The sequence below is a fragment of the Streptomyces sp. AHA2 genome (assembly GCF_036857595.1).
Lineage (GTDB): Bacteria > Actinomycetota > Actinomycetes > Streptomycetales > Streptomycetaceae > Streptomyces.
The window spans coordinates 1-56181 of record NZ_JAUQWJ010000018.1; the positions used below are offsets into that span (position 1 = coordinate 1).

Below are 56181 nucleotides of genomic sequence, written 5' to 3' on the forward strand. Positions count from 1 at the left end.
GCTAAGCCTTACAGCGCCGATGGTACTGCAGGGGGGACCCTGTGGGAGAGTAGGACGCCGCCGAACAATCATTGGGAGAACCCCCGCATCGAAAGATGCGGGGGTTTTCTGCGTTTAGGGTGTAGTGGTGCGCTATGACCTCGTGATCTTCGACAATGACGGTGTCCTCGTCGACAGTGAGCCGATTTCCAACCGGCACCTGGCCGCCTACCTCACCGAGCTGGGGCACCCGACGACCTACGAGGAGTCCCTGCGCGACTACATGGGGGCCGCGATGCACCGTGTCCACGACCTGGTGGGGGAGCGGACCGGGCGGCGGCTGCCCGAGGAGTTCGACGACGTCTTCCACGCTCGCGTCTTCGCGGCCTTCGAGCGGGACCTGAAGCCGGTCGAAGGTGTCGAGGAAGTACTGCAGAAGCTCACCGCGGACTCCGTGCCGTACTGCGTGGCGTCGTCCGGGAGCCACGAGCGGATCCGGGTGGGGCATCGGACGACCGGGCTGGACCGGTGGTTCGACGAAGGGCGGGTCTTCAGCTCGCAGGACGTGGGGCGGGGCAAGCCGGCTCCCGATCTCTTCCTGTACGCGGCGGAGCGGATGGGCGTGGCGCCGGAGCGGTGTGTCGTCGTCGAGGACAGTCCGCTGGGGGTGCAGGCCGCCGTCGCGGCAGGGATGGACGTGTACGGGTTCACCGCCATGACGCCGGCGGACAGATTGGCCGGCTGCCGTGGGCTGTTCTCGGACATGGGAGAGCTGATCGGTCTGCTGGGCTGAGGCCCGTCGCGGCGGGGAAGATGAGGCGAATTCATCTTTGGCCGGATCTACCCACGGGTAGGCCGGGGCCCTACGCTCGCCGCCATGACTGAAGTGCTGCGGCGCGGCCGGGCCTCGTTGGCGTTCGGCTTCTTCGTGCAGGGAGTCGCCTTCGCCCTGCTGGTGACGCGGATCCCCGCCATCCAGGACCGGTACGGGGTGTCCGACGCGCTGCTGCCCGCCTTCCTGGCGGCGGTCCCGATCCTGGCGGGGATCGGCAGTGTGACGACCGAGCGGCTGGTGAAGCGGTTGCCCCCCAGCCGGCTGCTGCGGTGGTCCCAGCCGGTGGTGCTGCTGGCGCTGCTCGGCGTGGGGGCCGGGCGGCGGATGGTCGAACTGGGCGTCTGCCTCGCCGCGTTCGGTCTCGCCGTCGGTGTGCTGGACGCGTCGATGAACATGCTCGGGGTGAGCCTGCAGCGGTCGTACGGGCGCAGCATCATGCTGAGTTTCCACGCGGCCTACAGTCTGGGCGGGATCGTCGGGGCCTCGCTGGCGTGGGCCGGGGCGCACCGGGAACTGGCGCTGTGGGTGTCGTACCTGCCGGTCGTGGTGGTGCTGCTGCCCGCCGTGCTGGTGGGGAGCCGGTGGTACGTCGACGATGACCGGGATGTGGTGGCCGGTGCGGCGGAGAAGGCCGGTGAGGGGCAGACGCCGGTCCTCAAGCTGCTGCTGCCGTTGTGCCTGGTGATGACGGTGGCCTACATCGGCGACTCGACCGTCTCCAACTGGAGTGCGAAGTACCTGCAGGACGTGCTCGGGAGTTCCGAGCAGATGGCGACCGTGCCGTACAACGTGTACATGGTCACCACGCTGCTGGGGCGGGCGATCGGGGACTTCGGGGTGCGGCGGCTCGGGGCCGTGGCGGTGGTGCGGGGCGGGGCACTGGTGGCGGCCGGCGGGTTCGCCGTGGTGGCGTCGGCGCCCGGGGCGTGGCTGGGGATGCTGGGGTTCACCCTGCTCGGGCTGGGTCTGTGCGTGCTGGTGCCGCAGACGTTCGCGGCGGCCGGGAGGCTGTTCCCGGGTGCCTCGGACGCGGCCGTGGCGCGGCTGAACGTCTTCAACTACGTGGGGTTCCTGATCGGTTCGCCGCTGGTGGGGGCGCTCGGGGAGGCGTGGAGCTACCGCGGGGCCATGCTGGTGCCGATGGTGTTGGTGCTGGTGACGCTGGTGTACGCCCGGTCGTTCGCGACTCAACCGGACCGATACGGTGGCGGGCATGAGCGGCCGCGCACAGCTGATGTGGGACGAGGCAGTAACGGGCTATGACTTCGGCTCGGGCCATCCGATGGACCCGGTCCGGCTGGCGCTGACCCGGAGGCTGGTCGGTGCCTTCGGGCTGGACCGGGAGGTGGACGTGGTCGCCGCGAAGGCGGCCGGGGAGTCGACACTGCGGCTCGTGCACCGGGAGGACTACATCGAGGCGGTGAAGGCGGCCTCGGCGGACCCGGGGGCCGCCGACCAGTCGTACGGGCTGGGGACCATGGACGATCCGGCGTTCGCCGGGATGCACGAGGTGTCGTCGCTGATCGCCGGGCAGTCGGTGGGGGCGGCGGAGGCCGTGTGGCGCGGGGAGGCGCTGCACGCGGTGAACTTCGCGGGCGGGCTGCACCACGCGATGCCGGGCGGCGCCTCCGGTTTCTGCATCTACAACGACGCCTCCCTCGCCATCGCCCGGCTGCTGGAGCTGGGCGCCGAGCGGGTCGCGTACGTCGACGTCGACGTGCACCACGGGGACGGGGTGCAGGCGGCGTTCTGGGAGGACCCCCGGGTGCTGACGATCTCCCTGCACGAGCATCCCCGGACGTTGTTCCCGCAGACCGGGTGGCCGGAGGAGACGGGGGCGGGCTCGGCGGAGGGCTGCGCGGTGAACGTGGCGCTGCCGGCCGGCACCGGGGACGCGGGCTGGCTGCGGGCGTTCCACGCGATCGTGCCGGAGCTGATCGCCGACTTCCGCCCGCAGGTGCTGGTGACGCAGCACGGGGCCGACACGCACTTCGAGGACCCGCTGGCGCACCTGGCGGTGTCCCTGGACGCGCAGCGGGCGGTGCAGGTGGCCTGTCACGACCTGGCGCACGAGCACGCCGACGGCCGGTGGGTGGCCCTGGGCGGGGGCGGTTACGCGGTGGTGGACGTCGTACCGCGGTCCTGGACGCACCTGGTCGCGATCGCCGCGGGCCGGGCCGTGGCGCCCGAGGCGATGATCCCCGAGGCGTGGCGGCAGGAAGTGTTCGCCAGAACACGGCAGTTGGCGCCCGCGCGCATGACGGACGGACGCTGGCCCGTCGGCTGGTCCGCCTGGGAGGAGGGCTACGACCCCGCCGACCGGCTCGACCAGGCGGTCCTGGCGGCTCGCCGGGCGGTGTTCCCGCTGCGGGGGCTGCTGGCCTGAGCGGCGAGGGGTGAGCCGGAGGGCGCCCCGGCACGGGGTGGGTGACGGGGCGCTGTGCCGACCGGCGTAGGCCGACCGTGCGGTGTTCGGGCGTTCCCGGGACAGGTGCGGGGGCCGTCGCGCACGATCTCCTCGTGCTGACCCCGCAAGCTCTTCGCGCGCACCTCGTGGGCGCGCGGCTGGCCGGCACCGTGGCGACCTCGCGGGAGGGTAGCCTGCGGCGCTACCGGCTCTTCGCGGCCCGGGATCCCCGCGTGCTGCTCGGCATCGACCCGGAAGGTGCCTGGCAGCAGCGGGAGTTGCTGGAGCTGATGGCGGACCGGTGCGGAGTTTCGGCCGATCACCGGTGTACTTCCGGCCAGGATGTGATCGACCCGGCCCGGACCGTGGCGGCCCTGGACGCCTTCGCGGACCGGCTCGGCGACGCCGTGCGGCGGGGTGCCGCCGTGCTGCTCGGCACGGGGCACCCGCACCGGCTCCTCGGTTTCTACGCCGCTCTCGCAGACGCCTTGTCGGCGGCGGGATGTGCCGTCCTCACACCGGCGCAGGGTCGCTGTGTCGACATAACGACCCGGTTCGGTCTACGTACGTTCGTCCTCGACTACGTACGGGGAGTGGCGCTCGTGCGGACCCCCGCCCCCGAACGCCCCGGTTGTGAGCCCGGCGCACATACGCACTCACCCCTCCCGGTACGCACCGCGCTCGCCGCCGCGGCGGAGGCCGGCGGGCCCCTTCCCGGGCTGGTGATCGGCGACCACGGCTGGGTCTGCGGGGCAGGTCAGCTGGGGTTCGAGGCCATCGGACCGGCCGACACGGACGACCCGGCGCTGTTCGTGGGGGAGGCCGAGGGGTCCGTGGCCGTCGCCGTTCCACTGGATGACGGCGTGCGGTCCGATTACTACCTGCCGCTGACCCGCTACGTACTCAATCGGGCGTGTCTGTCACAGTAGGCCGCCGATGGGTGCACCTCTTCCCCACTCGCATCACCCGCCCCTACATTGGGGAGTGAGCACGCAGCGACGAAGAGTCACCGGAAGGGGAAGCCGGTGGCCGTCGAGTGCGGAAGGTTCAGGTGTGTCATGGCTGCAGCTGGCGAGAGGCCTCTGAACGAGGTTCAGTTCCTTACCGTGGCGGAAGTCGCCTCGGTGATGCGAGTGTCGAAGATGACCGTGTACCGGCTGGTGCACAGCGGTCATCTGCCCGCGATCCGGGTGGGGCGGTCCTTCCGCGTCCCCGAGCAAGCGGTTCACGAGTACCTCCGCGAGAGTTACGTGGGGGTGGACACCGCCTGACGGCTGGGGCGGGGAGGCCCCGCAGGGCACTCGGGGATCTCCCCGGCCCCCTCGATTACGACCTCAGCGCTCGGGCGGGTAGGCTGACCCCTCGTAGGTCGTATGGGCCCATGGCGCCCAAACACCGAGTGATGAGAAGTGAGCGAGGGTAGTCGTGGGCTCTGTTATCAAGAAGCGGCGCAAGCGGATGGCGAAGAAGAAGCACCGCAAGCTGCTCAAGCGCACGCGCGTTCAGCGTCGCAACAAGAAGTAGGTTCGCGACGCGGACGACGCGAGAGCGTTGCTGTGGCCCCCCACCGTCGGTGGGGGGCCACACGCATGTCCGGCTCCTGCGTCCGGCTGGCATCTGTCACCCCGCGCATCCGGCGGTCGTCACAGTGCGACGCCGACCCGCTAAGTTGGCCCCACGGGGGAACGCGGCGGGACAGGGACGTTTCTGAAGGAAGGCGCTGATCTTGGGCAAGGTCGTGCTCGTCACCGGAGTGGCCCGCCAGCTGGGGGGCCGGTTCGTCCGGCGGATCCAGCGTGACCAGGACGTCGACCGGGTCGTCGCCGTGGACGCGGTGCCGCCCGAGCACCATCTGGGCGGCGCGGACTTCGTCCAGGCCGACATCCGCCAGCCCGGGATCGCGCGGGTGCTCGCCGAGACGGGCGCCGACACGGTCGTCCACCTCGACGTGACAGGCACACCGCTGGGCAGCGGCAACCGGGCCTCCCTGAAGGAGACCAACGTCATCGGCACCATGCAGCTGCTCGGTGCCTGCCAGAAGTCCCCGGCGGTGCAGCGGCTGGTCGTGAAGTCCAGCACCAACGTCTACGGCTCCGCGCCCCGCGACCCGGCCGTCTTCACCGAGACGACCCCGCCCAAGTCCCTGCCCAGCGGTGGCTTCGCCAAGGACACCTGCGAGGTCGAGGGCTACGTCCGGGGCTTCGCGCGCCGGCGGCCCGACGTGGCGGTGTGCGTGCTGCGGTTCGCCAACATCCTCGGCCCGACCGCGGACACCCCGCTCGCCTCCTACTTCGCCCTGCCCGTGCTGCCCACCGTGTTCGGCTACGACCCGCGGCTGCAGTTCGTGCACGAGGACGACGTGATCGAGGTGCTGCGCATCGCCTCCCACGAGCCGCGGCGCGGCACCCTCAACAGCGGCACCTTCAACATCGCCGGGGACGGCGTGCTGCTGCTCTCCCAGTGCTCCAGGCGCCTGGGCCGCCCCACCGTGCCCCTGCTGCTCCCCGCGGTCACCTGGGCCGGCTCGCTGGTGCGTACGCTGGGAATGTCGGACTTCTCGCCCGAGCAGATCCGGCTGCTGACCCACGGCAGGGTCGTGTCCACGGGCCAGATGCGCGAGACGCTGGGATTCCAGCCCAAGTACACGACCGCGGAGACGTTCGCGGACTTCGCCCGCAGCCAGAGTCCCGGACTCCTTCCGCCGGAGGCCCTCGCGGGGGCCGTCGACCGGATCGCCGCGCTGCCCCTCGCGGGCGGCGCCCACCTCCCGACGCAGAGCGCCAACTGAGGAGCGCAGCAACGATGGCGGACGCCAAGGTCATTCCGTTCGACGACGACCGGTCCCGGGGCGGTGCGGCGCAGCGCCCCCAGCGCCGCCGCAGCGCGGGCGCCCGCCGCCCGGGCGTGGATCCGGCACCGGTCCGTGAGGTGCAGCCCCTGCCCACCGGTGCCGCCGCGCAGGAGGACGTCCCCGTGACCGCCGGGGAACAGCCGCCGCGGGAGCCGGACGGCGGGAGCGCCCTGGAGCGGCGGATCGCCGGCGGCCTGGCGTTCCTGCGCCGCCGCCTCACCGGCGACTACGAGGTCGACGACTTCGGCTACGACGAGGAACTGACCGACCAGGTCCTGATGTCGATGCTGCGCCCGCTGTACGAGAAGTACTTCCGGGTCGAGGTGAAGGGCGTCGAGAACATCCCGTCCGAGGGCGGCGCCCTGATCGTCGCCAACCACTCCGGGACGCTGCCGATGGACGGCCTGATGATGCAGGTGGCCGTGCACGACAACCATCCGGCGGGCCGGCATCTGCGCCTCCTGGCCGCCGACCTGGTGTTCATGCTGCCGGTGGTCAACGAGCTGGCCCGCAAGCTGGGTCACACCCTGGCGTGCGCGGAGGACGCGGCCCGCCTGCTGGAGCAGGGCGAGCTGGTCGGGGTGATGCCGGAGGGCTTCAAAGGGCTCGGCAAGCCCTTCGCGGACCGCTACAAGCTGCAGCGCTTCGGCCGCGGCGGTTTCGTCTCCACGGCCCTGCGGGCGGGGACGCCGATCATCCCGTGCTCGATCGTCGGGGCGGAGGAGATCTACCCGATGATCGGCAATGCCAAGACCCTGGCCCGGCTGCTGGGCCTGCCGTACTTCCCGGTCACGCCCACGTTCCCCTGGCTCGGGCCGCTCGGGGCGGTTCCGCTGCCGACCAAGTGGACGATCCAGTTCGGCGAGCCGATCCCGACGGACGGTTACCCGCCCGAGGCGGCCGAGGACCCGATGCTGATGTTCAACCTGACCGACCAGGTCAGGGAACAGATTCAGCACACCCTGTACAAGCTGCTGGTGCAACGGCGGTCGGTGTTCTTCTGATCCGGCGGTCTCACGGGTACGACGATGGGGGCGCCCCTTGCCGAAGGGGCGCCCCCACTGTCGACCGCCGGCTAGTCGGCGTCCTCGCTGTCGATGTCCAGGCCGGGCAGCAGGCCCGGCAGGAGCGGCGGGAGCGTCACATCCGGCTCGGGGGCGGGAGTGACGTCGTCCGCGGACGGGGACGTGCTGGCCTCGCTGTCCTTCGGCGGATCGAGGAGGCCGCCGGTGTTGCCGCCGAGCAGGCCGTCGTCGTCCTTGCCGGTGCCGGCCGAGCGGCTGGGGCTGCCGCTGCCGGTGCTGCCCTTGTCGCTGTGCCGGCCGCCGCTGTCGCCGGGGCGCGTCGAGCGGTCGTCGGTGCCGGAGGGGCCCGCGGGCGCGGACTGCGAGGCTCCCTGCCGCTCGCTCGCTCCGCCGCCGCCCCTGGCCGGGGGCTCGGGGAGCAGGGAGCGCAGCGGGGCCACGTCCTCGTCTATGGCGTCGAACACCGACGACACCTGCTCGCTGACGTCCCCGAGCTGGACGGGGAGTCTCTCGCGCAGCTCGCCCCAGGCCTCGCGGTGGGAGCTGGAGAACGCGGACAGGGCCTGGATGGGACCGAGCGAGTCCGGGTCGCGCCGGAACGCCTCGCTCAGCAGCCGGTGGCCCTCGGACGCGTCGTGCCGCATGCCGGACAGGGCGCGGCGGATCTCGCCCAGGGACTCGTGGTCGAGGGGGCCGCTGCGGCCCCGCTCCATCAGGCGGCGGGCTTCGCTGAGGCGGGTGGAGGCGTGGTCGAGGTAGACCCGGCCGCGCTCGTGCGCCCCGTCGGCGAGGCCGAGCTTGACGTCCTCGATGCCGCGCTTGAGGCCGTAGAGCGAGTCGCCGGGCAGGGCGTCGGAGCTGGCGGCGGAGACCCCGCCGAGAGCGCTCGCGGCCACGCCGACGCTCAGTCCGCCGGCGGTGAGGCCCTTGGCGAGGCGGGAACGGGGCCGGAACTTCTTCAGCGAACTCGCGCGATGGGCGCCGCGGGCCCGGGTGGAGCGCTGCTCGGGGACCGCACGGTCCGTCGCCCCGCCTCCCGCGGTGCCCTCCTGGAGCATGGCCTCGAACGCGGCCACCAGCTGGGCCCGCTGAACGACCTTGACCTCCGGGTCGAGCTCCGGCTTGGGCAGTGCGCCGAGACCGGAGGCCAGCGCCAGCAGGCGTGACCCCTCGGCCGGTTCCCCGGCCGCCGGTGCCGGTGCCGGGCCTTCGGACTTCTCGGCCGCCGTGCCCGGCTCGGACTGCTCCTCCAGGGCCTGGGCGAAGGCGTTCGCCCGCCGGTGCGCCGATACGTTCGCGATCACTGGCGGCACCTCCTCTCGTCATGACGGTCGACTCCCCAGGGGGTCCTGAGGGTTGCACACCCCGGGCACGACCACACGAACGGGTGATCGGTGTCGGCCAGGGGGTGACCACAGGGAGCCTGCATCCCGCACAACGAGCGGCGCGGCACTTGGGTTACGGATCCCGGATGATCGGATGCCGAAGTCAACGTACGGTCACGAAAAGTGAGTTGAACGTCGCCGAGCGTACCGGGCCGTCAGCGGGCGTCTTCCGGGAGGAGCCGGGCGAGCGTACGCACGGCCCGGTACTGGAGGGTCTTGATCGCGCCCTCGTTCTTGCCCATGACACGGGCCGTCTCGGCGACGGACAGGCCCTGGAGGAAGCGGAGCGTGACGCACTCCTGCTGCTGCGGGTTGAGCCGCCGCACGGCGTCGAGCAGGGCGGCGTTGGACAGGGACTCCAGGACGGAGTCCTCCGGGGAGCGCTCGACCTCGTTGGCGTCGAGCATCTCGCCCGTGGTGACCTCGAGGCGGAAGCGGCTGGACTTGAAGTGGTCCGCGACCAGGTTGCGCGCGATCGTCACCAGCCAGGCCCCGAAGTCGCGGCCCTGCCAGGTGAAGGTGCCGATCCGGCGCAGGGCGCGCAGGAAGGTCTCGCTGGTCAGGTCCTCGGCGGTCGCCTTTCCGCCGACCCGGTAGTAGATGTACCGGTAGACGGTGTCGCTGTACTGGTCGTAGAGGCGGCCGAAGGCGTCGGCCTCGCCGGCCTGGGCGCGCTCCACGAGGTCCATCATCCGGGCGCTGTCGCTGTCCGCCGCCGGGCGGCGGGCGGTGGCCGCCCCGGACGGGCGGCCTCGTCTGCCGACCGCGGCGCTGCCCTCGGCCAGTGCGTAGCACGGGCCGAGGGGCGCGGCGGTGGCGAATGCGGGGACGGCGTACGCGGTGGGGACGAAGCCGCGCAACAGGTCGAGGACCGTTGCGCGCAGCGTAGCCAGGCCCGAGGCGTCAACCCCGACGTGTGGGTACACGGGACTCCCAGAGGCAGAGCTTCCATCACGTGCAGTGCGGGACCTTTCACCCGTCGTAGCGACGGAGGGGTACCGGTTTGCGTCTGAGGAGAATAACGCTTCGTGCAGGGCCTGCTACACCGAGTTGCTCAAATCATCGATTACGTCGCTTCCGTAACCGATTGACGCCGCATCAAGTGTCAGATCGTGAACGACTGTTGATCGTAAAGCTTCGGATCGGGGTTGCGTCCAGGGCGTGTTGTGGCCGTGTGCAGCCAAGAGGACTGGATACGAGGTTGTGGGGGTACGCCAGTTGGATTTACGCGGATTGTCACGCCGCAAACATCCGTGTCCCGGTTCGATCACGTGGGGTCAGCGGCGGCGGCGGTGCAAAGCGATCGCCGCGGCCGTGCCGCCCGCCACCGCGCCGACGCCCGCCGCGGCCGGGATGCCGACCTTGGCGGCCTTGCGGCCGGTGCGGTAGTCGCGCAGGCGCCAGTCCAGCTCGCGGGCGTGCTTGCGCAGCTTGGAGTCCGGGTTGATGGCGTAGGGGTGGCCGACCAGCGAGAGCATCGGGATGTCGTTGTGCGAGTCGCTGTAGGCGGCGCACCGGCCGAGGTCCAGGCCCTCCGCGGCGGCCAGGGCGCGGACCGCCTCGGCCTTGGCGGGCCCGTGCAGCGGCTCGCCGACGAGTTTGCCGGTGTAGACGCCGTCGACGGACTCCGCGACCGTGCCGAGGGCGCCGGTCAGCCCGAGCCGGCGGGCGATCACCTGGGCGATCTCGACGGGGGCGGCCGTCACCAGCCACACCCTCTGGCCCGCGTCGAGGTGGGCCTGGGCGAGGGCGCGGGTGCCGGGCCAGATGCGCTCGGCCATGTACTCGTCGTAGATCTCCTCGCCGATCGACTGGAGTTCGGCGACGCGGTGGCCCTTGACGATGGACAGCGCCGACTCGCGCGCCTGCTGCATGTGCTCGGGGTCCTCGACCCCGGCCAGCCGGAACCACGCCTGCTGCCAGGCGAAACGGGCGAGTTCGCGGGTCTCGAAGAACTTCCGCTTGTACAGGCCCCGCCCGAAGTGGAAGAGGGCGGCGCCCTGCATGACGGTGTTGTCCAGGTCGAAGAAGGCGGCGGCCCGGTCGTCGCCGTGCACGGGGAACTGCGGTTCCGCGATGGTGGCGGCGGCTTCCTGGGTGGACTTGCGCGCTGCCTCCGCCGAGGCCTCGCCTGCCAAAACGCTCCGCGCCGTGGCGGAGCGCCTACGGGGGGTGAGCCATCCGAGAGCGGCCATGGCGTGAGCATAGCCATTCCGTCCGCAGGTTCCGGAGTCGAGAGGTTGGGACCCTGTGAACTCTGGGCGAGCGCGGCGTTAATCGGCGCCGGACCTCCTCGGACCGTCCGGCGTGTCCCCTGGCGTTCCGGCCGGCTTCCCCTCCCGCCCGGGCGCGCGACAATGGCCGACATGAGCCCACTGTTGCGTCGCAAATCCCCCGGGGACCGGCTCGTCACGCTCATCCGCAAGCCCGGCTGTCATCTGTGCGATGACGCACAGGTCGTGGTGGAGAAGGTGTGCGGCGATCTGGGCGTCCCCTGGGAGCAGAAGGACATCACCGAGGACCGTGAACTGCACGACCGGTACTGGGAGCAGATCCCCGTGGTGCTGGTGGACGGCCGGCAGCACACGTTCTGGCGCGTGGACGAGGGTCGCCTGCGCAGGGCGCTGACCGGCTGAGGCCGCCGGGAAGACTGACTGATCAGTACAAAGAGGTCCCTGAGTCGCTTAGGATCGATGGCGGCTTGGTCTCGGGGGCGGGATTCACAGAGGAGAGTGTGCGGTTTTGCCCCCAGAAGCGAAGGAACGGTGGTGGCTGTGCGCTGGTTCCCCGGGCGTGCGCCGGGGGCGCGTGAGCCCGGTCACGTTGGGCGGGCAAATCGGACACCATCTTTGTGCACGCGTTCACAAAGACATAGCCTGCTTTCGACGGGGCGGTCATGTAGGGACGTATGACCGCCTACAGCCCCGCTCTACCCGCAGGAGCACCGTGGCAACTGGCCGAACTCACCGACCGGCGACCCGCAGCCGAGGGATTCCCGAGGCCACCGTCGCCCGGCTTCCGCTGTACCTCCGCGCCCTGACCGCGTTGTCGGAGCGCTCGGTGCCCACGGTCTCCTCCGAGGAGCTCGCGGCCGCTGCGGGGGTCAACTCCGCGAAGCTGCGCAAGGACTTCTCCTACCTCGGCTCCTACGGGACCCGGGGCGTCGGCTACGACGTCGAGTATCTCGTGTACCAGATCTCCCGCGAACTGGGGCTCACCCAGGACTGGCCGGTCGTGATCGTCGGTATCGGAAACCTCGGCGCCGCCCTGGCCAACTACGGCGGCTTCGCCTCCCGCGGGTTCCGCGTCGCCGCGCTGATCGACGCCGACCCGGCCATGGCGGGCAAGCCCGTCGCCGGCATGCCGGTGCAGCACTCCGACGACCTGGAGAAGATCATCCAGGACAACGGCGTGTCCATCGGCGTCATCGCCACCCCCGCCGGTGCCGCCCAGGCCGTCTGCGACCGGCTCGTGGCCGCCGGCGTCACCTCCATCCTGAACTTCGCGCCGACCGTGCTGTCGGTGCCCGAGGGCGTCGACGTGCGCAAGGTCGACCTCTCCATCGAGCTGCAGATCCTCGCCTTCCACGAGCAGCGCAAGGCCGGCGAGGAAGCCGCGAGCAACGACGGCGCCCTGCCGGCCGCCGCCGCCCGCAGCGACTCCGCCGACCAGGGACCCGACGGGGACATGCCCGCCGTGATGCCGGCATGAGCCTCCTCGTCGTCGGACTCAGCCACCGCAGCGCCCCGGTCAGCGTCCTGGAGCGGGCCTCGCTGCACGCGGACGCGCAGGTCAAGCTGTTGCAGGACACGGTCGCCGCCGAACCGGCCACCGAGGCCGCGGTGCTCGCCACCTGCAACCGCATCGAGCTCTACGCCGACGTGGACAAGTTCCACGCCGGTGTCGCCGAGCTGTCCACGCTGCTCGCCCAGCACAGCGGGGTCGGCCTGGAGGAGCTCACTCCTTATCTCTATGTGCACTACGAGGACCGGGCCGTCCACCACCTGTTCTCGGTGGCCTGCGGCCTGGACTCGATGGTCGTCGGCGAGGGGCAGATCCTCGGCCAGATCAAGGACTCCCTGGCCCGGGCGCAGGACGTCCACTCCGCCGGCCGTCTGCTGAACGACCTGTTCCAGCAGGCCCTGCGGGTCGGCAAGCGCGCCCACTCCGAGACCGGCATCGACCGCGCCGGCCAGTCCCTGGTCACCTTCGGCCTGGAGCAGCTGGCCGCCCGCGGCGACGTGCAGACCTGGGCCCGGGGCAAGAAGGCCCTGGTCATCGGCGCGGGGTCGATGTCGTCGCTCGCCGCGGCCACCCTCGCGCGAGCCGGGGTCGCCGAGATCGTGGTCGCCAACCGCACCCTCGACCGCGCCGAGCGCCTCGCGCAGATCCTGGGCGAGGGCGACGACACGGACGTGCTGGCCCGCGCGGTACCGATGGAGTCGGTGCCGGCCGAGCTGACACGTGCCGACGTCGCCGTCTCCTGCACCGGCGCGACGGGCCTGGTCCTGACCGCCGAGTCGATCGCCGCCGCGGTCGAGGGCCGTACGGGACGTCCGGCCGCCGAGATCGCGGACGCGACGCAGCCCCGGCAGACGCCCGCCGCCGTCCCGGCCGCCGGCAACGACGACAACTGCCCGCTCGACCTGGCCGCCGTGCAGCCCGGCTTCTCCGTCATGGGCGAGGCCGCGGTGGCCGGCATGGACGCCGCCACGCTGGAGCAGCACGCCGCCTGGGTCGCCGGCGGCACCGTCGACCGCCGGGACGCGGCCCGCCGCAGCCCGCAGGCCGACGCCGAGCTGATCGGCGCGCTCGCCGCGACCGCCGCCACCGCCGGCCGGATCCCCGAGCGGCGCCGGCCCGAGCCGGTCGAGCAGGTGCCGCGGCCCGAACCCGTGCTGTTCCTGCTGGACCTCGCCATGCCGCGCGACGTCGACCCGGCCGTGCACCGGCTGGCCGGGGTGCGCCTGGTGGACATCGAGTCGCTCGCGGAGGCCTCCGCGGACGCTCCGATGGCTGCCGATGTGGACCAGGTCAGGCGTATCGTCTCCGACGAGGTCGCGGCCTTCGGGGCGGCGCTGCGGGCCGCGCACATCACGCCGACCGTGGTCGCCCTGCGCACCATGGCCGCGGACGTCGTGGCCAGCGAGATCGCCCGGCTGGACGGGCGGCTGCCCGGCCTCGACGACAAGCACCGGGCGGAGATCACCCAGACCGTGCGGCGCGTGGTGGACAAGCTGCTGCACGCGCCGACCGTGCGGGTCAAGCAGCTCGCGGCCGAACCCGGCGGCGCCGGGTACGCGGACGCGCTGCGCACCCTGTTCGACCTCGACCCCGAGACGGTGGCCGCCGTCTCCCGGGCCGGGGAAAGCACCACCCAGGAAGACCGAGGCCCGGCATGAATGACAGGACGCTGAGGCTCGGTACTCGGCGGAGCAGGCTCGCCATGGCCCAGTCCGGGCAGGTGGCCGAGGCCGTGAGCCGGGTGACCGGGCGGCCCGTCGAGCTCGTCGAGATCACCACGTACGGCGACGTCTCCCGGGAGGCGCTGGCGCAGATCGGCGGTACCGGCGTGTTCGTCAACGCGCTGCGCGACGCGCTGCTCGCGGGCGAGGTCGACTTCGCGGTGCACTCGCTGAAGGACCTGCCCACCACGCAGCCCGACGACCTCGTCGTGGCCGCCGTGCCCGAGCGCGAGGACCCGAGGGACGTGATCGTCGCCCGGGACGCGCTGAAGCTCACCGACCTGCCCCCCGGGGCGCGCATCGGCACGGGTTCGCCGCGCCGCATGGCGCAGCTCAACGCGTACGCGCGCAGCCACGGGCTGGACATAGCGACGGTACCGATCCGCGGCAACGTCGACACCCGCATCGGGTACGTCCGCAGCGGAGAGCTGGACGCCGTCGTGCTGGCCGCCGCCGGGCTGAACCGGATCGGCCGCGGTGACGAGGTGACCGACTTCCTGTCGGTCGACACGGTTTTGCCCGCCCCCGGCCAGGGGGCCCTGGCGATCGAGTGTCCCGCGGCCGACGCGGACCTCGTCGCCGCGCTCGCCGAGCTCGACGACCCCTTCACCCGGGTCGCCGTGACGGCCGAGCGGTCACTGCTCGCCGCCCTGGAGGCCGGTTGCAGCGCCCCCGTGGGCGCGTTGGCCGACCTGCCCCCGCTCTCGGCTCCGCTGGAGCGCGGGGACTCCCAGGCCGACCGGCAGATTTTCAAGGAAATGCGCCTGCGTGGCGTCGTCGGCACCACCGACGGCTCGCGCATGGTGCAGTTGTCCACCACCGGTCCCGTGCCCGACACGCACGAGGGGGCCATGGCGCTCGGACGCGAACTGGCGTCCGAGATGCTCGCCCAGGGCGCGGCCGGTCTGATGGGGGAGCGAGCACATTGAGCCCCACCACCCTTTCCGCCGGTCCTGAACACGGGCACGTCACCTTCCTGGGTGCCGGACCCGGAGATCCGGGACTGCTGACTCTGCGCGCCGTGGAGGCGCTGGCGCACGCGGACGTCCTCGTCGCCGAGCACGAGGTGCTCGACGTCGTACGTCAGCACGCCAGGCAGGGGGTCTCCGAGGTGCACACGGACGCCGATCCCTCACAGGATCCGGCGCCGGGCACAGGAGCGCCCCAGCTGACGGTAGTTGACGGCACGTCAACCGCTGTCGCCGCCCCCGCCGTGCGGGATGCCGCACATCTTGTCATGGAGGCCGCGCGAGGCGGCAGGCGGGTCGTGCGTGCGGTGTCCGGCGACCCCGGACTGGACACCTACGCCGCCGAGGAGATGCTGGCGTGCGCCGCCGCCGGTGTGCCCTTCGAGGTGGTGCCCGGCATCGCGAGCGCCGTCGGCGTGCCCGCGTACGCAGGTGTGCCGCTGCGGGACGCCCAGGGCGCCGACGTGCGGTTCGTCGACGCGCGCACGGCCTCGGACCGGTGCTGGACGGAGGTCGGGGCGTCGGACGGCACGGTCGTCGTCTCCACGACGCTGGACTCCGTCGCCGCGGCGGCCGGCGAGCTGGTCTCCGCCGGGCGCAAGCCGGACACCCCCATGACGGTCACCGTCGCCGGGACGACCACGCGGCAGCGCACCTGGACCGCCACGCTCGGCACGATCGCCCAGACGCTGAAGCAGCTCAAGGTGCTGCCCTCGCCCGAGGGCGGCCGGCCGGTGATAGCCGTGGTCGGGGAGCGTTCCTCCGCCGCCCAGCGCGACCAGCTCGCGTGGTTCGAGTCCAAGCCGCTGTTCGGCTGGAAGGTGCTCGTGCCGCGCACCAAGGAGCAGGCGGCGTCGCTCTCCGACCAGCTGCGGTCGTACGGGGCCGTGCCGCACGAGGTGCCGACGATCGCCGTCGAGCCGCCGCGCACGCCCCAGCAGATGGAGCGCGCGGTCAAGGGCCTGGTGACGGGCCGCTACGAGTGGATCGCCTTCACCTCGGTGAACGCGGTCAAGGCCGTGCGGGAGAAGTTCGAGGAGTACGGGCTCGACGCGCGTGCCTTCGCGGGCATCAAGGTCGCGGCGGTGGGCGAGCAGACCGCCAAGGCGCTGATCGCCTTCGGCGTGAAGCCGGACCTGGTACCGAGCGGGGAGCAGTCGGCCGCCGGTCTGCTGGAGGACTGGCCGCCCTACGACCCGGTCTTCGACCCGATCGACCGGGTGTTCCTGCCCCGAGCCGACATCGCCACGGAGACGCTGGTCGCCGGGCTGATCGAGCTGGGCTGGGAGGTCGATGACGTCACGGCCTACCGGACCGTGCGGGCCTCGCCGCCGCCGGCGGAGACGCGTGAGGCGATCAAGGGCGGTGGTTTCGACGCCGTGCTGTTCACCTCGTCGTCGACCGTGCGGAACCTGGTCGGCATCGCCGGCAAGCCGCACAACGTCACCGTGATCGCCTGTATCGGCCCGGCCACGGCCAAGACCGCCGAGGAACACGGGCTGCGGGTGGACGTGATGGCTCCCGAGCCGTCCGTGCACAAGCTGGCCGAGGCGCTGGCCGACTTCGGCGCGAAGCGCCGGGCCGCGGCGCTGGAGGCGGGCGACCCGGTCACCCGGCCGAGTGAGCGGCGGCCGGGGGCGCGGCGGAGGCGGTCCACGACCTGAGGCCGCGCCTGGCGCCCCTGAGGCCGGGTGCAGCGGGGCCGAGGTCGGGCGGGCAGACCGCGCACCGGACGGGCAGACCGTCCCGGTGGGCGGGTGCCGAGGAGTGCACCGGCGGTGGCGGGGAGCCGGTCCGGGTCCGGCCCGGTGGGCTCCGAGGCCGCGCCCGCAGCCCAGGACCGGCCCGGGTCTGGTCCCGACCGGTTCCCTACGGGGCGCACCGTGGGCCAGGGGCCGGGTCGGCCGGCTCCCGCTGTGCCGGCGGTTCAGGGGCGGGTCGGTCGTTGCGGTCGCGGTTACGCCGGTGTCACCGCGTGGCCGAAGCGGAGCAGGTTGGACGGGTCGTAGGTCGCCTTGTCGTGGCGCAGGCGGGCGTAGACCTCCGGGGTCCAGGCGCGGGCGACGTCCTCCGCGTCGCCGGGCGTGCCGTGGATGTTGACCATCGTGCGGCCCGTGCCGTACGGGGCCATCGCGGTGTGCAGGCGGCGCGTGGCCTGCTCGACGGCCTCGGCCACCGGCGGGGCGGGCATGATCCCGACCGCCTCCAGGAAGTACCGGGCGTCACGGGCGCACACGGCGTCCTCGACGGGCGCCGGGCGGGACAGCGCGCCGCCCATGTGCCGCAGCGAGGCCACCAGCAGGGGGTACCCGGCGCCGGCCGCGGGACCCACCTGATCCAGGAACGCGTCGATCGCCTCCGGGGTGAGGTCCCGCAGCAGCATGCACGACTCGCGGGCCGGGAGCGGGTCCTGCGGCTCCATGTGGATGCGGTCCATGTCCGTGCAGGCCGTCTCCCCGACCATGTCCACCGCCACGGGGGCGGCCTGCCACAGCGGGCCGATCAGCGCCTCGCCCTCGGCCGCGTCGCCCGGCCAGGCGATCGCCACCCGGGCCCAGAAGCCGCCGCGCAGCTCCGGCGGGAGCTGGGGGATCGGCGGCAGTCGCAGCACCGAGAACATGCTGCACATCTCGTCCGGGACGGTGCGGGTCCAGTCCGACCAGGCGTGCAGCAGGGCCGCGGTGTGTTCCGCGTGGCAGTACAGGCCGCCGCCGTGGACGCGGGACAGCGGCAGCAGCGCGGTCACCAGCGAGGTGACGACGCCCACGTTCCCCTTGCCGCCGCGCAGCGCCCAGAACAGCTCCGGCTCGTGCCGGGCGTCCGCGTCGCGCAGCCGACCGTCCGGGGTGACGACCTCGAAGGAGCGGACGAGATCGGCGCCGTAGCCGTAGGCGCGGCCGAGGACGGGCAGTCCGCCGCCGAGGGTGTAGCCGACCACACCCGCGTCCGTGGAGGTGCCGCACAGGCCCGCGAGGCCGTGCGGGGCGGCGGCCGCCATCACGTGGCTCCACTTCGCCCCGGCGTCGATGCGGGCGGTACGGGTGGCGGGGTCCACGCGCACGCCCGTCATCCGGGACGTGGTGATCAACAGGCCCCGCTCGATGGGGAAGTTGGCGCCGTGTCCGGTGGCCTGGACGGCCACCGGGGTGCGGGTGGCGCTCGCCCAGCGCATGGCCGCGACGACGTCGTGCGCTCCGGTGGCCCCGACGACGACGTCCGGGGTGTGCAGCGCGGACACGTTGAAGCCGGTGACCTCCTGGGCGTAGGCCGGGTCGCCGGGGCGCAGCACCGGGCCGTCGACGTCCGAGAGCGCGAAGAGGTCGGGGGTGGGGTGGGTGGCGGTCATCGCGTCCTCCGTGGGGGCGGGTACGGAGGGACGGCGGCGGCGAGGTGGGGGGAGCGGGCCGTCGGGGTCCTCGAACTCGGGCAGGCCGGACCGTGAGCCTGCCCTCCCCACCAGGATGGACCCGTGCCGGGGGACCCGCATCGCAGGACCGCGGAGGTGTGCGGCCGCGGGCGGGCGGAGCGCACTCGGACGGCACTTCCACGGCACCCGGACGGGACCCGCAGGCGACCGAACGGGACCGGCCAGGGCACCCGCACGGCACCCGCACGGCACCCGTACCGCGCCGACATCGCGCCGACATCGCGTCGGCATCGGGGCGTTTGGGGCGGGCGTAGCGTAGAGGGCATGACGACGTACGGATCATTCCCCGGTACGCGGCCGCGGCGTTTGCGGATCAACCCCGTGATGCGTCGGATGGTCGCCGAGACCCGGCTGCACCCCGCCGATCTCATCCTCCCGGCCTTCGTGCGCGAGGGCGTCACGGAGCCCGTGCCGATCGGGGCCATGCCGGGCGTCGTGCAGCACACCCGGGACAGCCTGAAGAAGGCCGCCGCGGAGGCCGCCGCGGCGGGGATCTCCGGGATCATGCTGTTCGGCGTGCCGGAGGAGTCGAAGAAGGACCCGCTCGGCACGCCCGGCACCGACCCGGACGGCATCCTCCAGGTCGCCCTGCGGGACGTGCGCGCCGAGGTCGGGGACGACCTCCTCGTCATGTCCGACCTCTGCCTCGACGAGACGACCGACCACGGGCACTGCGGCGTGCTCGACGAGCAGGGCCGGGTCGACAACGACGCGACCCTGGAGCGGTACGCCGAGATGGCCCAGGTGCAGGCCGACGCCGGCGCCCATGTCGTGGCGCCCAGCGGGATGATGGACGGGCAGGTCGGCGTCGTCCGCGACGCCCTCGACCAGATCGGCCGGGAGGACGTGGCGATCCTCGCCTACACGGCGAAGTACGCCTCCGCGTTCTACGGGCCCTTCCGCGAGGCCGTCGGCTCGTCGCTGCGCGGTGACCGCAAGACCTACCAGCAGGACCCGGCCAACCTGCGGGAGTCGCTGCGCGAACTCGCCCTCGACCTGGAGGAGGGCGCCGACATGGTGATGGTCAAACCGGCCGGGCCCTACCTGGACGTCCTCGCCCGGGTCGCCGACGCCGTGGACGTGCCCGTCGCCGCGTACCAGATCTCCGGCGAGTACTCGATGATCGAGGCCGCCGCCGAGAAGGGCTGGATCGACCGCGACCGGGCGATCATGGAGACCCTCACCGGCATCCGGCGGGCCGGGGCGCGCACCATCCTCACCTACTGGGCCACCGAGGTGGCCCGGAAGCTGAACGATCAGTAGGACAGCGCGTCGTCCATGTCGCGCAGCCAGTAGGTGACCGTCAGCGTGCTGTCGTAGTAGACGCCCCCGGCCGGCAGGGCCGGGATCGCCGTGGGGCCGCCGTCGCTGTTCGGCGTGCGGCCCTGGAAGCCGACCGTCAGCTCGCGGCCGGTGGTGCCGGCTTCGCCGCTGCCGTCGGCCGCCGACAGCGAGACGCCCGCGTAGCCCTTCTCGCCGGGCGCCAGGGTCGTCACGGCCTGCGGCTTGGAATCCGCGACGGGGCGCGGGGCCCACTGCATCGCGTCGAAGCGCAGCACCGGGTGGTAGGTGAGGTCGCAGGGCTTCGAGCCGGTGTTCTCGACCGTGATCAGCAGGTGGTTCAGGGGGCGCGGGACCGGCCGGGCGGTGACGGTGGTGTTGCCGCCGTGGCAGAACACGCGGGCGGGTGTGCCCTTCCCCGCGGTCCTGCCGGTGCTCTTGCCGGGGGTGTGCCCGGTGGCCTTCCCGGTGCCCGGCTCGCTCTCGCCGCCGTCGCTCCCGCCGGAGGTTCCGCCGGTGTCCGCCGTGCCCGGAGTCCCGGACGTGCGCGCGGACCCGGTGGCGGGGGCGTCCGTAGCCGGGGCGGTCGATGCCGTCGCCGACGCGGCGGGGCGGGCCGCGCCCTCGTCCTGTGTTCCGGTGCCGTCGTCGCACGCCGTGAGGGCGAGGGCGGCCAGGAGGGCGACGGGCAGAGCGTGGTACGTACGCATGGCTGGGGTTCCTTTCGGACAAAGGCAGTGCGGGAGAAGGCCGGAGCGGGTCGCTCGACCGGCGGGCCGGGAGCGGCGTGCTTGGATGACCAGAGCTTGTGCCGCGCTTCGTCCCGCCCGCCACACCCGGCGGGCGATCAGGGACGCTGGAACGCGCACGGGGAACCTGACCAGGGGAAACGACCGTCCCCTGGAACGGGGGCACGGGACACGGGGTGGGAGGAACGGTGTCGCAGGACACGGGCGCGGCCGCATTCGCGCGGCTGCTGGGGGAGTTGAAGGAACGCTCGGGCCTGAGCTACGGGGTGCTCGCGAAGCGTCTGCACATGAGTACGTCGACGCTGCACCGCTACTGCAACGGCGACGCCGTGCCCGCGGACTACGCGCCCGTGGAGCGGCTCGCGCGGCTGTGCAAGGCGTCCCCCGGGGAACTCGTCGAACTGCACCGGCGGTGGGTGCTCGCGGACGCCGGCCGGGGGCGGAAGACGGGTGCCGGGTCCGGGCGGGCCGGGCCGCCCGTGCCCGACGCGGCCGCCCCGCCGGCCGGGTCCGCCGGGCTTGCCGGGTCCGCCGGGCCCAGCGGGCTTGCCGGGCCCGCCGGGCTTGCCGGGCCCGCCGGGTCTGCCGGGTCCGCGGGGTCTGCGGGGTCTGCTGAACCTGCCGGGTCCGCCGGGTCCGCCGGGTCTGCCGGGTCCGCCGGGCTTGCCGGGCTTGCCGGGTCCGCCGGGCCTGTCGGGTCCGCCGGGCCCAGCGGGCTTGCCGGGCCTGTCGGGTCCGCCGGGCCCAGCGGGCTTGCCGGGTCTGCCGGGTCCGCCGGGCCTGTCGGGTCCGCCGGGCCTAGCGGGCTTGCCGGGTCCGCTGGGTCTGCCGGGTCTGCCGGGTCCGCCGGGCCTGTCGGGTCTGCGGGGTCTGCTGAACCTGCCGCGCACGCCGGACCTTTGGCGCCTGCCGGGTCCGCCGGGCCTGCCGGGCCTGCCGGGCCTGCCGGGTCTGCCGGGTCTGCCGGGTCCGCGGGGCTTGCCGGGTCGGCCCGGCCTGTCGGGTCTGCGGGGTCTGCTGAACCTGCCGCGCACGCCGGACCTTTGGCGCCTGCCGGGTCCGCCGGGTCTGCCGGGCCCGCCACACCCGCCGTACCCGCGGCTTCGGACGGATCCGCCGCGGTGTCGTCGGTGAACGGTGGTGACGGCCTGTCGGCCCAGGGCGTCGGCGCCCGGGCCGGTGCCGGGCCGGGGCGTGCGGTCGGTGAGGAGCCCGCCGAAGTCACCGGGCCCCAGGCGCCGTCGTCGGGGAACGCGCCCGCGGAGCGCACGCGGCGGCGGCCTCGGGGGGCCGTTCTCGTCGCGGTCGCCGCTGCCGTCGCCCTCAGCGGGGTCGGCTTGGCCGTGGCCATGCCGGACGGCGGGCCGGACCGGGACGGCCACCGCGAACCGGCGGCCGCCTCACGAGACTCCGGTGACTCCCGCCCACGCACGGACGGCGGTGTCGCCGCGACGGCGTCCCCGTCCGGCAGCTCTTCCCCGGACGGCGAGAAGCGCGAGAAGAGCGGCCGGCACGAGGAGTCCGCCCCTTCGAACTCCGCCGCGTCGTCCTCCCCGGCCGGTGCCGGCAAGCCCGGCCGCGCCGGGGCCGCACCCCGCTCCGGCCCGGCCCCGCTCACCGTGAACACCCAGCCGCACGCCTGGGAAGACCCCTGCTCGCAGCGGTACTTGGTGAACCTGCCCCCCGAGCGGGTCGTGCCGCCGCCGCTGGAACAGGACGCGCCCGGCTGGGTGGCCGCGATGGGCGCGGTGCCGTCGGGGGAGCAGCTCCTGAAGATCACCGTGCAGGGGACCGGGAAGGAGACCGTCGTCGTCGAGGACCTGACGGTCCGCACGGCGGGCAGGCGCTCGCCGCTCGCCTGGAACGACTACGCGATGGGCTATCCGGGCGTGGGCTGCGGCGGTGGCATGCCGAAGCGGTTCTTCACGGTCGCCCTGGACGCCGCCCGCCCCGCCGTCGTGCCCGAGGCGGGGCACGCCGACTTCCCGTTCACGGTGAGCGAGTCGGACCCGGAGGCGTACTACGTCAAGGCCGACGCCTCCGCCTACGACGTCAGCTGGTACCTGGAGCTGACCTGGTCCAGCGGCAGCCGCAGCGGCACGCTCCGGGTGGACGACGAGGGCCGGCCGTTCCGCACGAGCGGCCACAACGGGCGCCCGGCGTACGAGTTCCCCCTGGGTGGCGAGAAATGGGTGAAGGCCGGGACGACCGACCCGTCGTGACGCCGTCCGGGCACGATCGGCCCGGCCGGTCCGTTAGGTTGCTGCCCACCGAAACGGTCGCTGTTCGGACCGCCCAGTCGTCAGGGAGAGACCCATGCCCGGTGAGGCGCTCAGCCAGGATCCCGCCGAACTGCGCAGGAGGATCGACAGCGGCAAGGCGCATCCGGCGCGGGTCTACGACGTGTTCCTCGGCGGCAAGGACCACTACCCGGCCGACCGGGAAGCGGCCGCCGCCGCTCTCGCGGTGAACCCGCGCGGCTACCTCGACGTGCGGCACAACCGCGACTTCCTGCGCCGCGCGGTGACCACGCTCGTGCAGCAGGAGGGCCTCCGGCAGTTCCTCGACATCGGGACGGGGCTGCCGACCGCGCAGAACGTGCACCAGATCGCGCAGCGCACCGCGCCCGAGTCGCGGGTGGTGTACGTCGACAACGACCCGGTGGTGCTGGCGCACGCGCGGGCGCTGCTCACCAGCGGGCCCGAGGGACGCACGGACTACGTCGACGCCGACCTGCGCGACCCCGGCCGCATCCTCGAACAGGCCGCCGAGACGCTGGACTTCGACCGGCCCGTCGCCCTGTGCCTGGTCGCGGTCCTGCACTTCGTGGCCGACGATGAGGCGTACCCGCTGGTGCGCGAGCTGCTGGACGCGCTGCCCCCGGGCAGCAGACTGGTGCTCAGCCACCTGACCGAGGACCTCAACCCGGACAACGTCCGGGCGGTGCAACGGACCTACACCGCCCGGGGGTTCTCGTTCGTGCTGCGGACCCGGGCCGACGTCGAGCGGTTCTTCACGGACAACGGGCTGGAGATCGCCGAGCCGGGTGTCGTCCCCGCGCACCGGTGGCGGCCCGACGGCGCCGCCCCCGTGCCGGAGCAGCCCGCGGCGTCCTTCCTCGCCGGGCTCGACGAGATCGAGAAGGTCCGCTACCGCGACATCGCCGACGCCACGGACGCGGACATCAACGTGTACGCGGGGATCGGGGCGAAGGGCTGAGCCGACTCGGGCCGAGGCCCCGGCCCGGCCGGGGCGTCCCGCTGTCCGTATCGCGGAAAACTTCTTGTAGGCGACACGCACCTGCCTAGGCTGCGGGGCAGCAGGCGTCGCCGCAGCCGAAGGAGCCGTGTCATGACCATCGCCGAGCCGGGGCCCACCACCCGCTCCGCCGTGCCGCCGCTCGCCGCGCGCGCCCGCGCCGTCGGGGGATCGCCGGTGCGGGACATCCTCGCCGTCACCGCCCGCCCCGAGGTGATCAACTTCGCCGGAGGGCTGCCGGCGCCGGAGCTGTTCGACGCCGACGGCATCGCCGCCGCGTTCCGCGCGGTGCTGGCCCGCACCCCCGCGCGGGCCCTGCAGTACTCCACCACCGAGGGCGAACCCGCGCTGCGCGACGCACTCGCCGCCCGCACGGCCGCCCGGGGCCTGCCGACCGGCCCCGACGACCTGCTCGTCACCACCGGTTCCCAGCAGGCCCTGTCCCTCCTGGCCACCGCACTGCTCGAACCCGGCGACACCGTCCTGGTCGAGAACCCCTGCTACCTCGCGGCGCTGCAGGCCTTCGGCTTCGCCGGAGCGCGCGTCGTGGCCGTGCCCGGCGACGAGCACGGCCTGGACCCCGCGGCCCTGGACGAACTCGTCGCGCGGGAACGGCCCAAGCTGCTGTACACCGTGCCCACCTTCCAGAACCCCACCGGCCGGACCCTGCCCGGCGAGCGGCGGGCCGCCGTCGCCGCCGTCGCCGCCCGGCGCGGCCTGTGGATCGTCGAGGACGACCCCTACGGCGAACTGCGCTACGAGGGCGCACGCGTGCCCTGGATCGCCGCCCATCCCGGAGCCGAGGACCGGACCGTGCTGCTCGGCAGCTTCTCCAAGGTCATGGCGCCCGGACTGCGGCTCGGCTGGCTGCGCGCGCCCGGGCAGCTGCGCCGGGCCTGCGCCGTCGCCAAGCAGGCCGCCGACCTGCACACCCCCACCGTCAACCAGCTCGCCGCGGCCCGATACCTCGCCGACCAGGACCTCGACGCCCACGTCGCCCGCGTCGCCGGGGTGTACCGCGAGCGCCGGGACGCCATGCTCGCCGGGCTGCCCGCCGCGCTGCCCGAGGGCTCGGTGTGGAACCGGCCCGAGGGCGGCATGTTCCTGTGGGCGCGGCTGCCGGAGCCCCACGACACGACGGCCCTGCTTCCGCGGGTGGTGCGGCACGACGTCGCGTACGTCCCCGGCGCCCCCTTCTACGCCGGCACCCCCGACCGGACGACCCTGCGGCTGTGCTTCGTGACGCAGACGCCGGAGGAGATCGAGGAGGGGCTGCGCAGGCTCGCCGAGGGGCTCAGTCCCACCAGAACTGCCACGTCCGCCGGTTGAGGACCTGGTTCGCGGCGTAGGAGCGCAGCGTCCGGTCCGCGCCCTGCTCCAGGTTGTCCGGGCAGAACGCGAAGTGCTCCGCGGCCAGGGCCTCCGCGTCGGCCGGGGTCGTGGGCGGGGCGGCGACCGACACCAGCAGGTGGTCGAAGCCGAGGGCGGCGACGCGTATGCCGAAGCGGTCCTCCCAGGAGCGCAGCACCGCGCTGAGCCGGGCCGTGTCGCCCTCGTGGTGCGCCGGGCCCGTCCAGCCGATCGCCGCCGGGATGTCGGCGCTGCGGCGGGCCGGTACCAGGGCCAGCCGGGGCTCCTTCAGCGGTCCGCCGTCCTGGAGCAGGGCGTCGGCGCCCCGGGCCGCCACCGTGTCCGGGTCCTCCTCCCACCCGAGCGGCCGGGCCGGCCCGGGCCAGGAATCACCCTCGGCGGCGCACTCCTGCCAGTACTGAGCCAGGACCTCCTCGGCGTCGTGGTCGCCCGCGTACGACACCGCGCCCGGCGTCAACTCCCAGTCCTGCGGCCCTCCGTGGCCGCCGCCCACCTCCAGGACGACCGGGAGCAGCCCCACCCGCCTCGCCGGCTCCAGCGCCTCCCGGTCACCGGGCCGGGCCCGCTCGTGCGCGCACCACAGCAACGGCTCGTGCCAGGGGCCTTCGCCGGTCGCGTCGACCAGGGAACCGGACGGGAGCCGAAGCCCGAGCACATCACCGCTCGGATCGGCCGCCAGCTTCGGCAGGGGATTGGGAAGAGTCGCCATGGGGTGAGCGTAGGCGCCGGCACCGACAGCAAGTCCGGGGCGCCCGCACCCGGTTGGGAAACGACGAGGGCGGCACCCACGGGGGAGTGCCGCCCTCGGCCCGTCACATCCGGACGGGCTCAGAGCCGCTCGGGCGTGCGGATGCCCAGCAGGGCCATGCCCCGGTGCAGCGTGCGGGCCGTGACGTCGCACAGGAACAGGCGGTTCTCCACCTGCTCGTCCGTCTCGGCCTTCAGCACCGGGCACTTGTCGTAGAACGTCGTGTAGAACGACGCCAGCTGGTACAGGTACGCCGCCAGCTTGTGCGGGGCGTACTCCCGGGCCGCCTCGGCCACCGTCTCCGCGAAGGAGTCCAGGTGCAGGCCCAGCGCCCGCTCCGCCGCGTGCAGTTCCAGCCCGGGGTGCGCGGCCGGGCGGGCGGCGCCGGCCTTGCGCAGGATGGACTGGATCCGGGCGTAGGCGTACTGGAGGTAGACGGAGGTGTCGCCGTTGAGCGAGACCATCTGGTCCAGGTCGAACTTGTAGTCCCGGTTGGCGGAGGTCGACAGGTCCGCGTACTTCACCGCGCCGACGCCCACCTGGGCGCCGCGCTCGGCGATCTCCTCATCCGAGAGGTCCTGGGCCTTCTCCCGGACGACCGCCGAGGCGCGGTCGATCGCCTCGTCGAGCAGGTCGACCAGGCGGACCGTCTCGCCCTCACGGGTCTTGAACGGCTTGCCGTCCTTGCCGAGGACCGTGCCGAAGGCCAGCTGCACCGCCTTGACGTCCTCGTTCAGCCAGCCGGCGCGGCGGGCCGTCTCGAAGACCATCTTGAAGTGCAGCGACTGCCGGGCGTCCACCACGTACAGGAGCGTGTCCGCCTTGAGGCCGAAGACGCGGTCGCGGATCGCGGACAGGTCGGTCGCCGCGTAGCCGTAGCCGCCGTCCGACTTCTGCACGATCAGCGGGACGGGCTTGCCGTCCGGGCCCTTGACGTCGTCGAAGAAGACGCACAGGGCGCCCTCGGAGCGCTCGGCGACACCCGACTCCTCCAGCAGGCGGCAGGTCTCGGCGAGCATGTCGTTGTAGCCGGACTCGCCGACGATGTCCGCGTCGCGGATCTCCATGTCGAGCTTCTCGAAGACGGAGAAGAAGTAGATCTTCGACTCGTCGACGAACTTCTGCCACATGGCCAGCGTCTGCGGGTCGCCCGCCTGGAGGTCGACCACCCGGCGCCGGGCGCGGGTCTTGAACTCCTCGTCCGCGTCGAACAGCTTGCGGGCGGCCTTGTAGAGGCGGTCGAGGTTCGACATCGCCTCCTCGCCGGACACCTCGGCGTCCCGGTGGTCCAGCTCGTGCGGGTGCTCGTCCAGGTACTGGATGAGCATGCCGAACTGGGTGCCCCAGTCGCCGATGTGGTGGCGGCGGACCACGTTCTCGCCGGTGAACTCCAGCAGCTGCACCACGGAGTCGCCGATCACCGCGGAACGCAGGTGACCGACGTGCATCTCCTTCGCCACGTTCGGCTGGGCGTAGTCGATGACCGTGGTGCCGGGCCGCTCGGCGAGCGGCACGCCGAGGCGGCCGGTGTCGTCGGCATAGCGCGCGGCGAGGTTCTGCGTGATCGCCCGGTCGGTGAGCCTGATGTTCAGGAAGCCGGGTCCGGAGACCTCGACGTCCGCGAGCAGTTCGCCCGACTCGACCCGGGAGACGACCTGCGCGGCCAGCTCGCGCGGGTTCGCCTTCTCCTTCTTGGCCAGGGCCAGGATCCCGTTGGCCTGGAAGTCGGCCCGGTCGCTTCGTCGCAGCAGCGGGTCCGCGGAACCGGCCTGCGGCAGGGCGGCCGACAGGGCCGCCGCGAGGCGCTGGTGGACGGAGTCGCTGAGGGACGTGACCGAGGCCATGGGCGAGGGTGCCGTTCTCCTAGGGGAATCGATGGACACGGCCAGTATCCCACGGGGGTAAAGCCGTTTTTCCGGGCGCGAGGCGGTCTGGGACAATGGGGCGGTCAGCCGTGCGACCGTACCGGCTGCCCGATGCAGAAAGAAGGACGTGCCGATCGTGGCTCAGAGCACCGAGACCACCGACTGGGTCTCCCGTTTCGCGGATGAGGTCATCGAGGAGTCGGAGCGCCGGGCCCCGGGCAAACCCGTCGTCGTCGCGTCCGGGCTGTCTCCGTCCGGCCCCATCCACCTCGGGAACCTGCGCGAGGTCATGACCCCGCACCTCGTCGCCGACGAGATCCGCCGCCGGGGCCACCGGGTGCGCCACCTGATCTCCTGGGACGACTACGACCGCTACCGCAAGGTGCCGGCCGGTGTCCCGGGCGTGGACGACTCGTGGGCCGAGCACATCGGCAAGCCGCTGACGTCCGTGCCCGCGCCGAAGGGATCGCCGCACCCGAACTGGGCCGAGCACTTCAAGGCCGCGATGATCGAGTCGCTGGCCGAGCTGGGCGTGGAGTTCGACGGCATCAGCCAGACCGGGCAGTACACCTCCGGCGCGTACCGCGAGCAGATCCTGCACGCCATGCGGCACCGCGGTGACATCGACGCCATCCTCGACCAGTACCGGACGAAGAAGGCCACGGCCAAGAAGCAGCAGGGGCAGAAGCCGCTCGACGAGGCCGAGCTGGAGGCCGCCGAGGGCTCCGGCGCCGCCGCCGAGGACGACGGCAGCTCCGGCTCCGCCGGCTACTTCCCGTACAAGCCGTACTGCGGCAACTGCGAGAAGGACCTCACCACCGTCACGTCGTACGACGACGACTCCACCGAGCTGACCTACGCCTGCACGGCGTGCGGCTTCTCGGAGACGGTCCGGCTCAGCGAGTTCAACCGCGGCAAGCTGGTCTGGAAGGTCGACTGGCCGATGCGGTGGGCGTACGAGGGCGTCGTCTTCGAGCCCTCCGGCGTCGACCACTCCTCGCCCGGGTCGTCGTTCCAGGTCGGCGGGCAGATCGTCGGGATCTTCGGCGGCAAGCAGCCGATCGGCCCCATGTACGCCTTCGTCGGCATCTCCGGCATGGCCAAGATGTCGTCCTCCAAGGGCGGTGTGCCCACCCCGGCCGACGCCCTGCGGATCATGGAGCCGCAGCTGCTGCGCTGGCTGTACGCCCGCCGCCGGCCCAACCAGTCCTTCAAGGTCGCCTTCGACCAGGAGATCCAGCGGCTGTACGACGAGTGGGACCGGCTGGACGCCAAGGTCACCGACGGCAGCGCCCTGCCGGCCGACGTGGCCGCGCACGCGCGTGCCGTGGGCACGGCCGCCGGTGAGCTGCCGCGCACGCCCCGGCCGCTGCCGTACCGGACGCTGGCGTCCGTCGCGGACATCACCGCCGGGCACGAGGACCAGGCGCTGCGCATCCTCAGCGAGCTGGACCCGGAGCAGCCGCTGACCTCGCTGGACGAGGCCCGCCCGCGCTACGACAAGGCCGAGGCGTGGATCAACACGCACGTCCCGGCCGACCAGCGCACCATCGTGCGGGACGAGCCCGACGCGGAGCTGCTGAAGTCGCTCGACGAGGCGTCCCGGCAGTCGCTGCGGCTGCTGCTCGACGGACTCGCCGACCACTGGTCGCTCGACGGTCTGACGCACCTCGTCTACGGCGTGCCCAAGGTCCGGGCCGGGTTCTCCGCCGACGCCACGGCGAAGGAGCTGCCGCCGGAGATCAAGACGGCCCAGCGGTCCTTCTTCGCGCTGCTGTACCACCTGCTGGTCGGCCGCGACACCGGTCCGCGGCTGCCCACGCTGCTGCTGGCGGTGGGACAGGACCGGGTGCGCCGCCTGCTCGGCGAGTAACCGGCCCGCACGGCAAGGGGCCCTCGGCGCAGTCGCCGAGGGCCCCTTTGCCGTGCGCACGGATTTCAGGCGATGTGGTCCTCCTCCAGCTCCGTGTTGTAGCGGTGCTGGAAACGGTCCGACAGGGCCTTGAGCGTGCTGGTGGTCAGTGTGACGCCGTAGGTCGTCTGGATGTTCTCGCCGAGCACCGCCGGGGTGGGGAAGCTGCCGTCGATGGACTGGCGGAACACCTTGTAGTACGCGTCCTCGTCCGGCTCGGCGGCCGGCTGGGGCGCGCTGCCGCCGCCCTCGCCCAGCTCGCGGGTCCGGTTCGGACCCACCGGGATGGGGAAGCCGCCCGTCTCCTCCGGGCCGGGCTCCCGTTCGTACCCGTCCTGCTCGAACGGCTCCCGCTCGTACTGCTCCTGGTACTGCTCGGCCTCCCGCTGCTCCGCGTACCACTGGGCGTACTGCTCGGCAGGGTCGTAGGCCGGGTCGTAGCCGCCCTGGTACTCGACCTCGCGCGGGGCCTGGAACCAGGGGCTCTGGTCGGGCTCGGGGGCGTCGGGGTACGCCTCCGGCGGTCCGTCCACCGGCCCCGGGCGCTGCCCGGCGGGCGCCGCCGCACCCCGCTCCGCGGCGGCCGGCGCCTGCGGGAGGGAGGCCGCGTCCTGCGGCGCGGGGGCGGGGCCGACCGCACGGCGGGCCGCCACCGGGTCGGGCGCGTCCAGGGCCTGCTGCGGGGGCGGGGGTATCAGCGCGGGCTCGATCCCCGCCGCCGCGAGACCCGCCGGGGCCGTCTCCGCCAGCGGCACCCCGTACTTCGCCAGCCGCAGCGGCATCAGCGACTCCACGGGGGCCTTGCGACGCCACGAGCGGCCGAACCGCGAGCGCAACCGCGCCTGGTAGACCAGCCGTTCCTGCTCCAGCTTGATGACCTGGTCGTAGGAGCGCAGCTCCCACAGCTTCATCCGGCGCCACAGCAGGAACGTGGGGACGGGCGACAGCAGCCAGCGCGTCAGGCGCACGCCCTCCATGTGCTTGTCGGCCGTGATGTCGGCGATCCGGCCGATCGCGTGGCGGGCCGCCTCGACCGAGACCACGAACAGCACGGGGATCACCGCGTGCATGCCCACACCGAGCGGATCCGGCCACGCGGCCGCGCCGTTGAACGCGATCGTCGCCGCCGTGAGCAGCCACGCCGTCTGACGCAGCAGCGGGAACGGGATCCTGATCCAGGTGAGGAGCAGATCCAGGGCCAGCAGCACGCAGATGCCCGCGTCGATGCCGATGGGGAAGACGTAGGAGAAGTCCCCGAAGCCCTTCTTGACGGCCAACTCGCGGACCGCCGCGTACGAACCGGCGAAGCCGATGCCGGCGATGATCACGGCGCCGGTCACGACCACGCCGATGAGAACGCGGTGCATCCGAGTCAGCTGCAGTGGCGCGGCCACCCGTACCCCTCCCCTTGCGTGTTGTTGCGCGCAACAGGGTGGCACACATGTACGGGGAACGGGTGGCCGGTTCGCGAGGGGGCTGCTGTCAGCCCTTCGCCACGGGCTTCCTGGACGCCGACTGGGCCGCTTCCTTCGACGGGGACTCGGAGGGGGACCTGGACGCCGACTGCGACGGCGACTTGGACGCCGGCTTCGACGGGCCGCCGCTCGCCTTGCCGCCACCGGTGCCGTTCGCCTCGGACACCGCCGCCACCGCCTCCGCGGCGGCCTTCTTCGCGTCCTTCAGCAGGTCCTTGCCGCTCGGGGTCTTGTCCCCCGCGAGACCCGCCCCGTTGTAGTCCACGGTGACGACGACGTTCTCCACGCGCGCCACGACCGTCTGCTGCTTGAAGGTGCCTTCCTTCTTCTTCAGGTCGTAGTGCACCGCCGTCGCCTGGTCACCCGTCCCGGTCACCGGCTCCGACGCGGCGGCCTTCGCGCCCTCGACCGCCTGCGCGTCCTGCACCTGCTTCGCGTAGTACTCCTGCGCCAGCTTGTCGGCCGAGCCGCGGGCGGCGTCCGACTCGAAGCGCAGCATCGACACGTTCAGCCAGCGGAACTGCGAGCCCTTCACGCCGTTGTTGTCGAGGCTGTCCCAGGAGCAGGAGGCACGCGTCGAGATGTCGTCCGAGTTGCCCTCCTTGCCCGACTTCGCCTTCGGGACGAGGTTCTCCAGCGTCTTCTTGGAGAGCACCTTGCACGCCTCCGGAAGCCTGCCGTACGCCGCCGCCTGCACGGTCGGCGACGGGCTCGCCGACGCCGACGCCGAAGCCCCCGCCCCGGCCGTCTTGTCCGCGCTGTCGCCGGAGCCGGAGTCCGAGGAGCAGCCGGCGGCGACCAGCATCACGGGGACGGCGGCCGCGCCGACCAGGACGCGGTTCAGACGCTTCGCTCGCTGGATTCGCTCTACTCGTCGCTGCATGGTTCCTTCACTCATGACGCTCGTGGTTCCCTGCGGTCGGAACGGGTCCGGGTGGTCACGGTACGCGGTGAGGCGAGCGTGTGTTCCCCCTTCGAGCACGCGCGGGCTCCGGGTGAAGACGCCGTGGAACGGCCTCAGTCACCCAGTGAATCGGCCAGCCGCAGGGCCAGCTTCTGCGCCCTGTCCTGCATTTCCTCGCTGTCCGGCACGACACCGACCGTCGCCGGCTGCTCCGCGTACTCGATGGTCACGATGACGTTGGACGTGCGGAACGCCACAGTCACCGTCCGCTGCTCGGCCGTCGAACCGGAGCCGGCCAGTTCGTCGTCGAGGAACCCCTCGTCACCCAGGTCCTCCAGCACCCGCGGGCGCAGCTCGGCCGGCGTCGCCGAACCGGTATCCGACGACGAGGGGGAGCCGGACGGCGACGGCGAACCGCTCGGGGTGCCGGACGCGCCGCCGGCCGGGGAGCCGCTCGCGGACGCCGACTCGGTGGCGACCGGCTCGGGCAGATGGGCCGACGCCTGCTTCTCCCCGAACAACTGCTCCGCCTGGCTGTCGTCGCTGACGGCGGTGTCGTAGGACACGACCCGCTCGAAGTCGATCAGGAGGTGGTTCGTGGCGTCCGGGGCGTCCACCTTCCAGCGGCAGCCGACCCGGCGGTCCGTGTCGAACGTGCTCGTCGCCGTGCCCTCGTAGGCCCGCTCGCGCTGTTCCTCGTCGCCGATCTGCCGGATACCGGGCAGGAGTTCGTCCAGCGTGGTCCGGCCGGGAGCGTCGCAGGGCTCGGGCAGGGTGCGGTACCGGCCGGGCTCGGCGGCGGCCGACGCGGTGCCGGTGTCGCCCGGGTTGGAGTCGTCCGTGGTGCTTCCGTCGCCGGAACCGCCGGTGCAGCCCGCCAGCAGCGCCGCGAGGAGCGCGGCGACACCGGACGCGCAGGCCTTCCGTTGCACGTGGTGGCTCCTCTCGAGACGGATATTGCCTTGCCGCCGTGGGGCGGGCGATGAACACAATGTGTATCGCACGCACTGCCGTGGACGCCGGTCCGATTTCCCTTTCGTCGACCTTGGCTCCGGTATTTGCACTTGAGGACTTCTGCTGGTTTACGGGGGATTGAGGACGATATGTCGTATGTAGAGATGCCGGGTGCGAAGGTGCCGATCCGGATGTGGACCGACCCGGCGACGGTCGAGGACTCGGCGCTCCAGCAGCTCCGCAACGTCGCGACGCTGCCATGGATCAAGGGCCTGGCCGTCATGCCGGACGTCCATTACGGCAAGGGCGCGACGGTCGGCTCGGTCATCGCCATGCAGGGCGCGGTGTGCCCGGCCGCGGTCGGCGTGGACATCGGCTGCGGCATGTCGGCGGTGCGGACGTCTCTGACGGTGAACGACCTCCCGGGCGACCTGTCCCGGCTGCGCTCGAAGATCGAGCAGGCCATCCCGGTGGGCCGGGGGATGCACGACGACCCGGTCGACCCGGGCCGTTTCCACGGCATGGCGACCGGCGGCTGGGACGACTTCTGGGGGCGGTTCGACGGGGTGGCGGAAGCGGTCAAGTTCCGTCACGAACGGGCCGGAAAGCAGATGGGAACGCTCGGAAGCGGAAACCACTTTGTCGACGTCTGCACGGATACGACCGGTTCCGTATGGCTGATGCTGCACTCCGGTTCCCGCAACATCGGCAAGGAACTGGCCGAGCACCACATCGGCGTGGCCCGGAAGCTCCCGCACAACCAGGGCCTGGTCGACCGCGACCTCGCCGTCTTCGTGGCGGACACCCCGCAGATGGCGGCCTACCGCAACGACCTGTTCTGGGCGCAGGAGTACGCGAAGTACAACCGCTCGATCATGATGGCGCTCCTGAAGGACGTGGTCCGCAAGGAGTTCAAGAAGGCGAAGCCCGTCTTCGAGCCGGAGATCAGCGCGCACCACAACTACGTGGCCGAGGAGCGCTACGACGGCATGGACCTGCTCGTCACCCGCAAGGGGGCGATCCGGGCCGGTTCCGGCGAGTACGGGATCATCCCGGGTTCCATGGGCACGGGTTCGTACATCGTGAAGGGGCTCGGCAACGCGAAGTCCTTCAACTCCGCCTCGCACGGCGCGGGTCGGCGCATGAGCCGGACGGCGGCCAAGCGCCGGTTCACGACGAAGGACCTGGAGCGGCAGACCGAGGGCGTGGAGTGCCGCAAGGACTCCGGTGTCGTCGACGAGATCCCCGGCGCCTACAAGCCGATCGAGCAGGTCATCGACCAGCAGCGGGACCTGGTCGAGGTCGTGGCCAAGCTCAAGCAGGTCGTCTGTGTGAAGGGCTGACCGCCGGCCCGGCCCTACGCCTCCCGGTGCACCTTGGTGTTGGAGGCCTGGGCGCGGGGGCGGAGGACCAGGAGGTCGACGTTGACGTGGGCGGGGCGGGTGACCGCCCACGTGATCGTCTCGGCCACGTCGTCGGCCGTGAGGGGCTCGGCGACGCCCTGGTAGACCTTCTCCGCCTTCTCCTTGTCGCCGCCGAAGCGGGTCAGGGCGAACTCCTCCGTCCGGACCATGCCGGGGGCGATCTCGATGACGCGGACCGGCTGTCCGACGATCTCCAGACGCAGGGTCTCGGCCAGGACGTGTGCGCCGTGCTTGGCGGCGACGTAGCCCCCGCCGCCCTCGTAGGTGCCGTGGCCGGCGGTGGAGGAGACGACCACGACCGTGCCGTCGCCGCTCTCGATCAGCTTGGGCAGCAGGGCCTGGGTGAGGTTGAGGGTGCCGATGACGTTGGTCTCGTACATCCGGCGCCAGTCGGCCGGGTCGCCGGTGGCGACCGGGTCGGCGCCGAGCGCTCCGCCCGCGTTGTTGACCAGGACGCCGATCGTGGTGAAGGCGGTGGCGAACTCGTCCACGGCGGCGCGGTCGGTGACGTCGAGGGGGTAGGCCGTGGCCTGGTGGCCCGCCTTGATGATCTCCTCGGCCAGGGCCTCGATGCGGTCCTTGCGGCGCGCGGTCAGGACGACGCGGTAGCCCGCGGCGGCGAGCTGCCGGGCCGTGGCGGCGCCGATGCCGCTGCTCGCACCCGTGACGACGGCGATGCGGGAGGCGGCGGACGGGGCGGCGGTGGCCATGGGTGCTCCTCGGACGGGTGCGGGCGGGGTGCGGCGGGTCGCGTGTCCGGCCCGGCGGACGGACCTGGCGTCAGGATAGGCGGGGCCCGCGGCGCGCGGCGCGGGTGCCCGGACGGTGGGCGGGCCCGTCCGGCCGCCGGGGAGGCGCGCGGGGCCCTGGGTGGACCCCCGGGCCGTCCGTGGTGTGGGCCGGGCCGTCCGGTGCGCGTGCGGGCCCGGGGTCACTCGCCCCGGGGGGCGTACATGATGACGGCCATGCCGGCCAGGCAGATCAGCGCGCCCGTGATGTCCCAGCGGTCCGGACGGTAGCCGTCCGCGACGACGCCCCACAGGATCGAGCCGGCGACGAAGATGCCGCCGTACGCGGCGAGGACGCGGCCGAAGTGGGCGTCGGGCTGGAACGTCGCGACGAAGCCGTAGGCGCCGAGGGCGAGGACGCCGCCGGCCGCCCAGAGCCAGCCCTTGTGTTCGCGTACGCCCTGCCAGACGAGCCAGGCGCCGCCGATCTCCAGGAGGGCGGCGAGGGCGAACAGGGCGGCGGAGCGGAGCACGGACATGGCGGTCAGCTTCGCATGCCGGTTCGCGGTGAGGCCGGGCGCCGGCCACGGCGGGTCCGCCGTCGCGGGCCGGCGCTTCCACAGGTCGTCGCGGGCCGGTGCTCCCTCGCCGGTCGTGATCCTCCGCCGGTCGTCGCGGGCCGGTGCTCGCCGGTCAGCCGCCGGGGTTCTCGGCGTCGTGGCGCTCGCCGCCCGGTCTCAGCGCTCGCCGCGCGCCTCCGCCGCGTAGACCGTCGGCGGTACGCCCACCGTCGCCGTGAAGTCCCGTACGAGGTGGGCCTGGTCGGCGTAGCCGAGGTCGGTGGCGAGGGCCGCCCAGTCGATGCCGGTGCGGGTGCCGGCCAGTTCCAGGGCCTCGTGGATGCGGTAGCGGAGGATGACCCACTTCGGGCTGACGCCCACGTACGCCGAGAAGAGCCGTTGCAGCGCCCGTACCGACAGGCCCCGCTCGCGGGCGAGGTCGCCGACCCTGCGGACGGTGCGGTCGGCGCGGATCCGCCGGACCAGGTCGATCGCGAGGTCGGCCTGTCCGTCCGGGGCGCACGGCCGGGAGAGCAGGAAGTCGTCCAGGGCGGTCACGCGGGCGCGGTCGCCGGTGGCGGTGACGATCCGGCGGGCGGTGTCGCCGGTGGCGCCGGGGAGCACCTCGTGGGCGGGCAGGGCGCGGCCGGTCCAGCGGGAGACGGGGATCCGGGGGGCGTAGGGCCGGAAGCCGCCGGGGCGGAACTTGACCCCGCAGACGCGTCCCGGCCCGCTCAGCTTCCTGGTGTACAGGCCGAGGGCCACGCCGGTGACCTCGGCGTACGGGGGGCCGTCGTCCTCGTCCCACTGGAAGGTGAGGTTGACGCAGGGGTGCGGGACGATGTGGGAGGCGTAGGGGGCGGGCAGGTCCCAGTCGATGAGCCAGTACCACTCGACGTACCGCCGCAGCGCGGGCGCGGGCTCGTGGCGGCGGAATCGCACGCGGTCCAGCAGACCGGACGGGTCGACGATCCCCCGGGTGTCGTCGCGGGGTGCCTCCATGGCCGGATGGTACGTCGCGTTTGTTCAAGAAGGGCAGACCCGGGCCTGCGTACGGTCGGGGCATGGAGACGAACGCGAGTCGGACGCGGGGCATCGGTGAGCTGCTGGGGCTGGCCCGGGAGCGGGCGGTGCCGGTGGTGCGGGGGATCGGGGACACGGCGCTGGCGGCTCCGACGCCGTGTGCCGAGTACGACGTGCGGGCGCTGGTGAATCACCTCTTCCAGGTGGTCGTGCAGTTCCAGCGGCTGGCCGCGAAGGAGGAGGCGGACTTCGGTGCGACGGCCGACGTGGTCGCCGAGGGGCATGACTGGCGGGAGCGGCTGGCGCGGGAGGCGGACCGGCTGGTGGCGGTCTGGTCGGCGCCCGGGGCCGAGGAGGGGACGACCGGGGCGATGGGCATGCCGGCGCGGCTGGTGGGGTCGATGGCACTGCTGGACCTGACCGTGCACGCGTGGGACCTGGCGCGGGCGACCGGCCAGGACTTCCCGGGGCCGGACGACGCGGTCCTGGCGGAGCTGACCGGCGCGGTGGCGGAGCTGGCGCCGACGGCCCGGGCGATGGGCGTGTTCGGGGAGCCGGTGGCGGTGCCGGAGGGCGCGTCGGCGTTCGAGCGGCTGCTCGCGCAGACGGGCAGGACCCCCGGCGGGGAACCCGTGCGCGGGGAACAGACCCCTGCGGGCGGCCGTTCTCCAGGTTATAGTTGAACGGTAAACAACCTGGAGGGTGAGCGACCATGCAGTTCGGGATCTTCAGCGTCGGCGACGTCACGCCCGACCCGACCACCGGCCGGACGCCGACCGAGCGCGAGCGGATCAAGGCCATGGTCGCCATCGCGCTGAAGGCCGAGGAGGCCGGGCTCGACGTCTTCGCGACCGGTGAGCACCACAACCCGCCGTTCGTGCCGTCCTCGCCCACCACCATGCTCGGCTACATCGCCGCCCGCACCGAGCGGCTGATCCTCTCCACGGCCACCACCCTCATCACCACCAACGACCCGGTGAAGATCGCCGAGGACTTCGCGATGCTCCAGCACCTGGCCGACGGCCGGGTCGACCTGATGCTGGGCCGCGGCAACACCGCCCCGGTCTACCCCTGGTTCGGCCAGGACATACGCCAGGGCATCCCGCTCGCGCTGGAGAACTACGCCCTGCTGCACCGGCTGTGGCGCGAGGAGGACGTCGACTGGGAGGGCAGGTTCCGCACGCCCCTGCAGGGCTTCACCGCGACGCCGCGCCCGCTGGACGGCGTACCGCCGTTCGTCTGGCACGGCTCGATCCGCTCGCCCGAGATCGCCGAGCAGGCCGCGTACTACGGCGACGGCTTCTTCCACAACAACATCTTCTGGCCGGCCGACCACACCCGGCGCATGGTCGAGCTGTACCGGGAGCGCTACGCGCACTACGGGCACGGCACGCCCGAGCAGGCGATCGTCGGCCTCGGCGGGCACGTGTTCATGCGGAAGAACTCGCAGGACGCGGTGCGCGAGTTCCGCCCCTACTTCGACGTCGCGCCGGTGTACGGGCACGGGCCGTCGCTGGAGGACTTCCAGGACCAGACGCCGCTGACGGTGGGCTCCCCGCAGCAGGTGATCGAGAAGACCCTGGCCTTCCGCGAGTACGCCGGTGACTACCAGCGCCAGCTGTTCCTCGTCGACCACGCCGGGCTGCCGCTGAAGACCGTCCTGGAGCAGATCGACATCCTCGGCGAGGAGGTCGTGCCGGTGCTGCGCAAGGAGTTCGCCGTGGACCGCCCGGCGGACGTGCCGGACGCCCCGACGCACGCCTCCCGGCTGGCCCGGTGAGAGGGCAGTAAGAAGGACGCCGCGGCACAGCCCGTGCCGTTCCCGGGACCGTGCGGCTTGGCACACTGGACGCGTGCCCCACACCGTGCTGCTCGCCGAAGACGACCGCGCCATCCGCAACGCCCTGGAGCGCGCCCTGACCCTGGAGGGATACCAGGTCGTGGCGGTCGCCGACGGCGTCGAGGCGCTGGCGCAGGCCCACCGCAACCGCCCCGACGTCCTGGTCCTGGACGTGATGATGCCCGGCATCGACGGGCTGCAGGTGTGCCGGGTGCTGCGCGCCGAGGGGGACCGCACGCCGGTGCTGATGCTGACCGCCCTCGTGGAGACCGCCGACCGCATCGCCGGGCTGGACGCGGGCGCCGACGACTACGTGGTCAAGCCCTTCGACGTCGAGGAGGTCTTCGCCCGGCTGCGCGCCCTGCTGCGCCGCACCAGCCCGGTGGGGGCCGGCAGCGCGGCCGTCCCCGCCGAGGCGCCCCGGCCGGAGCCCGGCCGGTTCGTCGAGGCCGCCGGCATCCGCATGGACCCGCAGGCGCGCCGGGCCTGGCGCGGCCCGCGCGAGCTGGAGCTGACCCGCACCGAGTTCGAGCTGCTGGAACTGCTCGTGCGCAACGCCGGCATCGTCCTGGACCACTCCACGATCTACGACCGCATCTGGGGCTACGACTTCGGCCCCGGCTCCAAGAACCTCGCCGTCTACGTCGGCTACCTGCGCCGCAAGCTCGACGAGCCGGACGCGCCGCAGCTGATCCACACGGTGCGCGGCGTGGGTTACGTGCTGCGGGAGGACTGAGTGGGCCGCCTGGGCCGGCTGGTCGCCGGACGCCGGCCGAAGCTGGTCTCGCTGCGCACCACCCTGGCCGTGTCGTTCGCGGTGGTGACGGCGGCCGTGACGATCCTGGTCGGCATCCTGTCCTACAGCGCGGCGGCCCGGCTGGTGCGGGTGGACCAGCAGACGGTGTTCGACGAGGTCGTGCAGGACCTGCGTGACGAGGTGCGCCAGAACCGCATGGCGCCCGGCGACTTCTCCTCCGCCGCGCCCGGGCACGACCTGGTGCGGCCGGCCCGCACGGACGTGCAGGTGCTCGGCCCCGACGGGCGCGTCGTCGACCGGGGCAGCCCGGGCCTGCCGGTCACCGGCACCGATGTGCGGATCGCGGGGGCGAGGGCCTCCGGGCAGGTCGCCCAGCACCGGGACGTCGACGTCGGCGACGACGTCTACCGCGTCGCGACGGTGTCCCTGGGCGGCGGGCGGGGCGCGGTGCAGATCGCGCAGGAGTTCAGCGACGTCGAGGACCTGCTGCGGGTCCTCCAGCGGCGGACGCTGCTGCTGGTGGCCGCCGTCGTGGTCGGCGCCGGGCTGTTCGGCTGGTGGCTGGCCCGGCGCATCACGCGCCGCCTGGTCGTGCTCACCGACGCCGCCGAGGACGTCGCCCGCACCCGCCGCCTGGGCGTCCAGGTGCCCGTCGCCGGGAACGACGAGGTGGGCCGGCTGGGCCGGGCCTTCGACCGCATGCTGGGCCGGCTCGCCCAGTCGGAGGAGGACCAGCGGCGGCTGGTGCAGGACGCCGGCCACGAGCTGCGGACGCCGCTGACCTCGCTGCGCACGAGCATCTCCCTGCTGCGCCGGATCGACGAACTGCCGCCGCGGGCCCGCGAGGAACTCGTCGCCGATCTGGGCCAGGAGGCACGTGAACTGACCGACCTGGTCAACGAACTGGTCGACCTGGCCGCCGGGCAGTCCGACACCGAGCCGCCGCAGCGCGTGGACGTCGCCGCCGTCGCACAGGAGGTGGCCGGGCTCGCCCGGCGCCGCAGCGGCCGGGAGATCGCGCTGCGCGCCAGCGGCGACACGACCACCGACGGGCGCCCCGGGATGCTGACCCGGGCGCTGTCCAACCTGGTCGAGAACGCCCTGAAGTTCGACCAGGGCGGCAGGCACCCCGTCGAGATCGCCGTCTCCGGCCCGGCCCGGCCCGGCACGATCCGCGTCGAGGTCCTCGACCGCGGCCCCGGCATCGCCGACCAGGACCTCGACCGCGTCTTCGACCGCTTCTACCGCGCCGCCGACGCCCGTTCCCTGCCGGGCTCGGGGCTGGGCCTGTCCATCGTGCGCGAGGTGGCGCTCGCCCACGGCGGCGCGCCGTTCGCGTACCGGCGGGAAGGGGGCGGGACGGTGATCGGCTTCACGGTGGGCGGCGGCACCTGACCGGCCCGCCGACGCGCGGCCCGGTATGCCGGTCGCGGCCCGGCACGTCACGGCCGTGTCCGGTTCGGGCGGTGGGTAGGCTGCCCCGATGCCTCTCGTAGAGATCACCTGCGCCCCGCACGTCCCCGAGGAGACGCTCCGCGAACTCGCCGCCGTCCTCCCGCACCTGGTGTCCCTGGCGGTGGAGTGCCCCGAGGAGCCCTACGACGGGGACCTGCAACCCGGTGACGTGGAGCTGCGCTTCCGGCGGCTGGGACCGCTGGACCGCAGCGGCCTGGACGTGGTCGTCGAGGTGCGGTCGAAGTGGTTCGAGAGCAGGGCGGCCGACCGCCAGGACCGGGTGGACGGCCTGCACGACGCCATCACGGCGGCGACGGGCCTGCGCGACGTCGGCGTCTACCTGTCGCTGCCGGTGGCCGCGTGGTCCCAGGGGGACTGACCGCACCCCGGCGCTCCCGCGAAACCGTCGCTCAGGGCCACACCAGGCAGTACGGCTGATGCCCCGCCTCGTGCAGCCGGTGGCTGAAGTCCTGCCACTCGTGCAGGAGTTGGTAGACGTTGAACGCGTCGCGGGGGCCGCCGCGGTCCGGGACCGTGGACCAGATGAAGGCCGCCGCTCCCACGGCCTCCTCGCCGATGCCGCGCAGCGGGTCGACGACCGTCATGGGGAGCTTGACCACCGCGTAGTCGGGGTGCAGCACGACCAGTTCCAGAGGCGGGACCTTGTGCAGGGGGACGCCCTCGATGCCCGTCAGCACCATCGCGGCCATGGTCTCCGGCTTGATCTTGGTGAACATGCCGTTCATGCCGAGCTCGTCGCCGCCGAGCTCCTCGGGGCGCATCGAGATCGGGACACGGGCCGCGGTCGCACCGTCGGGCGCGCCGAAGTACTTGTACGTCACCCCCACCCGACCACCATTCCTGCTCCCCGCCCGAAGATCGTCCGCTCGGCGTTCAGTACGTCCGTCGAGGCGCTCCGGTTCATCGGGACGGCCCTGCGTCCGACGTGCTTCCTGCGTGTCCTCCGCCTCGCGCCGGTGCCTTCCCCGCCGGGCACGTCGAGGACCCAGGTCATCAGTCCCCTCGCCCAGTCCGCCACCGCGATGCATATCTCCACCCGACTGCTTTTCTAGGACGCGTCGCCCCCGCCGCGCAACCCGATCATCGTGTCAGTGACCTCCCCCACGGCCGCACGCCGAAACGTGCGCTGAAGACATCCGTCCGCGGGACCTTCGCAGCCTCTGACCACGCCGGGCCGTTCGAGCTGTGTGTATCAGGGACCAGTCTCGCAGACGCCGGCGCCCCCGGGACCGGGTTGTCCCACGCCCCGGTCCGCGGGCCCCCTGGCCTACCCTGAACAGGTCACTGGCACCCGGAGTCCGACTACGTCGGAGAAGGTCGGAGAAGTCGCAGGTCATGAGCGAACTCGCATATCCGTATGAAGCACCGGCCTCGCAGGCTCTGTTCGACCGCGCGGCGGCCGTCACGCCCGGCGGCGTCAACTCCCCGGTGCGGGCCTTCCGGGCCGTCGGCGGCACGCCGCGGTTCATGGTCTCCGGCAGGGGCCCCTACCTGACCGACGCGGACGGGCGGGAGTACGTCGACCTCGTCTGCTCCTGGGGGCCCATGATCCTCGGGCACTCCCACCCCGAGGTGATCGCCGCCGTGCAGGAGGCCGTCGCCCGCGGCACGTCCTTCGGCACGCCCGGTGAGGGCGAGGTCGCGCTCGCCGAGGAGATGGCCTCCCGCATCGCGCCGCTGGAGCAGGTGCGGCTGGTGTCCAGCGGCACCGAGGCGACCATGTCGGCGATCCGCCTCGCGCGCGGGTTCACGCGGCGCACCAAGGTGATCAAGTTCGCCGGGTGCTACCACGGGCACGTCGACTCGCTGCTCGCCGCGGCCGGCAGCGGCGTCGCCACCTTCGCCCTGCCCGACACCCCCGGCGTCACGGGCGCGCAGGCCGGCGACACGATCGTGCTGCCGTACAACGACCTCGACGCCGTGCGTGAGGCCTTCCGGGCCCACCCCGGCGAGATCGCCTGCGTGATCACCGAGGCGTCCCCGGGCAACATGGGCGTCGTCCCGCCCGCCGACGGCTTCAACCAGGGACTGAAGGACGTCTGCGCCGACAACGGCGCCCTGTACATCTCCGACGAGGTCATGACCGGCTTCCGGACCAGCCGCGCCGGGTGGTTCGGGGTCGACGGCGTCGTCCCGGACCTGATGACGTTCGGCAAGGTCATGGGCGGCGGCTTCCCCGCCGCGGCCTTCGGCGGCCGCGCGGACGTGATGGCCCACCTCGCCCCGGCCGGGCCCGTCTACCAGGCCGGCACCCTCTCCGGTAACCCCGTCGCCACCGCCGCCGGGCTCGCCCAGCTGCGGCTCCTCGACGACGCGGCCTACGCGAAGGTGGACGCCGTGTCGAAGGAGATCCAGGGCCTGGTCACCGAGGCGCTGAGCAAGGAGGGCGTCGCGCACCGGCTGCAGACCGCCTCCAACATGTTCTCGGTGTTCTTCACCGACCGGCCGGTGCGCGACTACGAGGACGCCAAGACCCAGGAGTCCTTCCGCTACACCGCGTTCTTCCACTCGCTGCTGGCGAACGGCGTCTACCTGCCGCCGTCCTCCTTCGAGTCCTGGTTCGTGTCCACCGCGCACGACGAGCGGGCCGTGCAGCGCATCGCGGACGCCCTTCCCGCGGCGGCCCGCGCGGCGGCGGAGGCGACGGCATGAGCGAGGGGACGGACAACGGAATGACCACCGAGACCAACGACGACCTCACCGTGGTGCACCTCATGCGGCACGGCGAGGTCGCCAACCCGGACGGCATCCTCTACGGGCGGCTGCCCGGCTACCACCTGTCCGACCTGGGCCGGCGCATGGCCGACCGGGTCGCCGAGCACCTGGCGAACCGCGACGTGACCTACGTCGTCGCCTCGCCGCTGGAGCGGGCGCAGGAGACGGCCGAGCCGATCGCCAAGGCGCACGGGCTGGACCTGGCGACCGACGAGCGGCTGATCGAGGCCGAGAACATCTTCCAGGGCAAGACGTTCGGCGTCGGCGACGGTGCCCTGCGCAAGCCGAACAACTGGAAGCACCTGGTCAACCCGTTCCGGCCGTCCTGGGGCGAGCCGTACGTCGACCAGGTGGTGCGCATGATGGGCGCGCTGGGCGCCGCCAAGGACCAGGCCCGCGGGCACGAGGCGGTCGTGGTCAGTCACCAACTGCCCATCTGGATCGTCCGGTCCTACGTCGAGCGGCGGCGGTTGTGGCACGACCCGCGCCGGCGCCAGTGCACCCTCGCGTCCCTGACGACGTTCACCTACCGCGGTGACCGCATCGTCTCGGTCGGCTATTCGGAACCGGCCCGCGATCTGGTGCCGCCGCACCTGCGCGCCGGCGCCAGGCCGGTGAAGGGTCAGAGCAAGGGCTTCGGCGCGTAGGCCCCGGACCACTGCCCGACCCTTTCTGATCGTTTACGACTGTTCCGTTACGGAATCTGCGCATCTTGGCGGAACCTCCCCGTTCGTCACGTCCTCTGACTGGGTGACCACCAGAGAACGTGACGATCGGGGATGCAATGCGCCCACTCACCCGCAGGGGAATGCTCGGACTCGGCGCGGGTGCCGCGGCCGCCGTCTCGCTCGCCGGCTGCGGCGGCCTCACGGGGGCGGACGACGACGGCCGCGCCGGCGGTTCCGGGGACGGCGACCGCGCCCAGGGCCGGGCCCGGCCCAAGCCCGCCGCCCGGCCGATCGGCGACGGCTCCACCGCCTACACCGGCCCCCAGCCCCACCAGCCGGGCAAGCCCCGGCCGCTGGAGCCGGGTCAGACCCCGCCGCAGTTCGTGGTGTTCTCCTGGGACGGAGCCGGCGAGGTCGGCAACGGCCTCTTCCCGCGCTTCCTGGACCTCGCCAAGGAGCACGGCGCGAGCATGACCTTCTTCCTGTCCGGGCTGTACCTGCTGCCCGAGTCGAAGAAGCGCCTGTACAACCCGCCGAACAACCCGCGCGGCGCCTCCGACATCGGCTACCTCACCGACGCGCACATCAAGGACACCCTCAAGAACGTCCGGCGCGCCTGGCTGGAGGGCCACGAGATCGGCACGCACTTCAACGGGCACTTCTGCGGCGACTCCCACGGCTCGGTGAAGCACTGGACGCCGCGGCAGTGGCGCAGCGAGATCGACCAGGCGAAGTCCTTCGTCACGCGGTGGCGCACCCACACCGGCTGGACCGACCTGCCGTCGCTGCCCTTCGACTACGACAAGGAGCTGGTGGGCGGCCGCACACCCTGCCTGCTCGGCCAGGACAACCTGCTGCCCACCGCCCGGGACCTGGGCTGGCGCTACGACGCCTCCTCGTCCGGCGGCCTCCAGGTCTGGCCGCGCAAGCGCCAGGGCATCTGGGACCTGCCCCTGCAGCAGATACCTTTCCCCGGCCGCGGCTTCGAGGTCCTGTCGATGGACTACAACATGCTGGCCAACCAGTCCCTGAACTCCACCAAGGCCCCCGCGCACAACTACCCGGGCTGGCGGAAGCAGTCGGCCCAGGCGTACATCCAGGGATTCAAGCGGGCATACGAGACGAACCGGGCGCCGCTGTTCATCGGCAACCACTTCGAGGAGTGGAACGGCGGCATCTACATGGACGCCGTCGAGGAGGCGTTCCAGCACATCGCGCGGGAGAAGGAGAAGGGCGCGGATGTGCGTCTCGTCTCCTTCCGGCAGTTCACCGACTGGCTCGACGTGCAAAAGCCCGAGGTGCTCGACAAGCTCCGTACGCTCGGCGTCGGGCAGCAGCCGGCCGGTGGCTGGCGGAAGTTCACCTCACCGGCGTCCGCGCCGAGCGGGAAGGCCTCGCGGAACGCCGCCTGAAATGCGGTTTTCCGCCCGCAAGGGGGGTGGGCGAGAGCCACTGAACGGACATGCGAAACTTTTCACATGAGTGCCGCCAGCCGCGCCCCCCTGCGCTCGAACCGCACCCGCCGTGTCCGTCGTGACGCCGTGCTGACCGCCGGTCTCGCCGCGACCGCGCTGCTCGTGACCGCGTGCGGTTCGGGCGGCACCTCCGGCGGGGGCGGCAACACCAACTTCGTCACCGGCACCGACGGCATCGCCACGGTCGCCCGGGGCGAGCGCACCCAGGCGCCCGAGCTGTCCGGCAAGACCATCGCCGGCAAGACGCTCGACGTGGCCGACTACAAGGGCAAGGTCGTCGTCCTCAACGTGTGGGGCTCCTGGTGCAACCCCTGCCGGGCCGAGGCCAAGTACTTCGCGAAGGTCTCCAAGGCCTACTCCGGCAAGGGCGTGCAGTTCGTCGGCATCAACACCCGGGACACCTCCACCGGCGCGGCCCTGGCCTTCGAGGAGGACTGGGGCATCACCTACCCCAGCCTCTACGACCCCACCGGCAAGCTGCTGCTGCGCTTCAAGAAGGGCACGCTCAACCCGCAGGCGATCCCCTCCACGCTCATCCTGGACCGGGAGGGCAAGGTCGCGGCCCGCTCGCTGTCGGCGCTCAGCGAGGAACGGCTGCTGAAGATGCTCAAGCCGGTCGTCGCGGAGAAGTGACGTGAGCGCCGTCACCACGCTCGCCGCGGCCACCGACCCCAACGGCACCGTCCTGCAGGGCGCCCTGCTGGTGGCCCTGCCGATCGCGCTGCTCGGTGGGCTCGTCTCCTTCTTCTCCCCGTGCGTCCTGCCGCTGGTGCCGGGATACCTCTCCTACGTCACCGGGGTCGCCGGAACCGACCTCGCCGACGCCCGGCGCGGCCGGATGGCCGCGGGCGCCTCGCTGTTCGTGCTCGGCTTCACCGTCGTGTTCGTCTCGTCCGGGGCGCTGTTCGGCTACTTCGGCGCCGAGCTCCAGGAGTACCGGGACGTCCTGTCCAAGGTGCTCGGCGTTCTCATGATCGTCCTGGGTGTCTTCTTCATGGGCCTGATGCCCTGGTTCACCCAGCGCGAGTTCCGTTTCCACCGCAGGCCGGTGGCCGGGCTGGCCGGCGCCCCCCTGCTCGGCGCCCTCTTCGGCATCGGCTGGACGCCCTGCATCGGGCCGACACTCGCCTCGGTGCTCGCGCTCTCCTCGGATCAGGGCAGCGCCGGGCGCGGGGCCGTGCTGACCGTGGCGTACTGTCTGGGCCTGGGCGTGCCCTTCGTGCTCGCCGCGGTCGCCTTCCGCAAGGCCCTCGGCGCCTTCGGCTGGATCAAGCGCCACTACGTCTGGGTGATGCGGGTCGGCGGCATCATGATGATCGTGACCGGTCTGCTGCTGCTGACCGGCGCGTGGGACCGCATCGTGCAGGAGATGCAGGTCTGGTCCGACGGCTTCACTGTGGGGATCTGATCGATGAGCAAGACCACCGCCTCCGACCCGGCCCCGTCCGCCGCCGAGGACCAGGACCTGGACGCCGCCGGCTCCCAGTTGTCCACCGCCCCCAAGGAGGAGGCACCGCACCTGCCCGCCCTGGGCGTCATCGGCTGGGCCCGCTGGTTCTGGCGGCAGCTCACCTCGATGCGCGTCGCGCTGCTGCTGCTCCTGCTGCTCTCCCTCGGCGCGATCCCCGGCTCGCTGATCCCGCAGACCGGCCAGGACGAGACGAAGGTCGCCGACTTCCGCGAGGCGCACCCCACCCTCTCGGACGTGTACGACAAGCTCGGCATGTTCCACGTGTACAGCTCGGTGTGGTTCTCCGCGATCTACATCCTGCTGTTCGTGTCCCTCATCGGCTGCATCGTGCCCCGCACCTGGCAGTTCGTGGGCCAGCTGCGCGGCCGTCCGCCGGGCGCGCCCAAGCGCCTGACCCGGCTGCCCGCGCACACCACCTGGCGCACCACGGCCGAGCCCGAGCAGGTCCGCGAGGCGGCCCTGGCCCTGCTGAAGAAGCGCCGCTTCCGCGCCCACCTCGCCGGTGACGCCGTCGCCGCCGAGAAGGGCTACCTGCGCGAGGTCGGCAACCTGGTCTTCCACATCGCCCTGATCGTGATGCTGGTCGCCTTCGCCTGGGGCCAGCTGTACAAGTCGGAGGGCAACAAGCTGATCGTCGAGGGCCAGGGCTTCTCCAACACGCTGACCCAGTACGACGACTTCAAGTCGGGCAGTCTCTTCACCTCCGACGACCTGGTGCCCTTCAGCTTCAACCTGAAGAAGTTCACCGGCAGCTACGAGCGCACCGGCCCCAACAAGGGCACCCCGCGCGTCTACAAGGCCGACCTGACCTACAGCTCGGGCGCCTACGGCGAGGACCGGAACGCCACGGTCGAGGTGAACCACCCGCTGGAGATCGGCGACTCCAAGGTCTACCTCGTCAGCCACGGCTACGCCCCCGTCATCACCGTCCGCGACGGCAAGGGGAAGGTGGTCTTCGACGACGCAGTGCCGCTGCTGCCGCTAGACGCCAACGTCACCTCCTCCGGTGTCGTCAAGGTCCTCGACGGCTACCGCAACCCGCAGGGCAAGAAGGAACAGCTCGGCTTCAACGCGTTCTTCGTGCCGACGTTCGGCGGGTCCGCCAGCGGCACGATGCTGTCGCAGTTCCCCGCGCTGGACTACCCGGTGCTCGCGCTGTCCGCCTACCACGGCGACCTGGGGGCCGACTCGGGCATCCCGCAGAGCGTGTACCAGATGGACAAGAAGAACATGAAGGAGTTCAAGGACTCCAAGGGCAAGCTGTTCAAGAAGCTGCTGCGGCCCGGCGAGACCATGAAGCTCCCGAACGGCGCCGGTTCGGTCACCGTCGGCGAGGACGTCAAGGAGTGGGCCGGCTTCCAGGTCGTGCAGCAGCCCGGCAGCGGCTGGGCCCTCGCCGGCGCCCTCGCCGCGATCGGCGGCCTGGCGGCCTCCCTGTTCATCCAGCGCCGCCGCGTCTGGGTGCGCGCGGTCCGCGGCGCCGACGGCGTCACGGTCGTCGAGATGGCCGGTCTCGGCCGCAGCGAATCCGCCAAGGTCCCCGAGGAGCTGGGCGACCTCGCCGGTGCGCTCTACGAGCGGGCCCCGGGTGCGCCCGGCCCCGCAGACTCCCCCGACCCCGACCTCGATCAGGAGCCGGGATCCGAAACCCCCGTACCCGCCGAAGGGGCTGAGAAGCAGTGACTCTCGCCGCCGCCACCAACGAAAACCTCGCGCAGATCAGCAATGTGCTGATCTACTCCGCGATGGCCGTCTACACCCTGGCCTTCTTCGCGTACATCGCGGAGTGGCTCTTCGGCAGCCGCAGCAAGGTCGCCCGCACGGCCGCCGCGCTCACGGCCGACCCGGCGGCGAAGAAGGCGCCGGCCGTCACGGTCCACAAGGCCGGCGGCACCACCGTGCTGGAGCGGCCGAAGGTCACCGTGCGGGCCGCCGCCGGCCGGCGGGACGTGCCCGACGGGCCCGGGGCGCACGGCGGTGACGAGCAGGGCGACCTGTACGGCCGCATCGCCGTCTCCCTGACGGTGCTGGCGTTCCTGGTCGAACTGGGCGGCGTCATCGCCCGCGCGGCCTCGGTGGAGCGGGCCCCGTGGGGCAACATGTACGAGTTCAACATCACGTTCTCCACGGTCGCGGTCGGGGTGTACCTCGGACTGCTGGCGCTGAAGAAGAACGTGCGCTGGCTCGGCCTGTTCCTGACCACGGCGGTCCTGCTGGACCTGGGCCTGGCCGTCACGGTCCTCTACACGGCCAGCGACCAGCTCGTCCCGGCGCTGCACTCGTACTGGCTGTACATCCACGTCTCCACGGCGATCTTCTGCGGCGCGGTCTTCTACGTGGGCGCGATGGCCACGATCCTGTACCTGTTCAAGGACTCCTACGAGACCAAGCTGGCGGGCGGCGGCAAGCCGGGCACCTTCGCGACCTCGGTCCTGGAGCGGCTGCCCTCCGCGGCCTCCCTCGACAAGTTCTCCTACCGCGTCAACGCGGCCGTCTTCCCGCTGTGGACGTTCACGATCATCGCGGGCGCCATCTGGGCCGGCGACGCCTGGGGCCGCTACTGGGGCTGGGACCCCAAGGAGACCTGGTCCTTCATCACCTGGGTCGCCTACGCCGGCTACCTGCACGCCCGCGCCACGGCCGGCTGGAAGGGCCGCAAGGCCGCCTACCTGGCCCTGATCGCCTTCGGCTGCTGGCTCTTCAACTACTACGGGGTCAACATCTTCGTCTCCGGCAAGCACTCCTACGCGGGCGTCTGAGCCCCGTACCGGCGAAGGCCGGTTCCCCTGCCCTGCGGCACGGGAACCGGCCTTCGCCGTACGCGCGGTGCCGGGTGGACCCTCACCGCCCGGAGCGCGGGGCGTGGTCCGCGACGGAGACGACGATGTCGCGCAGCCGGTCGGTGTACAGCCGCAGGTTCTTGTGGGCCACGTCCGTGTCGGGGTGGCGGGCGGCGAACCACAGGCCCTCGTGGAGGCGGGTGAGCCAGGCGCAGACCTGGTCGCCGTAGGAGACCCGGATCAAGCCGTAGGCGTTGCGCTCGGTCCACAGCGTGGAGTCGGGAGTGTCGCGGGCGTCGGCGAAGGACACGATGGAGTACATGTCCGGGGAGGTGGGCCGGAAGTCCGCGCCGAGGAGCCGCAGGACCCGGGCGAGCGGCATGCGGGCCAGCGGCCGGGTGGCGTGCAGCGCGGCCCGTACGGTCTTCAGCACCTCGGGGAAGCCGGACGTCCCCGCGACGGGCACCTCGATGGGCGCGCCCCCGACGTACCAGCCCACGGAGTCCGAGTACGCGGACTTGGCCCGGGTGTGGAAGGGCACCACCGTGCGGTAGACGGGCTCGCCGCCGATCTCGTGGACGATCAGGGCCGTCGCCGCGAGGATGCCGACCAGGGAGCCGCCGTAGGGACGGCAGTACGCCTCGAACGCGGCGGCCGTCTCCGCGTCGACGAGCATCTCGCGCATCAGCTTCTGGGCGGGCAGCCCGCCGCCCGGCTCCAGCCCGAGGTCCACCGGGAAGCTCGGCAGCCGCCCGTCGCAGCGGTGGATGAACTCCCGCCAGCGGGCGACGATCTCGTGGTCCGCGTCGATGCTGTCGGCGTTCGCCCGCTCGGCCTCGCAGAAGTCGACGTAGCTGCTCACGGGCGGCTGCTGCGGGGCGTGCCCGGCGAGGTGGGCGGCGTACAGCTCGTGCACCTCGGCGGGGATGCGGTAGATCGAGAACGCGTCGACGTTGCTGTGGTCGAAGGCCATGTAGACGCTCGTGGAGTCGTCCCGGACGACGGCCGTGTAGATCAGGTTGGGCCAGCGCAGCGCGTCCGCCGTGGTGTCGAAGCGGTCCTGCAGGTGCTGGGCCAGCTCCACCGGGTCGGTGAACTCCCCGGCGTCCTCGCGGTGCAGCGCCACGGCGTCGGCGTCGAGGGTGAAGCGGCGCAGCGAGTCCCCGGGGCCGCCGGCCCAGCGGAAGCCGCTGCGCAGCGTCTCGTGCCGCAGCGTCCAGTCGCGCAGCGCCTCGCCGAGCGCGTCCAGGTCGGCCCGGCCCGGCAGGTCGAAGGCCGCGCCGATCCAGGTCGGCACGAACAGGCCGTCGTCGCGCACGGTGCGTGCCGTGCGCAGGTGGGACTCCTGGATGTAGGCGGGCGGCCTGGAATCGTCCGGGAGGGCCTTGGCCGTCGCGACGGTCGCCGGACTGAGCGTCCATTCGACGAGCCGTCCGGGCCGGACGTCGCAACGCTGGATGTCAGTCATTCGCACGGGGCGTCTCCGTTCGCAGTTGGGACAGACCCGACCAAGGGAATGCCGACGAAGCCACCGCTCACACCGGGTGTCGCCGCTTTTCCATGGAACGGATGGCACCTCGAACGGCGATACGGGCTCCGAGCGGGGTGCGACGTTGACGTATCGGCCGATTCCTCCGATCAGCGGACCGGTGTGCGGCGCCGGGCCCGCGGCCCGCGCGACCGGCGGACGCCCCGGCCCCGCTTGGCGATCGCAACCCCCCGCGGAAGCCGAACGTCCCACCGCCCCCACGCGTCTTCGTCATGTGTCCGAAGCGACAGGAGCCCCGGCTCCAGGAGGAGGCGCGACGATGAAACCGGTGAAGAGGCCGATCCTGCCGGGGGCGGTGCTCGCGGTAGCCGCCGCCCCCCTGGTCGCCGGCTGCGCCCCGTCGCCGTCCCCGGCGGGCGGTGCGCAGCCCGAGGCGTCCTGCGCGTACGTCGTCGAGTACGGCGGCCGCAGCTATCTCGGCGGCGAGGAGACCGAGGTGCCCGTGGGGGAGCCGCTCGGCACCGCCACCCTCCCGGCGTGTGACGACACCCCGAACGACGGCGGCGACGGGCAGGGCCCGGCCTCCGTGACGGCGTTCACCGTGCGGGGCGTGGACCCGGCCGTCGCCGTCGCGGTGGCCGAGGACGCCGGTACGTACCGCCTCGTCGTCGCCGACTCCGACCAGAAACTGCCGCCCGAACTGAGGAAGTTGCTCGACGGGCCCTGACGGCAGTCTCATCCCCGGGGCGTCAGCCCTTCCGCTCCAGCACCGCGTAGTCGGCGAAGCAGCGGCGGTAACGCAGGTGGCGGGTCTCCTGGGTGTGCCTGCGCTGCCACTCCTCGACCTCGGCCGGCGCCGAGCGCACCCCGGAACCGGCCCCGCAGTCCGCCTCCTCGCCCGAGACGCAGCGCGCCTCGTACTCGGGCAGGGCGGACGGGTCCTGCACGATCGTGTATGGCACGTACCGGAAGACCCGCCGGCCGGGCACCGCCTCCCCGCCGTGCTCCTCGCGCTGGTGCCGGCGCAGCAGCACGTCGGCGTCCGTCACCGCGCTGCCGTCGAACGCGGCCCGCGCCCGGCCCCGGCGCAGGTCCAGCTCCTCGCACACCGCGCACCCCCGCACCGGCAGCGGAGGCCGTGCCGGGTCGGCCGGCAGCCCCTCCCTGGACCGGTCGTTGACCGCCCGCACCCCCGCGCTCAGCCGCTCGTCCGACGTCGCCGGCCTGATCCTCCCCGGATCCGCCTGCCACTCCCGGCCGCCGCCGACCGGGCGCAGCATCACATACGGGCCGGTCCTGTCCTGGTACGCGCCGACCTTGTTCGTCTGCGGGTCGTAGACGAGCGTTCCCGGTTCCATTCCGTGCACCTCCGTCACTCTGGGTGTACCGAGCGTTGCGCAGGGGAACGGTCCGGATCAATGCTTTGCGTGTGACACCGGTGCACTGTCACGGAGGGGGGAAGCCGTGGGTCGACGCAGCGGCGGGACGGAGTCGGGGGCGAGCACGGCGGCCGTGTTCGGCGAGGTGCTGCGGCACTTCCGCGAGGCGGCGCTGCTCACGCAGGAGGGCTTGGCGCGCCAGATTCCGTGCGACCGTTCGCACGTGGCGCGGGTGGAGGCGGGCACGAGGGTTCCGCAGGACACGTTCGCCAAGACCTGCGACGAACTGCTCGGCACGGGTGGGGTGTTGCTCCGGCTGTGGGGCCGGATCGACTGGTACCCGCAGGTGGAGCATCCGGATTGGTTCGAGCGCAGGGCGCGCATGGACGCGGAGGCGGTGGCCGTCCGCGCCTACCAGACGCAGGTGATCCCGGGGCTGTTGCAGACACCCGGATACGCGACCGCGCTGTTTGGTCGCCGCCTCCCGGACTCCCAGGACGTAGCGGAACGGGTCCGGGCTCGACTGAGTCGCCAGCAACGCTTCGTCGTCGAGGGCGGCCCGTTCTACCTCGTGGTGCTCGACGAAAGCTGCCTGCGGCACATGGTCGGGGGGCCGGAGGTCATGAGGGACCAGTGCGAGCACCTGCTGGCCGTGGGGCGGCTGCCCAACATCCGCGTACAGATCGCACCGTTGGACCGCCCGGAGATCGACCGCCCCGACACCTCTCTGTCGTTGATCGAGCTTCCGGGCGGCGAACGCTGGGTCTACTCGGAATCGCTCGACCGGGGCCACTTCAGTGATGATCCGGCCGTCTTCGCGCAGCACATGCGCTCTTATGATGTGCTCAGAGCGGACGCCCTGTCAGCACCTCAGTCCGCTGCTCTGATCAGCGACGTGAGGGAAGGGTACGAGGCCCATGACCAGCCATCAGCTGCGCGCGGCGACCTGGATCAAGAGCAGCCACAGCGGCGCCAACGGCGGGGACTGCATAGAAATAGCCCCCGGTTTCCCCGACACCGTGCCCGTCCGCGACAGCAAGGACCCTGACGGGCCGGTCCTGGTCGTCGGCCGGTCCGCCTGGTCCGCGTTCGTCGGTTCCGTGCGCTGACCTACTGCCCGCCCAGCATCTGCAGGATCCGGTTCGCGGCCTCCGCCACCGGCTGCCCCACCGCCCCGACGGCCGCGGCGATCGCCGCGACGGCCATCAGCGCGCGGTGCCGCTCGGCCGGCGGCGCCGCGTCCGCGGCCAGCACCGGCAGGGACTCGTCGATGAGCTGCACGCTGGGCTGCGGCAGCTGCTCCCGCAACTCGCGCACGCCCTGGAGGAGTTCGGCCAGGGCCAGCCGCAGGGCGGGGTCGGTGCCGGTACCCGTCCCGTTCTTCACGATGCCCGTGTTGCCGCTGCCGCCGTGCATCGAGACGTTGTCGCCGTAGTAGTAGTTGTTTCCGCTCATGCCGCGATCCCCACGTTCCCGCTGCCGCCGTACATGTTGACGTTGTCCCCGAAGTGGTAGTTCGTGGGCGAGCTGATCGTCAGCCGCTCCACGGTCACCCGGAACTCCGTGTCCGGGTTCTCGAGGGCGCCGGCCACGTAGCCCACGAGCTGGTCCAGGTGCTGGGGGTTGTGACTGGTGACCATCGCCGTGGACGGGCCGGCCGTCTCCACCGCGAGGACGTAGTGGGACTGGGCCGTGAGCACCGAGAGCATGTCGACGAAGAAGTAGATCAGCGCCGCGCCCGCCACGAGCCACACGAAGGTGAGGAGACCGCTCGCCGTGGACTCGTCGGCGAGGACGGTCAGGCCGGCGACGATCGACAGGCCCACCGCCGCGGCCAGGGTGATGCCGGTGCGGGCGAGGAAGCGGACGACCGCCTCCTTGCGCTTGGGGTGCAGGGTGAACGTGTACACCCGGGCGATGTTGCGCAGCGGGTAGGCCGCGGCGCCGACCCATAACAGCCCCTTGGCGACCCGTAGTTCGACATCGGTGACGGACCGGGGCGGCATCGCGGGCGGGGGTGGCACGTCGTACTGGCCCGGTGGCTGCTGTGTCTCCATGTGATCCCCCTGAGCGCCGGCGTGTGCGGTGTGGCAGCCGTGACTGCGTGGACACCATTGACGACGATGCGTGTCCCGAGGGCAAGTGGTTTCACCACCCCGGGCGGGGGTCGGGACGGGTCAGGACTCGTCCGGGCGCCGCGGGTCCTCGTCCTTCTTCTTGTCCTCGTCGAGGGACTTCAGGAAGTCGGGATTGTCGTCGGGGGCGACCCATTGGCGGGAGCGGCCCGCGCGGGCGCCGGACCAGCCGTCGGCGGCCGGGCTGCGCCTCTTGCCGGCGATCAGCCAGGAGATCGAGCCGACCAGCGGGAAGAGGAGCACCAGGATCGCCCACAGCGGCTTGGGCATGTGGCGGATGTCGTCGTCCTTGGTGCTGATGCAGTCGATGAACGCGTACACGCTCAGCGCCAGCGGCACGAGGAACATCAGTACCCGGAGCATGCGCGGCCTCTCAGCAAAGCGGTGGGTGGTTCCAGGCCAGCGTAGCCGCTCGGGGATACTGGACCCCATGGCTTACGACGATCTTCGCTCCCTGCTCAGGGCGCTGGAGCGCGAGGGCGACCTCAAGCGCATCAAGGCCGAGGTGGACCCGTACCTGGAAGTCGGGGAGATCGTCGACCGGGTGCAGAAGTCCGGCGGCCCGGCGCTGCTCTTCGAGAACGTGCGCGGGTCGCGCATGCCGCTCGCGATGAACGTGTTCGGCACGGACCGCCGGCTGCTGAAGGCCCTGGGCCTGAAGTCGTACGCGGAGATCTCCGAGCGGATCGGCGGGCTGCTGAAGCCCGAGCTGCCGCACGGGTTCGTCGGTGTGCGCGAGGCCTTCGGCAAGCTCGGCGCGATGACGCACGTGCCGCCGAGGAAGGTGAAGGACGGCCCCGTGCAGGAGGTCGTCCTGACCGGGGACGACGTGGACCTGAACCAGCTCCCGGCCCTGTTCACCTGGCCCAAGGACGGCGGGTCCTTCTTCAACCTGGGGCTCACCCACACCAAGGACCCCGAGACGGGCGTGCGCAACCTGGGCCTGTACCGGCTCCAGCGGCACGACAGGCGCACGATCGGCATGCACTGGCAGATCCACAAGGACAGCCGCAACCACTACCAGGTGGCGGCCCGGCGCGGTGAGCGGCTGCCGGTCGCCATCGCCTTCGGCTGTCCGCCCGCCGTGACGTACGCCTCGACCGCGCCGCTGCCCGGGGACATCGACGAGTACATGTTCGCCGGGTTCCTCGCGGGCAAGCGGATCGAGATGGTCGACTGCAAGACCGTTCCCCTGCAGGTGCCCGCCCAGGCCGAGGTCGTGATCGAGGGCTGGCTGGAGCCGGGCGAGATGCTGCCCGAGGGGCCCTTCGGCGACCACACGGGCTTCTACACGCCGCAGGAGCCCTTCCCGGCGCTGAAGATCGACTGCGTGACGATGCGCAAGCGGCCGCTGCTCCAGTCGATCGTCGTCGGCCGGCCGCCGACGGAGGACGGGCCGCTG

The 56181-nt window shown here is 72.4% G+C and carries 54 protein-coding genes, 1 rRNA gene and 1 pseudogene (1 of these 56 only partly in view); 37 read left to right on the forward strand and 19 right to left on the reverse strand.

Annotation, left to right across the window (positions count from 1 at the left end):
* The 9 genes from rrf to Q5694_RS27375 all read left to right on the forward strand — a co-directional run.
* Positions 1-66, forward strand: a 5S ribosomal RNA gene (gene rrf / locus Q5694_RS34900); the annotation flags it as partial.
* 61 nt (positions 67-127) lie between these two features.
* Complete coding sequence (locus tag Q5694_RS27340) at positions 128-772, forward strand: HAD family hydrolase (protein ID WP_333936054.1); 645 nt, start codon at positions 128-130, stop codon at positions 770-772.
* A gap of 84 nt (positions 773-856) precedes the next feature.
* Positions 857-2077: an MFS transporter gene (locus Q5694_RS27345; RefSeq protein ID WP_333936055.1), complete on the forward strand. Its 1221-nt coding sequence runs from the start codon at positions 857-859 to the stop codon at positions 2075-2077.
* Positions 2028-3200, forward strand: coding sequence for an acetoin utilization protein AcuC (locus Q5694_RS27350; protein ID WP_333936056.1), 1173 nt, complete (start codon positions 2028-2030; stop codon positions 3198-3200). The genes Q5694_RS27345 and Q5694_RS27350 overlap by 50 nt, the downstream gene beginning before the upstream one ends.
* A 134-nt stretch (positions 3201-3334) precedes the next feature.
* On the forward strand, positions 3335-4150 hold the full coding sequence (locus Q5694_RS27355) for a phosphatase (RefSeq protein ID WP_333936057.1): 816 nt from the start codon (positions 3335-3337) through the stop codon (positions 4148-4150).
* Positions 4151-4279: 129 nt separating this feature from the next.
* Positions 4280-4492 (forward strand): helix-turn-helix domain-containing protein, encoded by a 213-nt coding sequence (locus Q5694_RS27360; RefSeq protein ID WP_157842153.1) that lies wholly within the window; start codon positions 4280-4282, stop codon positions 4490-4492.
* Between the two features lie 154 nt (positions 4493-4646).
* Positions 4647-4745, forward strand: a complete 99-nt coding sequence (locus Q5694_RS27365) for a 30S ribosomal protein bS22 (protein ID WP_003948845.1) — start codon at positions 4647-4649, stop codon at positions 4743-4745.
* Positions 4746-4947: 202 nt separating this feature from the next.
* Positions 4948-6009, forward strand: coding sequence for an NAD-dependent epimerase/dehydratase family protein (locus Q5694_RS27370; protein ID WP_333936058.1), 1062 nt, complete (start codon positions 4948-4950; stop codon positions 6007-6009).
* Positions 6010-6023: 14 nt separating this feature from the next.
* Entirely contained in the window at positions 6024-7076 is a 1053-nt protein-coding gene (locus Q5694_RS27375; protein ID WP_333936059.1) for a lysophospholipid acyltransferase family protein, read from the forward strand.
* Between the two features lie 71 nt (positions 7077-7147).
* Here Q5694_RS27375 and Q5694_RS27380 read toward each other — a convergent pair whose 3' ends face one another.
* The 3 genes from Q5694_RS27380 to Q5694_RS27390 form a co-directional block, all read right to left on the reverse strand.
* Positions 7148-8401: a DUF5667 domain-containing protein gene (locus tag Q5694_RS27380; protein WP_333936060.1), complete on the reverse strand. Its 1254-nt coding sequence runs from the start codon at positions 8399-8401 to the stop codon at positions 7148-7150.
* 236 nt (positions 8402-8637) lie between these two features.
* The gene (locus Q5694_RS27385; RefSeq protein WP_333936061.1) at positions 8638-9408 is read right to left on the reverse strand and encodes an ECF subfamily RNA polymerase sigma factor, BldN family; all 771 of its coding nucleotides are present in this window, start codon (positions 9406-9408) and stop codon (positions 8638-8640) included.
* Positions 9409-9759: 351 nt separating this feature from the next.
* The gene (locus tag Q5694_RS27390) at positions 9760-10677 is read right to left on the reverse strand and encodes an HAD family hydrolase (protein WP_333936062.1); all 918 of its coding nucleotides are present in this window, start codon (positions 10675-10677) and stop codon (positions 9760-9762) included.
* A gap of 162 nt (positions 10678-10839) precedes the next feature.
* Between Q5694_RS27390 and Q5694_RS27395 the strand changes: the two genes are divergently transcribed.
* From Q5694_RS27395 to Q5694_RS27415, 5 genes are all read left to right on the forward strand, one after another.
* On the forward strand, positions 10840-11118 hold the full coding sequence (locus Q5694_RS27395) for a glutaredoxin family protein (protein WP_333936063.1): 279 nt from the start codon (positions 10840-10842) through the stop codon (positions 11116-11118).
* A 310-nt stretch (positions 11119-11428) separates the two neighbouring features.
* Complete coding sequence (locus tag Q5694_RS27400) at positions 11429-12193, forward strand: redox-sensing transcriptional repressor Rex (protein ID WP_333936064.1); 765 nt, start codon at positions 11429-11431, stop codon at positions 12191-12193.
* The gene (locus Q5694_RS27405; RefSeq protein ID WP_333936065.1) at positions 12190-13884 is read left to right on the forward strand and encodes a glutamyl-tRNA reductase; all 1695 of its coding nucleotides are present in this window, start codon (positions 12190-12192) and stop codon (positions 13882-13884) included. Before Q5694_RS27400 ends, Q5694_RS27405 begins: the two co-directional genes overlap by 4 nt.
* On the forward strand, positions 13881-14876 hold the full coding sequence (hemC, locus tag Q5694_RS27410) for a hydroxymethylbilane synthase (protein ID WP_333936066.1): 996 nt from the start codon (positions 13881-13883) through the stop codon (positions 14874-14876). The genes Q5694_RS27405 and hemC overlap by 4 nt, the downstream gene beginning before the upstream one ends.
* Entirely contained in the window at positions 14873-16579 is a 1707-nt protein-coding gene (locus tag Q5694_RS27415; RefSeq protein ID WP_333936067.1) for a bifunctional uroporphyrinogen-III C-methyltransferase/uroporphyrinogen-III synthase, read from the forward strand. Before hemC ends, Q5694_RS27415 begins: the two co-directional genes overlap by 4 nt.
* A 293-nt stretch (positions 16580-16872) precedes the next feature.
* Here Q5694_RS27415 and Q5694_RS27420 read toward each other — a convergent pair whose 3' ends face one another.
* Complete coding sequence (locus Q5694_RS27420; RefSeq protein WP_333936068.1) at positions 16873-18261, reverse strand: FAD-binding oxidoreductase; 1389 nt, start codon at positions 18259-18261, stop codon at positions 16873-16875.
* A gap of 345 nt (positions 18262-18606) precedes the next feature.
* On the opposite strand from Q5694_RS27420, the gene hemB reads away from it, so the two are divergent.
* Entirely contained in the window at positions 18607-19605 is a 999-nt protein-coding gene (gene hemB / locus Q5694_RS27425) for a porphobilinogen synthase (protein WP_333936069.1), read from the forward strand.
* Here the strand turns inward: hemB and Q5694_RS27430 are convergent.
* Positions 19599-20333, reverse strand: coding sequence for a DUF4232 domain-containing protein (locus Q5694_RS27430; protein ID WP_333936070.1), 735 nt, complete (start codon positions 20331-20333; stop codon positions 19599-19601). The genes hemB and Q5694_RS27430 overlap by 7 nt on opposite strands.
* A gap of 227 nt (positions 20334-20560) precedes the next feature.
* On the opposite strand from Q5694_RS27430, the pseudogene Q5694_RS27435 reads away from it, so the two are divergent.
* The 4 genes and pseudogenes from Q5694_RS27435 to Q5694_RS27450 form a co-directional block, all read left to right on the forward strand.
* Positions 20561-20821, forward strand: a pseudogene (locus Q5694_RS27435) (helix-turn-helix domain-containing protein); the annotation flags it as partial.
* A gap of 672 nt (positions 20822-21493) precedes the next feature.
* Positions 21494-22594, forward strand: a complete 1101-nt coding sequence (locus Q5694_RS27440) for a transcriptional regulator (RefSeq protein WP_333936188.1) — start codon at positions 21494-21496, stop codon at positions 22592-22594.
* Positions 22595-22688: 94 nt separating this feature from the next.
* Positions 22689-23591, forward strand: a complete 903-nt coding sequence (locus tag Q5694_RS27445; protein ID WP_333936071.1) for an SAM-dependent methyltransferase — start codon at positions 22689-22691, stop codon at positions 23589-23591.
* Between the two features lie 132 nt (positions 23592-23723).
* Positions 23724-24959, forward strand: coding sequence for an aminotransferase-like domain-containing protein (locus Q5694_RS27450; RefSeq protein WP_333936072.1), 1236 nt, complete (start codon positions 23724-23726; stop codon positions 24957-24959).
* Here Q5694_RS27450 and Q5694_RS27455 read toward each other — a convergent pair.
* A complete protein-coding gene (locus Q5694_RS27455) occupies positions 24925-25710 on the reverse strand; it encodes a DUF4253 domain-containing protein (protein ID WP_333936073.1) in 786 nt (261 codons plus the stop codon). The genes Q5694_RS27450 and Q5694_RS27455 overlap by 35 nt on opposite strands.
* Before the next feature lie 119 nt (positions 25711-25829).
* Positions 25830-27593 carry an arginine--tRNA ligase gene (gene argS, locus Q5694_RS27460; protein WP_333936074.1) on the reverse strand — a complete coding sequence of 588 codons (1764 nt, stop codon included), beginning with the start codon at positions 27591-27593 and terminating at the stop codon, positions 25830-25832.
* Between the two features lie 148 nt (positions 27594-27741).
* On the opposite strand from argS, the gene lysS reads away from it, so the two are divergent.
* Positions 27742-29487, forward strand: coding sequence for a lysine--tRNA ligase (lysS, locus tag Q5694_RS27465; protein ID WP_333936075.1), 1746 nt, complete (start codon positions 27742-27744; stop codon positions 29485-29487).
* Between the two features lie 65 nt (positions 29488-29552).
* Here the strand turns inward: lysS and Q5694_RS27470 are convergent, their stop codons facing one another.
* The 3 genes from Q5694_RS27470 to Q5694_RS27480 all read right to left on the reverse strand — a co-directional run bounded on the left by Q5694_RS27470 (position 29553) and on the right by Q5694_RS27480 (position 32837).
* Complete coding sequence (locus Q5694_RS27470; protein ID WP_333936076.1) at positions 29553-30893, reverse strand: DUF2637 domain-containing protein; 1341 nt, start codon at positions 30891-30893, stop codon at positions 29553-29555.
* A gap of 115 nt (positions 30894-31008) precedes the next feature.
* Positions 31009-31899 (reverse strand): DUF3558 family protein, encoded by an 891-nt coding sequence (locus tag Q5694_RS27475; protein WP_333936077.1) that lies wholly within the window; start codon positions 31897-31899, stop codon positions 31009-31011.
* A gap of 119 nt (positions 31900-32018) precedes the next feature.
* Complete coding sequence (locus Q5694_RS27480; RefSeq protein ID WP_333936078.1) at positions 32019-32837, reverse strand: DUF3558 domain-containing protein; 819 nt, start codon at positions 32835-32837, stop codon at positions 32019-32021.
* A gap of 171 nt (positions 32838-33008) precedes the next feature.
* On the opposite strand from Q5694_RS27480, the gene Q5694_RS27485 reads away from it, so the two are divergent.
* The gene (locus Q5694_RS27485) at positions 33009-34202 is read left to right on the forward strand and encodes an RtcB family protein (RefSeq protein WP_333936080.1); all 1194 of its coding nucleotides are present in this window, start codon (positions 33009-33011) and stop codon (positions 34200-34202) included.
* Positions 34203-34216: 14 nt separating this feature from the next.
* Here the strand turns inward: Q5694_RS27485 and Q5694_RS27490 are convergent, their stop codons facing one another.
* From Q5694_RS27490 to Q5694_RS27500, 3 genes are all read right to left on the reverse strand, one after another.
* On the reverse strand, positions 34217-34993 hold the full coding sequence (locus Q5694_RS27490) for an SDR family NAD(P)-dependent oxidoreductase (protein ID WP_333936081.1): 777 nt from the start codon (positions 34991-34993) through the stop codon (positions 34217-34219).
* 221 nt (positions 34994-35214) lie between these two features.
* The gene (locus Q5694_RS27495) at positions 35215-35550 is read right to left on the reverse strand and encodes a YnfA family protein (protein WP_333936082.1); all 336 of its coding nucleotides are present in this window, start codon (positions 35548-35550) and stop codon (positions 35215-35217) included.
* A gap of 198 nt (positions 35551-35748) precedes the next feature.
* Positions 35749-36573: a helix-turn-helix domain-containing protein gene (locus tag Q5694_RS27500; protein WP_333936083.1), complete on the reverse strand. Its 825-nt coding sequence runs from the start codon at positions 36571-36573 to the stop codon at positions 35749-35751.
* A gap of 62 nt (positions 36574-36635) precedes the next feature.
* On the opposite strand from Q5694_RS27500, the gene Q5694_RS27505 reads away from it, so the two are divergent.
* The 5 genes from Q5694_RS27505 (at position 36636) to Q5694_RS27525 (ending at position 41025) form a co-directional block, all read left to right on the forward strand.
* On the forward strand, positions 36636-37277 hold the full coding sequence (locus Q5694_RS27505; protein WP_333936084.1) for a TIGR03086 family metal-binding protein: 642 nt from the start codon (positions 36636-36638) through the stop codon (positions 37275-37277).
* Positions 37278-37306: 29 nt separating this feature from the next.
* Positions 37307-38374, forward strand: a complete 1068-nt coding sequence (locus Q5694_RS27510; RefSeq protein WP_333936086.1) for an LLM class flavin-dependent oxidoreductase — start codon at positions 37307-37309, stop codon at positions 38372-38374.
* Between the two features lie 73 nt (positions 38375-38447).
* The gene (locus tag Q5694_RS27515) at positions 38448-39170 is read left to right on the forward strand and encodes a response regulator transcription factor (protein WP_333936087.1); all 723 of its coding nucleotides are present in this window, start codon (positions 38448-38450) and stop codon (positions 39168-39170) included.
* Positions 39171-40586, forward strand: coding sequence for a sensor histidine kinase (locus tag Q5694_RS27520; protein ID WP_333936088.1), 1416 nt, complete (start codon positions 39171-39173; stop codon positions 40584-40586).
* Between the two features lie 88 nt (positions 40587-40674).
* Complete coding sequence (locus tag Q5694_RS27525) at positions 40675-41025, forward strand: hypothetical protein (RefSeq protein ID WP_333936089.1); 351 nt, start codon at positions 40675-40677, stop codon at positions 41023-41025.
* A 31-nt stretch (positions 41026-41056) separates the two neighbouring features.
* Here Q5694_RS27525 and Q5694_RS27530 read toward each other — a convergent pair whose 3' ends face one another.
* On the reverse strand, positions 41057-41494 hold the full coding sequence (locus Q5694_RS27530; protein ID WP_003974483.1) for a hypothetical protein: 438 nt from the start codon (positions 41492-41494) through the stop codon (positions 41057-41059).
* Positions 41495-42002: 508 nt separating this feature from the next.
* Between Q5694_RS27530 and hemL the strand changes: the two genes are divergently transcribed.
* The 7 genes from hemL to ccsB all read left to right on the forward strand — a co-directional run bounded on the left by hemL (position 42003) and on the right by ccsB (position 49755).
* Positions 42003-43319 carry a glutamate-1-semialdehyde 2,1-aminomutase gene (gene hemL / locus Q5694_RS27535; RefSeq protein WP_333936099.1) on the forward strand — a complete coding sequence of 439 codons (1317 nt, stop codon included), beginning with the start codon at positions 42003-42005 and terminating at the stop codon, positions 43317-43319.
* A gap of 20 nt (positions 43320-43339) precedes the next feature.
* Entirely contained in the window at positions 43340-44029 is a 690-nt protein-coding gene (locus Q5694_RS27540; RefSeq protein WP_333936189.1) for a histidine phosphatase family protein, read from the forward strand.
* 137 nt (positions 44030-44166) lie between these two features.
* A complete protein-coding gene (locus tag Q5694_RS27545) occupies positions 44167-45462 on the forward strand; it encodes a hypothetical protein (RefSeq protein WP_333936100.1) in 1296 nt (431 codons plus the stop codon).
* 66 nt (positions 45463-45528) lie between these two features.
* On the forward strand, positions 45529-46158 hold the full coding sequence (locus tag Q5694_RS27550; RefSeq protein ID WP_333936101.1) for a TlpA family protein disulfide reductase: 630 nt from the start codon (positions 45529-45531) through the stop codon (positions 46156-46158).
* 1 nt (position 46159) lies between these two features.
* Positions 46160-46933, forward strand: a complete 774-nt coding sequence (locus Q5694_RS27555; RefSeq protein WP_333936102.1) for a cytochrome c biogenesis CcdA family protein — start codon at positions 46160-46162, stop codon at positions 46931-46933.
* A gap of 3 nt (positions 46934-46936) precedes the next feature.
* A complete protein-coding gene (gene resB, locus Q5694_RS27560) occupies positions 46937-48679 on the forward strand; it encodes a cytochrome c biogenesis protein ResB (protein ID WP_333936103.1) in 1743 nt (580 codons plus the stop codon).
* Entirely contained in the window at positions 48676-49755 is a 1080-nt protein-coding gene (gene ccsB / locus Q5694_RS27565; RefSeq protein ID WP_333936104.1) for a c-type cytochrome biogenesis protein CcsB, read from the forward strand. The genes resB and ccsB overlap by 4 nt, the downstream gene beginning before the upstream one ends.
* A gap of 82 nt (positions 49756-49837) precedes the next feature.
* Here ccsB and Q5694_RS27570 read toward each other — a convergent pair whose 3' ends face one another.
* Positions 49838-51250 carry a condensation domain-containing protein gene (locus Q5694_RS27570; protein ID WP_333936106.1) on the reverse strand — a complete coding sequence of 471 codons (1413 nt, stop codon included), beginning with the start codon at positions 51248-51250 and terminating at the stop codon, positions 49838-49840.
* Positions 51251-51593: 343 nt separating this feature from the next.
* On the opposite strand from Q5694_RS27570, the gene Q5694_RS27575 reads away from it, so the two are divergent.
* Positions 51594-51992 (forward strand): DUF6281 family protein, encoded by a 399-nt coding sequence (locus tag Q5694_RS27575; protein WP_333936108.1) that lies wholly within the window; start codon positions 51594-51596, stop codon positions 51990-51992.
* 22 nt (positions 51993-52014) lie between these two features.
* Here Q5694_RS27575 and Q5694_RS27580 read toward each other — a convergent pair whose 3' ends face one another.
* The gene (locus Q5694_RS27580) at positions 52015-52623 is read right to left on the reverse strand and encodes a DUF7848 domain-containing protein (protein ID WP_333936109.1); all 609 of its coding nucleotides are present in this window, start codon (positions 52621-52623) and stop codon (positions 52015-52017) included.
* 154 nt (positions 52624-52777) lie between these two features.
* Here Q5694_RS27580 and Q5694_RS27585 point away from each other — a divergent pair, with 154 nt between their 5' ends.
* Both Q5694_RS27585 and Q5694_RS27590 read left to right on the forward strand, forming a co-directional pair.
* The gene (locus Q5694_RS27585) at positions 52778-53692 is read left to right on the forward strand and encodes a helix-turn-helix domain-containing protein (protein WP_333936110.1); all 915 of its coding nucleotides are present in this window, start codon (positions 52778-52780) and stop codon (positions 53690-53692) included.
* Positions 53640-53753: a DUF397 domain-containing protein gene (locus tag Q5694_RS27590; protein ID WP_333936190.1), complete on the forward strand. Its 114-nt coding sequence runs from the start codon at positions 53640-53642 to the stop codon at positions 53751-53753. Before Q5694_RS27585 ends, Q5694_RS27590 begins: the two co-directional genes overlap by 53 nt.
* A 1-nt stretch (position 53754) precedes the next feature.
* Here Q5694_RS27590 and Q5694_RS27595 read toward each other — a convergent pair whose 3' ends face one another.
* The 3 genes from Q5694_RS27595 to Q5694_RS27605 all read right to left on the reverse strand — a co-directional run bounded on the left by Q5694_RS27595 (position 53755) and on the right by Q5694_RS27605 (position 55142).
* On the reverse strand, positions 53755-54099 hold the full coding sequence (locus Q5694_RS27595) for a hypothetical protein (RefSeq protein WP_333936111.1): 345 nt from the start codon (positions 54097-54099) through the stop codon (positions 53755-53757).
* Positions 54096-54701, reverse strand: a complete 606-nt coding sequence (locus tag Q5694_RS27600) for a DUF6232 family protein (RefSeq protein ID WP_333936112.1) — start codon at positions 54699-54701, stop codon at positions 54096-54098. Before Q5694_RS27600 ends, Q5694_RS27595 begins: the two co-directional genes overlap by 4 nt.
* Positions 54702-54821: 120 nt before the next feature.
* Positions 54822-55142, reverse strand: coding sequence for a PLD nuclease N-terminal domain-containing protein (locus tag Q5694_RS27605; RefSeq protein ID WP_333936113.1), 321 nt, complete (start codon positions 55140-55142; stop codon positions 54822-54824).
* 67 nt (positions 55143-55209) lie between these two features.
* On the opposite strand from Q5694_RS27605, the gene Q5694_RS27610 reads away from it, so the two are divergent.
* Positions 55210-56181, forward strand: partial view of a menaquinone biosynthesis decarboxylase gene (locus Q5694_RS27610; protein ID WP_333936114.1) — the 5' portion only. It continues 480 nt past the right edge of the window; the window shows 972 of its 1452 coding nt (coding positions 1-972); its start codon is at positions 55210-55212; the stop codon falls past the right edge of the window.

Bases quoted from the DNA above. Each gene is read 5' to 3' on its own strand.
- Q5694_RS27345 (WP_333936055.1), top strand. From the start codon at position 857: ATGACTGAAGTGCTGCGGCGCGGCCGGGCCTCGTTGGCGTTCGGCTTC.
- Q5694_RS27350 (WP_333936056.1), top strand. From the start codon at position 2,028: ATGAGCGGCCGCGCACAGCTGATGTGGGACGAGGCAGTAACGGGCTAT.
- Q5694_RS27360 (WP_157842153.1), top strand. From the start codon at position 4,280: ATGGCTGCAGCTGGCGAGAGGCCTCTGAACGAGGTTCAGTTCCTTACC.
- Q5694_RS27375 (WP_333936059.1), top strand. From the start codon at position 6,024: ATGGCGGACGCCAAGGTCATTCCGTTCGACGACGACCGGTCCCGGGGC.
- Q5694_RS27390 (WP_333936062.1), bottom strand. From the start codon at position 10,677: ATGGCCGCTCTCGGATGGCTCACCCCCCGTAGGCGCTCCGCCACGGCG.
- Q5694_RS27395 (WP_333936063.1), top strand. From the start codon at position 10,840: ATGGCCGACATGAGCCCACTGTTGCGTCGCAAATCCCCCGGGGACCGG.
- Q5694_RS27405 (WP_333936065.1), top strand. From the start codon at position 12,190: ATGAGCCTCCTCGTCGTCGGACTCAGCCACCGCAGCGCCCCGGTCAGC.
- hemC (WP_333936066.1), top strand. From the start codon at position 13,881: ATGAATGACAGGACGCTGAGGCTCGGTACTCGGCGGAGCAGGCTCGCC.
- Q5694_RS27420 (WP_333936068.1), bottom strand. From the start codon at position 18,261: ATGACCGCCACCCACCCCACCCCCGACCTCTTCGCGCTCTCGGACGTC.
- hemB (WP_333936069.1), top strand. From the start codon at position 18,607: ATGACGACGTACGGATCATTCCCCGGTACGCGGCCGCGGCGTTTGCGG.
- Q5694_RS27430 (WP_333936070.1), bottom strand. From the start codon at position 20,333: ATGCGTACGTACCACGCTCTGCCCGTCGCCCTCCTGGCCGCCCTCGCC.
- Q5694_RS27445 (WP_333936071.1), top strand. From the start codon at position 22,689: ATGCCCGGTGAGGCGCTCAGCCAGGATCCCGCCGAACTGCGCAGGAGG.
- Q5694_RS27450 (WP_333936072.1), top strand. From the start codon at position 23,724: ATGACCATCGCCGAGCCGGGGCCCACCACCCGCTCCGCCGTGCCGCCG.
- Q5694_RS27455 (WP_333936073.1), bottom strand. From the start codon at position 25,710: ATGGCGACTCTTCCCAATCCCCTGCCGAAGCTGGCGGCCGATCCGAGC.
- argS (WP_333936074.1), bottom strand. From the start codon at position 27,593: ATGGCCTCGGTCACGTCCCTCAGCGACTCCGTCCACCAGCGCCTCGCG.
- Q5694_RS27470 (WP_333936076.1), bottom strand. From the start codon at position 30,893: ATGCACCGCGTTCTCATCGGCGTGGTCGTGACCGGCGCCGTGATCATC.
- Q5694_RS27475 (WP_333936077.1), bottom strand. From the start codon at position 31,899: ATGAGTGAAGGAACCATGCAGCGACGAGTAGAGCGAATCCAGCGAGCG.
- Q5694_RS27485 (WP_333936080.1), top strand. From the start codon at position 33,009: ATGTCGTATGTAGAGATGCCGGGTGCGAAGGTGCCGATCCGGATGTGG.
- Q5694_RS27490 (WP_333936081.1), bottom strand. From the start codon at position 34,993: ATGGCCACCGCCGCCCCGTCCGCCGCCTCCCGCATCGCCGTCGTCACG.
- Q5694_RS27495 (WP_333936082.1), bottom strand. From the start codon at position 35,550: ATGTCCGTGCTCCGCTCCGCCGCCCTGTTCGCCCTCGCCGCCCTCCTG.
- Q5694_RS27500 (WP_333936083.1), bottom strand. From the start codon at position 36,573: ATGGAGGCACCCCGCGACGACACCCGGGGGATCGTCGACCCGTCCGGT.
- Q5694_RS27505 (WP_333936084.1), top strand. From the start codon at position 36,636: ATGGAGACGAACGCGAGTCGGACGCGGGGCATCGGTGAGCTGCTGGGG.
- Q5694_RS27510 (WP_333936086.1), top strand. From the start codon at position 37,307: ATGCAGTTCGGGATCTTCAGCGTCGGCGACGTCACGCCCGACCCGACC.
- Q5694_RS27525 (WP_333936089.1), top strand. From the start codon at position 40,675: ATGCCTCTCGTAGAGATCACCTGCGCCCCGCACGTCCCCGAGGAGACG.
- hemL (WP_333936099.1), top strand. From the start codon at position 42,003: ATGAGCGAACTCGCATATCCGTATGAAGCACCGGCCTCGCAGGCTCTG.
- Q5694_RS27540 (WP_333936189.1), top strand. From the start codon at position 43,340: ATGACCACCGAGACCAACGACGACCTCACCGTGGTGCACCTCATGCGG.
- Q5694_RS27545 (WP_333936100.1), top strand. From the start codon at position 44,167: ATGCGCCCACTCACCCGCAGGGGAATGCTCGGACTCGGCGCGGGTGCC.
- Q5694_RS27550 (WP_333936101.1), top strand. From the start codon at position 45,529: ATGAGTGCCGCCAGCCGCGCCCCCCTGCGCTCGAACCGCACCCGCCGT.
- resB (WP_333936103.1), top strand. From the start codon at position 46,937: ATGAGCAAGACCACCGCCTCCGACCCGGCCCCGTCCGCCGCCGAGGAC.
- Q5694_RS27580 (WP_333936109.1), bottom strand. From the start codon at position 52,623: ATGGAACCGGGAACGCTCGTCTACGACCCGCAGACGAACAAGGTCGGC.
- Q5694_RS27595 (WP_333936111.1), bottom strand. From the start codon at position 54,099: ATGAGCGGAAACAACTACTACTACGGCGACAACGTCTCGATGCACGGC.
- Q5694_RS27600 (WP_333936112.1), bottom strand. From the start codon at position 54,701: ATGGAGACACAGCAGCCACCGGGCCAGTACGACGTGCCACCCCCGCCC.
- Q5694_RS27605 (WP_333936113.1), bottom strand. From the start codon at position 55,142: ATGCTCCGGGTACTGATGTTCCTCGTGCCGCTGGCGCTGAGCGTGTAC.